Genomic DNA, 57,121 nt, shown 5'->3' with positions numbered 1-57,121 from the left:
TTCCCCGACCTAGCGGACCGCACCTTTACTGTCAGCTACGAACTGAACGGTCAGGTCGCCGAGCAGCGGGCACCGGGCGATGTCACCGTTTCGAACAGCTACGACGATGTCGGTCGGCTGGTCCGTCAGGTTGGTACCGGCGCGGAGGCTGCGAGCCCGAACCGGGTTTTCGAGTACGACCTGGCCGGCAGGATGACCTCGGTCTCGGGCACCTCCGGCAGCAACACCTTCACCTTCGATGATCGTGGACTGTTGCTGTCCGCCGACGGGCCGTCCGGCACGTCCTCCTTCACCTGGTCGCCGGACAACAAACTGGCCACCCGTACCGATGCGGCGGGCGTCACCACGTACGGCTACGACCCCGCCGGCCGGCCGGCGACCATGTCCAACCCGACCACGGGTGTCTCGCTGAGCTACACCTACAACTCGCTCTCGCAGGTCGAGACGATCGGGTACGGCGCGGGGGGCAACACGCGGACGCTTTCCTACGACGGGCTGCACCGACTGACCGGGGACCACCTCGCCGTGCCGATCGGCGACACGATCGCGAAGATCGCGTACGCCTACGACGAGAACGACAACGAGATCTCGAAGGCGACGACCGGATTCGCCGGCTCGACAACAAACACCTACACCTACGATCTGGCCAACAGGCTGACCAGCTGGGACAACGGCACGACCCCGGTGGTGTACGCCTACGACAAGTCGGGCAACCGGGTCCAGGCCGGTACGGTCACGTTCGCCTACGACCAGCGCAACCAGCTCACCAGCTCCAGCAGCGGCGCCGCCTACCGGTACACCCCGCGCGGCACGCTCGCGTCGGTCAGTTCGGCTGCCGGAGAGGCGACCACCGCCACGGATGCCTTCGGTCAGGTCCGGTCCCAGAGCGTCGCCGGAGGAGGCACCCAGACCTACGAGTACGACGGGCTGGGCCGGGCGCAGCGCCAGGGGTTCCAGTACACCGGCGTCGGCAACACCCTCGCCACGGACGGGGCCGCTGTCTACACCCGCGACGTTACCGATGACCTGGTCGGCGTGCGGGCCGGCGCGGAGAACCGGTACGCGTGGATCGACCGCCACACCGACGTGGTCGGCCAGTTCACCGGTGCGGCGACCGCGCTGAGCGGATCGACGGCGTACGACCCGCTGGGCCGCCGCCTCGCCGGCACCGGCATGGTCGGAAACCTCGGCTACCAGTCCGGCTGGACCGATGAGGTGACCGGACGGGTCAACATGTGGTCCCGCTGGTACAACCCGGAGACGGGCCAGTTCGACACCCGTGACTCGGCCAACCTGTCGCCGACGCCCACCTCGGTGACCGCCAACCGGTTCGCGTACGCCGACGAGAACCCGCTCACCGGCACCGACCCCACCGGTCATTGGCCGAACTGGGGCAACACCTTCAAGTCGGTGACCTCCGGCTTCTCCAGCGCCTGGCACTCCACGACCAGCGCACTCTCGGCCGGCTGGAAAACGACCACGAGCCTGCTCTCGTACGGCTGGAACGTCACTACCAACTATCTGTCGCAAAAGTGGAACGCCGCCAAGAGTTGGGTGCAGGACAAGTACGACAAGGCGCGCGACAAGTACGAGGAAGCCAAGAACTGGACCCGCAAGAAGATCGACGAAGGTCGAAAGTGGGTCGAGGAGAAGAAGGCCGAACTCAAACGCCAGGCCCGGCAGCTGGCGAGCAACATCAAACAGGCCGGCCAGGGCATGGTGACGAAGGTGATGAGCAACAAGCTCGTCGCCAAGACCGTCAACGGCGTCGTCGACGCCTACAAGGCCACCGAGAAGTGGGTCCAGGAGCACAAGGCGGACATCGCTGGCTTCGTGGTCGGCGCGGTCGTCGGCTTGGGCTGCGGTGCCCTCATCGGCTGGACCGGGGTCGGCGCCATCGCCTGCGGAGCGCTCGCCGGCGCGGCCGGTTCGCTGGTCACCGGGTTGGTCAACGGTGAGCGGGGCATGGACCTGCTGAAGACGACCGCCCTCGGTGCGCTGGGTGGCGCGGTCGGTGGCCTGGGCGGCATCGTCGGTGGCCGAATTGCCGCCGCCGTGGGCAGCAAGCTGGGCAGCTTCGCCGGTTCGCTCGGCGGCCGCATGCTGACCGGTGCGGTCGGTGGCGGCACGGCGGATGCCCTCACCCAGCTGGCTACCACCGGTCGCGTCAACCTGGCCCAGGTCGCCCTCGCCACCGGCGTCGGCGGCCTGACCGGAGGCATGGGCAAGGGGCGTTCCACTGGCTGCGCTACGCACAGTTTCGAGCCCAGCACCCGGGTCTTGATGGCGGACGGGAGCACCCGTCCGATCAAGGACGTCAACATCGGGGACAAGGTCAAGGCGACAGACCCGAAGACCGGTAAGACGGTGACCAAGCCGGTCACGGCACTGCATTTGAACCGTGACCGGGAGTTGGCCGATGTCACGGTGGCTACCCGCACCAAGGACAAGGTGACGTCGAAGTCCACCCTGAAAACCACGCCGAACCACCCGTTCTGGAGCAAGTCCGCCCGCAAGTGGGTAACGGCAGGTGCGCTGACTGTCGGCACAGCACTCCTCGCGATCGGTACGAGCACCGCCGCGGTCGCTGATGTGCGGAACCACGTCGGTGTCCAGAACATGCGGGACCTCACCGTCGCCGACGTCCACACGTACTATGTGCTCGCCGGGGACACGCCGGTCCTTGTGCACAACTGCGGTACCGGCGCCAAGTTCGGCGTCCCACGGAAGCCCGGCGTATATTCTATTGAGCTCGACGACGGCAATTTCTATGTCGGGTCGGCTACCAGCAATATGCGGGGACGTGTTGACTCTGCGGGTCGGCCGGCAAAACCTGGAAGGCGTGCACATGCCCTGGAGGCTGCCGGATATTCGGCTGACAACATCGTGAATGTAACGTGGGTTGAGGTGCCCGGAAATCTTCGCGGAAATAGGTATATAAGCAAGGACGCGGCCAGGTCGTTGGAACAAGACGTCATGGATGTGTACCTGGCCCATGGAAGGACGCTTGTCAATAGGGACTACCCAGAGGTTCCACAAGCACGGCATACGTCAGAGTGGCTAGATAAGGTTGCTGGGCTAATTCCTAATAGACGGTGAGGCTGTCGTTGTTCGGGCGTTCCTCCGGGTTGTATGATGTGCCGGAGGAACGCCCGCAGCGAGCCGCTCAGGCGTCAGTTGGTGGATGCAGGGAGTAACCGCTCGTGGGCACATGGAGCTCGGGGCCGTTTGACAACGACCAAGCTATGGATCTTCTGGACGAGCTTGCTGAGATGGATGAAGATCAGAAGGCGGAGCACTTCCGCGAGGTTTTCACTAATGCGCTCAGCTCGTCGCCTTCGGAGCGAGTCTGGCCGAAAGAAGTCGTCGCCGCTGCGGCTGTCGTTGCCTTGGCATTGCCGGGCGGTGCCGTAGTTGTGAACTTCGAGGAGGGGGATTTTGACCCCGACGCGGAGGAGAACGCCGAAGACGAGTGGTCTGCCGCCATCCTTCGTGAACCAGGATCCGCGCTGGCAGGCCTGGCGCTTGAGGCGCTTAGCGGGGTTACTCGTGCGGGTGGTGAGTGGTTCTCTTCGTGGCTTCTCGAAGACGATCGTGATGCCGCAGTAGTGCGGGTGGACAGCATTGCCAGGGTGCTTCGATCAGCTATTTCCTGACGGCTAATTGTGGCGGCGGAGTCCAAATTTGATATGGCGCAACCATGAGAACGGCATCCCTTCGTGGCTGCAACTTTGTTCCGCAGGTGGCGCCGCGCCAGCGAGGCCGAAGAGCGCCGATCCAGGACTGCCGACCGAACCCGCCCCGACGGAGGACCGCTGACCGAGAACGGCCACGGTCACAACGAACCGATTACAGCGAATAGGTACGCGCCACCGCCAACATCTCCGAGCTGTGCGAGCCGACCACGCCGACGTCCGACGGCCGGCGGCGGAAGCCGGGGACCCCCTCCAGGCCGTCGCTGGCGTCCATCGCCCGCAACTCCATCTTCTCCTGCTGGGCGCGCAGGGTGAGGGTCACCTCGACACCCTCCGGCGGCGGGGCGTGGAACACCAGACCGAAGCCCCACGAGCTGCCCGGCTCCACGGGCTTGACCGGCAGCGGCACGCCGGCCGCGCTGGCTCTGAGGACCGTTGCCGGACCGGGTTCGGGATCGACATCGACGTGCAGCGAGAGCACGCGGACCGACCGCTGCGGGGTCACCCGCACCCGCAGGGTGCGCTCGGCGCCCGCAGTGGTGTCCGAGAGCACCGTGACGGCAGGTGGCGGCAGGTTCACCGCGGGGGCGTCGCCGAATTTGAATACGTCGTCACCGAGCGCGGGGAAGTAGTGGGAGACCCGCCCCATGTCGTCCACGTACTGTGCGGTCCACGGTTGCGGCTCAGCCTCGTGACTGATCCACATCCCCTTGCCGGTGTCCGCGTCGAAGCCGTACATCAGGTGGGTGGGTGCCGGGTGGGCGGCGTCGAAGCGGTCCACGGCGAGGCCGACCCCGGCGAAGACCACGGCGGCGAGCCCGGCGGCGGCCGCCGGCAGCGGGCCCAGCCGGCGGGCCCGCAGCGCCAGCATGCCGCGCTGGCCGCCGGCCTGCGGGTGCAGCAGGTCGACCAGCGGCAGCGCGGCCAGCCCGAGCAGCACCGCGAAGAGCGCGGCGACTCCGCCCATCGCCATGCCCAACGCCGGGAAGAGCAGCACCACGGTGGGCAGCAGGATCACCACGGCCACCGCGCCGGCCAGGGTCACCGCGACCACCGGCCAGGGGCCGTCCAGCCGGGTGGCCAGCGCCGCCAGGCCGGCGAGCGCGCCGGCCAGCGCGGGGAGCGTGGCCAGGTATGCGCCACCCGGCACCAGCACCGCGAGGAGTACGCCGAACAGCGCCAGCCAGGTCAGCCCGCCGAACGCGAGGGCGGCCGGCCCGATCCGGCGGCGGGTCAGCGCGTACCAGGTGAACAGGATCGCGGCGGCGAGCGCCACCACGGCGAGCCGGTACCAGATCGGCCGGTACGGGTCGAGCAGCCCGGCGTACCCGGGGCGGATCGTGGTGATCGCGGCCCAGAGCAGCCAGGCGCCCAGCGGGGCGAGCACGATCGGCGCCAGGGCGAGTCCGACGCCAGCGGCCAGCCGGCCGGCGGTGGCCCGGCCGCGGCGGCGCAGCAGCCAGCCGAGCAGCCCGACGGCGACCAGGGCGGCCAGCGCCAGCGGCAGGACCAGCCAGCCGGGGTAGCGGACCAGGCCGCCCGGCACCGGGAAGTAGGTGGCGTCATGGCCGGAGCCCAGTTCACGCAGGTTGGTGCGGCCGAACTCGCGGGCCAGGCCGAGCGCGTTGTCGCCGTGCATCTGCAGGCTGCCCCGGTCCATCGCCGCCGGCACGTCCAGCGGGGTGTGGTAGATCGCGCCACCGTCGATGTACGCCGAGTTCAGGCCGACGAAGTCGTGGTCCAGGAAGGCGGTGAAGTCGGTGTCGTTCGGCAGCGCCCGGTAGATCTCCACCGCGAACGAGGTGCCGACCGGGTGCGGGGCGGCCCGGCCGAAGACGTCCACCAGCTTCGCGTTGTTCCGGGACGTCTCGAACATGATCACCGGACCGGTGCTGCCGCGCGCCTCCAGGTTGAGCACGACTCCGCCGTCGGCGGCCAGCGGGTGGCCGGCGGCGAAGCCGGAGGCGCCGCAGAGGCACGCCTCCTCCGCGTCGGTGAGCACGAGAACGAGGTCGTTGCGCGGGCGCGGTCCGGCGGTGAGCGCTCGGGCCACCTCCAGGATGGTGGAGGTGCCGGCGGCGTCGTCGTTGCCGCCCGGCCCGGACTGCACCGAGTCGTAGTGGGCCACCAGGAAGACCCGCCCGGTCGAATCGGTGCCGGGCAGCCGGGCCACCACGTTGCGGACCCGGGCCAGGGTCGCCCCGCCGGCGGCCCCGCTGAGCTGTCCGGCCTCCGGGGCGACGGCGTCCTGCACCTCGGTCTCCAGGCCGAGCCCGCGCAACACGCCCACGAGGTGCTCGCGTACCTGGTCGTTGGCGGCGCTGCCGGCCACGTGCGGCCGGGCCGCGATGACCTTGACGTTCTGGTACGCCCGCTCGGCGCTGAACTGGTCCGCCGGCGCGTCGGCCGGGCGCGGCGCCGGGGCGGCCAGGTCGACCAGGACGCCGGCGCCGACCGCGAGCAGCGCGGCGAGTGCGGCGACCGCGGCGGGCAGCCGGTGGCGCGGACGGGCCAGCGCCCGGTCGGCGGGGCGGGTCGGGGGTACGCCCACTCGGAACTCCTCGGGGTGGTCGGGGGTGGCCCCATCCTGCCCTCCCGCCGGCCCGTGGTGAACCTCCCACGGCGCGCCCGCCCGCACCGCCTTCGGGCGTGTTGTGTGCGACCGTTGTCTGATACAGGATCAGCGAGGCACTCGGAAGGAGTCCGACATCACCAGCGAACTCCCGCGTCTCGCGGCGGTGGCCCGACCGCAACCGGGGCCCGGCGCGGTGGGTCCCCCCGTGCCCCGGGCCGTCGAACCGGGGGGCGTCGGGCGCACCGCCAACCTGCCGCCCGGTAAACGGCTGCGGGTGCTGCTGGTCGAGGACGACGAGGGCGACGCCTTCCTGGTCGGCGAGCTGCTCGCCGAGACCAACTCGATGATCGATCTGATGGTCGCCACCAGTCTCAGTGAGGCCCGGCAGCGGGTGGCGGGGGTCGACTGCGTCCTGCTCGATCTGGGCCTGCCCGACGCGCAGGGCCTGGACGGGCTGCGCCAGGTGCTGGAGATGTCGAGCGGGGCCGCAGTCTGCGTGCTCACCGGCCGCTCCGACGAGCACCTGGGCGTCGTCGCGGTCGCCGAAGGCGCCCAGGACTACCTGGTCAAGGGGCAGGTCGACGGCGTCCTGCTGACCCGCGCGCTGCGCTACGCGGTGGAACGCAAGCGGGCCGACGAGAACGCCCGCCGGCTGCGTGAGGTGGAGCTGCGCCAGGCCGAGTCCGCCCGCCTGGAACGGGGCCTGCTGCCGCAGCCGCTGATGACCACCGACCGGGTGTCGGTGCACACCTTCTACCGGCCCGGCCGGCACGCCGCCCTGATCGGCGGCGACTTCTTCGACGTGGTGCAGACCCGGCCGGACCGGATCGACCTGATCGTCGGTGACGTCTGCGGGCACGGCGTGGACGAGGCCGCCCTCGGCGTCGAGTTGCGGGTCGCCTGGCGAGCGCTGATCCTGGCCGGGGTGCCGGACGACGAGGTGCTGCCCGCCCTGGAACAGGTGCTGATGAGCGAGCGCCGGCTCCAGGAGATCTTCGCCACGGTGGCGACCACCCGCCTCGACCTGGCGGCCGACCGGGCCACCGTGCGACTCGCCGGGCATCCGCCGCCGCTGCTGCTCAGCGGCGGTAAGGTCGCCCCGGTGCCGGCCAGGGCCGGCCGGTTGCTCGGCGTACGACCGCGCCGGCCGGTAGCCTTCGACCTGGAGTTCGACGCCGATGACTGGTCCTTGCTGATGTACACCGACGGACTCATCGAGGGCCGGGTGGGTGCCGGTGACGACCGACTCGACGTGTCGGGGCTCACCGACCTGCTCGCCGCCCCCGCCGGCCAGGCGGTGCCGCTGGCCGAGCTGCCAGCCTGGCTGGTCGGTCGAGCCGAGCAGATGAACGGCGGCCCGCTCGCCGACGACGTCGCCATGCTGCTGCTCAGCCGGGGTGGTGGCCGGTGACCGCTGACCGGCAGGGCTGGACCCTGCGTCGCCGGGTGGTCGCGCTGCTCACCGTGGTCCTGGTGCTGCTGCTCGGGCTGGCCGCGGCCGAGGCGTTGGTCGCGGCGAAGAACCGGCAGAACATCGACGCGGTCCTGGTCAAGAGCGGTCCGCTGCGCGTACAGGGCCAGGAGCTGTTGAGCGCGCTGCTCGACCAGGAGACCAGCGTCCGCGGGTACGCGGTGAACGGCGACGGCAAGGACCTGGCCCCGTACGAGGCGGGGCTGACCCGGGAGCGGGATCTCGTCGCCTCGATGCGTGACCTGGCCGGGGACTACCCGGGCGTGCTGCGCGCCCTGACGGTCGTCGAGGAGCGCGCGGCGCAGTGGCGGGCCAGAGTCGCCGAGCCGGTGATCACCACTACCGAGCGCAGCGGTCCGGCCGCCGGGCAGGCGCTGATCACCGACCAGACCCGGCAGCGGTTCGACGGCGTCCGGGGCGCGGTGGACGCCCTCCAGGACGAGATCCAGACCGTGCGGCAGCAGACCGCCGACCAGGTCAGCCGGACCAGCAACGTACTGGTGGTGCTGCTGATCGCGGCGGCCCTGGTGGTGGCGGTGGCCGGCGCGCTTCTGCTGCTCTCCCTGGACCGGATGCTGATCCGGCCGGTGGCCGCCCTGGTGGGCCAGGTACGCGAGGTCGCCGCCGGCGACTACCGGCACCACATCGAGGGGTCGGGCCCGCCGGAGTTCCGCCGGCTCGCGGATGACGTCGACGCCATGCGCCAGAAGATCGCTCAGGAGCTGGACGAGGTCCGCCAGGCCCGGGAGCGCATCGAGTGGGTCAACAGTCAGTTGCAGAAGCAGGCCGAGGAGCTCACCCGGTCCAACCGTGACCTGGAGCAGTTCGCCTACGTCGCCTCGCACGACCTGCAGGAGCCGCTGCGCAAGGTGGCCAGCTTCTGCCAGCTCCTCCAGCGGCGCTACGCGGGCCAGCTCGACGAGCGCGCCGACCAGTACATCGCGTTCGCCGTCGACGGCGCGCAGCGGATGCAGCGGCTGATCAACGACCTGCTCGCGTTCTCCCGGATCGGTCGCCTCACCACCGGCTTCAGCGAGGTCGACCTGAACAAGGCGATGGGCGACGTGGCCGCCCAGACCGAGACCGCGCGCCAGTACGCCGACGCCGAGCTGACCTGGGACACGTTGCCGGTGATCCGCGGTGAGGAGCCGCTGCTGACCAACCTGCTGGCCAACCTGGTCAGCAACTCGATCAAGTTCCGCCGGCCCGACGTGCCGCCCAGGGTGCACGTGTCGGCCCGGCTGGTCGGCGACGAGTGGGAGATCACCTGCCGGGACAACGGCATCGGGATCGAGCCAGAGTTCGCCGACAAGATCTTCGTCATCTTCCAGCGGCTGCACTCCAAGGACGCGTACCCGGGCACCGGCATCGGCCTGGCCATCGTCAAGAAGATCGTGGAGTACCACGGTGGCCGGGTGTGGGTGGACACCGGCTCCGAGGTGGGCACCGTGGTCCGGTTCACCCTCCCCGCCGCCGGGGTGGAACCGGACGGCGACGACGCGACGACCGGGGGTGGCATCGCCGACGCCGCCGACGGGGTGCCCGTCGGCCGGCAGCCGGACCCGGTACGGGACGGGGCGGCCGGAGACGCCGCCGCGGGTGGCATTAAGGAGACGGTGGGATGACGGTGCCGGCTGACGGCAGGAGCCCGATCGAGGTGCTGCTGGTCGAGGACGACCCGGGCGACGTGCTGATGACCCAGGAGGCGTTCGAGGAGCACAAGCTCCGTAACCGCCTCACCGTGGTCTCGGACGGTGCAGAGGCGCTGGCGTATCTGCGCCACGAGGGCCAGTACGCGGACTCGGTGACCCCCGACCTGATCCTGCTCGACCTGAACCTGCCGCGCCGGGACGGCCGGGAGGTGCTGGAGGAGATCAAGAAGGACGAGCAGCTGTGCCGGATCCCGGTCGTGGTGCTCACCACCTCGCAGGCCGACGAGGACATCCTGCGCAGTTACCAGCTGCACGCCAACGCCTACGTGACCAAGCCGGTGGACTTCGAGTGCTTCATCTCGGTAGTCCGCCAGATCGACGAGTTCTTCGTCAGCGTGGTCAAGCTGCCGCCGCGTGGCTGACCGGCTGCTGGCGGACGTCGACGCGCTGCTGCGGGAGGCGGCGGCGGAGATCGTGGTGCCGATGTTCCGGCGGCTCGACGCCGCCGACATCGCCGAGAAGGCGCCCGGCGAGGTGGTCACCGTCGCCGACCGGCGGGCGGAGGAACTGATCTCCGCCGGGCTGCGGCGGCTGCGCCCCGGTTCGGTGGTGGTCGGTGAGGAGGCGGTCGCCGCTGACCCGGACCTGCTGCGGTACCTGCGTGGCGACGGCGACGTCTGGCTGGTCGACCCGGTCGACGGCACCGCCAACTTCGCCGCCGGGCGGCGCCCGTTCGCCCTGATGGTGGCGCTGCTGACCGACGGCGTGCCGGTGGCCTCCTGGGTGTACGACCCGTTGGACGGGACCATGGCCACCTGCCGCGCGGGCGCGGGCACCCGGCTGGACGGCACGCCGGTACGCACCAGCGGGCCGGTGCCCGAGGTCGGTGCGCTGCGGGGCACCGCGATGACCCGGTTCCTGCCCCCGGCCACCCGGCAGAGCGTGGCGGCGGGCGGCGGGCGGATCGGTGAGCTGCTGCCCGGCCAACACTGCGCCGGCCGGGAATATCTGGACGTGCTTACCGGCAGGCAGCAGTTCGTCCTCTTCTGGCGCACCCTGCCCTGGGACCACGCGCCCGGCACCCTGCTGGTCCGGGAGGCGGGCGGGGTGGCCCGCCGCTTCGACGGGACCGACTACCACCCGGCCGACGACGGCCGGGGCCTGCTGGTCGCGTCCAGCGCGGAGATCTGGGACGAGGTCCGGGCGGCGCTGCTGGGCGGTTGAGCGCCCGTCTTCTCGCGGTCCGCCACGGGGCCGGCACGCTGCGTCGATGATCAGTGTCGCCCGAGGTCGGGGGCCTGGCGTGGCGGGCGTGGTCCGGTATCGTGACCGGCGGTCTCCGCCAGCAGGCCGCCGTCCGGGGCCGGCGGAGCCGCCGCCGCGCAGAGTGGTCAACCGGGGGCCGGCGGTCGATGGAAGGACGCTTTCGTGCCCAGGATCAGGCTCATCCGGCGGCGCGTCCGCCGGCCGTTGCTCGCCCTGCTCGCCGTGGCGGCCCTGCTGCTCGGTGCCGGCCTCGCCCCGGCCGGGACCGCCGTCGCCGCGCCCACTCCGAGCGCACCGGACGAGGGGGGCAGCAAGCAGTTGCGGCAGGCCCTCGAGGCGGCGGCGAAGGGCCACATCGAGGCCACCGCCCGGCTCGACAACTCCAAGCGCCGGCAGACCGAGCTGAACACGCAGCTCAAGCAGCTCGAACTGCGCCTGGTCGAGCTGAACTCGCAGGTGGGCGAGGTGGCCGCGCAGTCGTACCGGCTGGGCCGGATGACTCCGGTGTCGGCGCTGCTGGCCAGCTCCGACCCGGGCTCGTTCCTCCAGCGCGCCGCCGAGCTGGACGTGATGGCCCAGCGGGACAGCAAGCGGCTGCGGGCCCTGAACGAGGCGAAGACCGAGGCCGCCCAGGCCAAGCTGGCCATCGACGCTGAGATCCGCGAACAGCAGAAGCAGCTCGCCATCCTGGCGAAGAAGAAGCGGGACGCCGAAATGGCGCTGGCCAAGGTCAGCTCGGGCGGCGGCGCCGGCTTCAGCGGCAGCTCCGCGTCGGCCAAGCCGGCCCCGCGTAACTCCGACGGCTCGTGGCCGTCGGAGTCCTGCTCGGTGAACGATCCCACCACCTCGGGCTGCATCACCCCGCGGACCCTGCACATGGTCCAGCAGGCCAAGGCGGCCAACTACAAGCGGTACGTCTCCTGCTTCCGCAGCGGCGGCGACGGCGAGCACCCGAAGGGGCGGGCCTGTGACTTCTCCGCCGCGACCGGCGGCTTCGAGAACGTCTCCGCGACCGGTGGCGACAGATCGTACGGGGACAGCCTCGCCAACTACCTCAAGAACAACGCCAGCAAACTCGGCGTCATGTACGTGATCTGGTACCGGCAGATCTGGATGCCGAACACCGGCTGGCGGTCGTACAGCGGCGGTGGCACTCCGGCCGGGGACCACACGAACCACGTTCACGTCTCCATGTACTGATGTGGCCTGCCGGTCCGGTGCGTAGCATCGCGGCGGTGAGCAGCACATCCTCCGAGGTCGTGGTGGACCCGGCGCCGAGCGTGCCGGTCCCGCGGGCCCTGCCGAACGGGCTCGCCGCATTCCTGGTCTTCCTCTCCAGCGGCGCCGTGCTGGTGCTGGAGACCGTCTCGCTCCGCCTGGTCGGCCCGTACGTCGGGGTGACCCTTCAGGTGACCAGTTCGGTCATCGGCATGGCGCTGGGCGCGATCGCGTACGGGGCGTGGATGGGCGGGTGGCTGGCTGACCGGCGGGACCCGCGCGGCCTGCTCGCCCCGGCCCTGGTGCTGGCCGGCATCGCCACCGCGGTCACCCTCCCCGTCGTCCGGTACGCCGGTGAGGCGCTGCGCGGGGGCGCGGCCAGCGCGGTGCTGTTGCTGACCGCGCTGGCGGTGCTGGTGCCGGCGGGCCTGCTCGCCGCGATCACCCCGCTGGTGGTGAAGCTCCAGCTCGCCGACCTGCGCCGTACCGGGCAGGTGGTCGGGCGGCTCTCCGGCATCGGCACCCTGGGCGGCATCACCGCCACCCTCGTCACCGGCTTCGTGCTGGTGGCGGCGCTGTCCAGCACGGTGATCGTGCTCGGGCTGGCGGCGGTGCTGGGGGCGACCGGGCTGACGCTCGGGGCGTACCTGCGCCGCCGGGCGGGGACCGGGCTGCCCGCTCCGGCCCGGGCGAAGGCCGCCCTGGCGGTGGTGGGCCTGGCCGCGGCGGGGCTCTCCGCGGTCGCCCCGAACCCCTGCGACGTGGAGACGGCGTACCACTGCGCGAAGGTGCAGCCGGACCCGCAGTGGACCCAGGGGCGTTACCTCTACCTGAACTCGGCGCAGCACTCGTACGTCGACCTGGCCGACCCGACCCACCTGAAGTACGCGTACACCCAGTGGATCGGTCTGGTCGCGGACGCGGCCGCGCCGAAGGGGCAGCGGCTGGACGCCCTGCACCTGGGCGGCGGCGGCTTCACCATGCCGCGCTATCTCGCCGCCACTCGGACCGACACCGACAACCTGGTCTTCGAGATCGACGGTGGGCTGGTCGACCTGGACCGGCGGGAGCTGGGGGTGCGGACCGGGCCGCGGCTGCGGGCCAGGGTCGGCGACGCCCGGGTGCTGCTCGGCGGCGAGCCGACCGACAGCCGGGATTTCATCGTCGGCGACGCCTTCGGCCACCTGGTGGTGCCCTGGCATCTGGCCACCCGGGAGATGGCCGCGGAGATCCGCCGGGTGCTCCGGCCGGGCGGGATCTATGTGCAGAACGTCATCGACATGCCGCCGGGACGGTTCATCCGGGCCGAGCTGGCCACCGTCGCCGCCGAGTTCCGCTACGTCGCGGCGATCGCCCCGCCCGGCGCGTTCGCCGGACGGCAGGGCTCGAATTTCCTGATCGTCGCCTCGGACGCGCCGCTGCCGCTGGCCGCGGTCGAGTCCCGCATGGGCCTGCTGCCCGAGGTGGCGGAGCTGGTGCACGACGCCGAGCTGGCCGGATTCGTCGGGGACGCGCTGGTGCTCACCGACGACTACGCCCCGGTGGACCAGCTGCTGGCGACCGCCTGAACGGGTGACTTTCCGCCCGATTGCGGCGCATCAGGTGTACGAGGGCCGGTTGCGGGCAACAGGACCGACCATGGGTGCATCGGTCCGGGGTGGCACACAACTGCTGGGTGAGCGGTACCGGCTGATCGAACAGCTCGGTGCGGGTGGCATGTCGGTGGTCTGGCGCGGTTACGACGAGGTGCTCGGCCGCCAGGTGGCGATCAAGGTGCTCGCCTCCGGGCTCGCCAGCGACAAGGCGTTCCGGCACCGGATCCGCGTCGAGGCGCAGGCGGCCGCGCGGCTCTGCCACCCCAACATCACCAACGTGTACGACTACGGCGAGTCCGAGCAGGTCGGGCTGACCGTGCCGTACGTCGTGATGGAGCTCGTCGACGGCGGCCCGCTGAGCGGCCGGCTCGGCCGCGACGGGCGGTTGACCTGGCGGGAGGCGGTGACCATCGGCGCCGAGGTGGCGTCGGCGCTGGCCACCGCGCACGCCCGGGGAGTCGTCCACCGGGACGTCACCCCGGGCAACGTCATGCTCACCCCGACCGGGGTGAAGGTGGTCGACTTCGGCATCTCGGCGCTGGTCGGGGAGAGCGACAAGGGCCCGGACGACGCCCTGCTCGGCACCCCTGCGTACCTGGCGCCGGAGCGGCTGGACCACGGCCAGGTCTCGCCGGCCACCGACGTGTACGCGGTCGGCCTGCTGTTGTACCGGATGCTCACCGGGCGGCTGCCCTGGCAGGCCAGCACCACCACCCAGATGCTCCGGGCGCACATGTACCAGGACCCGGACCCGATGCCTCCGGTGGTCGGGCTTCCCGGCGAGGTCGAGAAGCTGGTCCGGTGCTGCCTCGCGAAGCGCCCCGAGGACCGTCCCGCGACCGTCGAGGTGGCCCGTACGCTCGCCGACGCCGCGGGGACGGCCGCGATCACGCCGGTCTCCCCGGCACCTGACGGGGGAGACCCCGGGCTGATGGAGAACGCGGGGACCACCATCCTGCCCTGGTCGACGGAGACCGACGCGCTGCCCTTCTCCGCGGTGCGTACCCGTACCCGGCGGGCCACCGCCCGGCGACGCAGGGCGGAGGCCGGGGTGGCCGCCGCCGGCCTGGCCGCGGTCACCGCCGCGATGTGGGGGTTGACCTCGAATCGCCCGGCCAGCGGTGGCGTCGAGCCGACCGAGGACCGGATGGGGCTGTCGCAGCCGCCCCCGTGCGCGGTGGACTACGTGCTGCGCCGCGACTCCGGCAAGGACTTCACCGCAGACCTGACCCTCACCAACACCGGCGGCCGGGAGCTGCGCGACTGGACGATGAGCTTCACCTTCCCCGGCCGGCAGACGGTCACCGCGGCCCAGCCGGCGGTACGCCAACAGGGGCAGACCGTGCTGCTCCACGTGCCCGCCACGGAAGCCGCGCTGGCCCCGGGCGCGTCGAAGAAGGTCGCGCTGACCGGCAGCTACACCGGAGGCAATCCGCTGCCGGTCGAGTTCAGGATCGGGGACAGCACCTGCGGCGTGCTGGTGTCCGGGGTGGCCGGTTCGGTGCCGACCAAGGCCCCGGCGGTCAAGAAACCGGCGGCCAAGAAGCCGGCGGCCAAGAAGCCGGCGAAGCCGGCCACCGCGAAGGGCGGCGGTGCGCAAGGCTCCGGCGGCGGGGTCAAGCCGGCGAAGCCTCCCAAGGGCAAGGGGAACTGACCCTCACTGCAGCGCGGCGAACCGCTGCACCTGGGCGATGCCGCCCTCCACGACGAGCACGCTGTCGCGCTGCAGCAGCGTGTCCGGGCCGGCGTAGCAGAACTGCTCCCCGGGGAGCTTCGCGCCGACCACCATCACCCCGTACCGGTCCGCCGGGCTCACGTCGCGTAGCCGCCGCCCCACCAACGCCTCCGGTACGCGTACCTTGGCGATCGCGAAATCGTCGCCGAACTCGATGAAGTCCAGCATCCGGCTGACGATCAGGTGCGCGACCCGCTCGCCGGTCTCCGCCTCCGGGAAGATCACGTGGTGCGCGCCGACCGAGTCGAGGATCTTGGCGTGCTTCTCCGAGGTGGCCCGGGCCCAGATCTGCGGGATGCCCAGCTCGGTGAGGGCCAGCACGGTCAGGATGCTCGCCTCCACCGAGGCGCCGATGGCGATCACCACCCGGCGGAAGTCCGCCACGCCGAGCTGGCGCAGCGCGGCCTCCTCGGTGGAGTCCGCCTGCACCACCCGGTCCAGCTGCGCCGACCAGTGCTGGACCCGCTCCAGATCGTGATCGATGGCGAGCACGTCCTGATCCAGGTGGGTCAGCGAGCCGGCCAGCCGCGAGCCGAACCGGCCCAGACCGATCACCGCGATGCCGCTGTCGTCCCTCTTCCTAGCCGACAATGGGTTGCTCCTCCGGATAGCGGTAAAGCCTTCGCCGGGTGTTCAACGCGATCGCGGACCCGAGGGTGAGCGGGCCGATCCGGCCGATGTACATGAGCGCGGCCAGCAGGTACTGGCCCGGTGGGTGCAGCCTCGCGGCGACTCCGGTGGTCAGGCCGGTGGTGCTGAACGCGGACGTGACATCGAAGAGCGCGGCGTAGAAGCGGACGTTCGAGGTCAGGATGATCACTACGATCGTGCCGGCGACGACCACCGCCACGCTGAGCAACGCCACGGTCAACGCCTGGCGCTGGCTGGCGGTGGCGACGCGCCGCCCGCCCACCGTCACGTCCGGTTCGCCGCGCAGCTCGGCCCAGATGACGAAGGCGAGCAGGAAGAAGGTGGAGACCTTGATCCCGCCGGCGGTGCTGGCGCTGCCGCCGCCGATGAACATCAGCACGATGAGCAGGGGATAGCTCTCGTCGTAGAGCTCGGCGACGTGGATCACGTCGAAGCCGCCGGTGCGGCTCAACGCGATCTGCGCGAACGAGGCCAGCAGCTTGCCCGGCGTGCCGAAGGTGCCGATGCTGTGCGGATTGCGCCACTCGATGAGCAGCAGGGCGACGAAGCCGAGCGCGATGATCGTGAGGCTGCCCCAGATGGTCAGCTTGGTGGCGATCGACCAGTGACCCGGCCGGCGCCACTCCCGCAGCGCCTCGAACTGCGCCGGGAAACCCAGCCCGCCGATGATCGCGCCCAGGCCCAACGGCAACGCCACCCAGGGGTCCCGCGAGAAGCCGACCAGGCCGTCGGAGTAGAGGGCGAACCCGGCGTTGTTGAACGCCTGGACCGAGTGGAACGTGGCGTACCACAGGGCCCGACCCGGCGGATAGTCGTAGGAGAGCATCAACCGGATGGCGATCACCGCCGTCATCACCGCCTCGGTGGCGAAGACCGTCGCCGCGATCCGGGCCAGCAGCCAGCGGACGTCGCCGACCCCGTACTCGGCCGTCTCGGCCTGCACCAGCAGCCGGTTGCGCAGGCCGAGCTGCCGGGAGACCACCAGGATGACCAGCGCCGCGCCGGTCAGGATGCCGAGGCCACCGAGCTGGGTGAGCACGGTGATCATCGCCAGTCCGAAGTCGTTCCAGTAGCTCGGGGTGTCGTTGATCGCCATGCCGGTGACCGAGACGGCCGAGGTGGCGGTGAAGAGCGCCGTGACGAACGGGGTGTACCGGTGGTGGCTGGTCGCCCAGGGCAGCATCAGCAGGCCGGTGCCGAGCAGGATCGCCGCCAGGAACCCGAACGGCACCAGCCGCACGGGATGACGGAGCAGACGGCGCACCACGTCATTTTCCGCCCGGAGATTCACCGTCCGGACAGGAACCGACCAACTGGAGGTCAACCGCGACCGGTCTGCTGGGCGTACCCATCGACGACAGGAGACGGCGTTGCGACGTACCCTTTCTGCCCTCGGCGTGGCCGGCGCGCTGCTCGCGGCGGCCGTGGTGGTGCCGGCCGTGGCCGCCCAGGCCGACCCGGAGCCCCGCGCCGAGCAGTCCCGCGCGAAGCAGCAGCCCATCGTGATCGGCCACCGGGGTGCCAGCGGCTACCGTCCGGAGCACACGCTGGAGGCGTACCGGCTGGCCATCCGGCTGGGCGCCGACTTCATCGAGCCGGACCTGGTCTCGACGAAGGACGGCGTGCTGGTCGCCCGGCACGAGAACGAGATCTCCGGTACGACCGATGTGGCCGCCCACCCCGAGTTCGCCGCCCGGAAGGCGACCAAGGTCATCGACGGGGTCAGCGTCACCGGCTGGTTCACCGAGGACTTCACCCTGGCCGAGCTGAAGACGCTGCGGGCCAAGGAGCGGCTGCCGCAGGTGCGGGTGGCCAACACCGCGTTCGACGGCAAGTTCGAGGTGCCGACCTTCCAGCAGGTCATCGACCTGGCCCGGACCGAGTCGAAGGCCCGGGGCCGGACCGTCGGCGTCTACCCGGAGACCAAGCACCCCACCTACTTCGCCTCCATCGGGATGTCGCTGGAGGAGCCGCTGGTCGCGGTGTTGAAGGCCAACAAGCTGACGCACCGTAACGACCCGGTCTTCATCCAGAGCTTCGAGACCGCCAACCTGCGCAAGCTGGACCGCATGATCGACGTGCGGCTGATTCAGCTGATGGACGCCGCCGGCAGCCCTTACGACTTCACCGCCGCCGGTGACAAGCGCACCTACCTCGACCTGGCCTCGGCCTCCGGCCTGGCCTGGGTGGCCCAGTACGCGGACGGTGTCGGCCTGAACAAGAACCTGATCGTCCCCCGGGACGCGGCCAACAAGCTGCTCCCGCCGACCTCGGTGATCCGCGACGCGCACAAGGTGAAGCTGCTGGTGCACGCCTGGACCTTCCGGGCCGAGAACCAGTTCCTGCCGGCCGACTTCCAGATCGGCACCGACCCGAACGCCCGTGGCGACATCACGTCGGAGTACGAGCTCTTCTTCGGCCTCGGCCTGGACGGCGCCTTCGCCGACCAGCCGGACACGGCCGTGGCGGCCCGCGCGGGCCTCTGATCGGCGTCCGCGCCGGGATACTCGGGAGTTCCGGCGCGGCGCTTCCCAGCACGTGGGGTGTCCGGCTCGATCCGGGCACCCCACGTGCTGTTCGCTCGCTCGACGGCGGGCCGGTCGTCCGGCCCGCCGTCAGGCTGCCGGCACCGCCTCGAACGCTTCTGCCAGCGGACCGTCCGCTCGCCGAAGGGTTCCGATGGCGCGGCTGGCCCGGCTCTTCACGGTCCCCACCGAGCAGCCCAGCGTGTCGGCGATCTCCTGCTCGCTGAGTCCGGCCCAGTAGCGCAGCACCAGCACCACCCGCTGCCGCGCGGGCAGGGTAGCCACGGCCGCTCGGTGTCCACCGGAACAGAGACATCGACGGGCGGATCGGTTCCATTCGAGATGCCGAGGGCGTCAGCGTGTGGCGGGCGGCTTGCTCGGGAAGGGTGTTGCCGCGAATGCCCGGGCCCAGATGTCCGCATCCGCTGCCCGGTAGTGGCGGGTGAAACCGCAGCCGCTGGCCTGGAGTTCGGTGCCCGAGGGCGAGCCGCCGCCGGAGACCAGCATGCGCGAGCCTGCTGCGTAGGGGAGGTAGCCCCCCAAGTAGTGAAGGCCATCGTCGTTGGGCACCTCGGGCGACAGCATCCTGACGGTGACGAGGCTCCCGCCCGGTCCGCGGAACCACTGCTGAACGGCGAAGGTGACGTCGACGGTGGGGTAGCCCAGCCATGCCACGGTCACGGGGGATGGTGCGATGGTGACCACGGTGCCGTCGAAGGCGAAGTCCTGATACTTGCTCAGATTCTCCGCACTGGCACCGATACAGGAGGCGGTGCCGCCGTCGGCACGGGTCGTGGCCGGCGGACTTGGTGTCCCGACGTCGTCCTGACCAATTGGCTGCACCATCGGCGTGGTGACCGGCCTGTGCCACCAGCCCTCTCCGAGCACGGCGCCACCCGCGACGAGCAGGGCGAGGACCCCCGCAGCCAGCGCCCAACGTGGCCCTGGCCGGGTTCGGCGCGTGGCCGCGGTGACGGGTTGCGCGTCCACCAGGATGCGGCGGAGCAGCGACTCCCTCATCGCCCGGTCGGTCAGCTCGGCGAGGATCCGTCGATTGACGGGTGCAGCCGTGCGTACGTGCTGATCGATACGATGATCGCGGTCGTCCATGATGGCTCCTCTGCGATGCGGACCCGGCCTCACCCGTTGTCGTGTCCGGCGGGTTCCCGCCGTTACAGCTCGACCCCCTCATTCGCCAGCAGGCGTGCGAACCGGGCCCTGGCGCGGTGGAGCTGTACACGGACCCCGCCCGCGCTGCGTCCCAGCACCACGGCCGCCTCGCTCGGCGTGAGCCCTTCCCAGGCGACCAGACGGAGCAACTCCCGATCGGCAGCGCTGAGCCGACCGAATGCGCCGATGATCGCGGCCGGCCGGTCCGGGTCGTCCCGGTCCGGATGAGGAGCATGCTGGGCGCTGCCGCTCGCGACGGCGCGCAGGCGGGTGAGCAGCCCCTGCCGGCGTTTCTGGCCCCGGCGCTGATTGGCGAGCACACGGCGGGCGGTGGCGTAGAGCCAGATCAGCGCCGAGCGGTCCGTCGGGACCCGGTCGAGCCGTCGCCACGCGATCAGGAACGTCTCGGCCACCACGTCCGCGGCGTCCTCTGCGGTGTCGCAGCGCCGAGCTGAATACGAGGCGATCGACTCGTAGTGCGCGGCGTACAGCGTCTCGAACCGGCTGCGTCGGTCTTCTGGCGTGGCCGATCGCACCGCCGTCCGATCATCCTCCGACACGTCGCCCCCACCCTCATCGCCGTGCGTGCCTGACCTGGAGATGTCCGGACAGCGATCAGCGTTACAGGATGAAGGAGCCCGTTCACGCGGTCAGGTCCGCAGCCGTGGCCCGAGTGGCCGGTGGCGCACAGTCAGCGGTGTCGACCGAGGACGCCCAGTCCGTACGCCACTGGGTCTACTTCGACTGGGCACCAGTAAGGCCTGGATCCGTTTGCCGGCCGGCTGGACGCTAACGGGCGCCACCGCGGTGATCTCCGGGACCGCCAACTTCTTCGTGCTCACCCACACCTGCGCCGCCTCGCGCCCGGACGTGAACCCGAGACTGACACTGACCAAGAAGGGCACCCCGACCAGCGGGCTCCAGGCCGGTGACAAGGTCACCTACACCTACACGGTGACGAACGAGAGCACCGGCACGACCAGCCCGATCACCGGTATCACCGTCACCGACGACACGGTAAGCGGGATCATCTGCAAGGCCACCTCGCTCGCTCCGGGTGAGAGCCTCACCTGCACTGGCACGTACACCGTCACGAAGCAGGACGTGGCCAAGGGCAAGATCGTCAACGCCGCCCGGGCGATCGGAAAGCTCGGCGAGCAGGAGGTGCCGTCGGAACCGGCCAGCTTCACCGTCAAGACGACGAAGACCCAGGCCAGCCTGTCGATCAAGAAGAAGGCCCGGGTCGAGTCGGAGTGCCCGGACAAGTGCGAGGACGACGGTTTTGCGGCGAAGGGCGACAAGATCTTCTACACCTACCGGGTCACCAACACCGGCACGGTGAAGATCACCAACGTCGCCGTCGACGACCCGACCGCCGGTCCGGTGTCCTGCGACAGCACCACGCTGGCTCCGGGCGCCAGCACCATCTGTCGCGCCGACAACCCGCATGTGGTGACCGAGGCCGATGTCAAGAAGGGCAAGGTGGTCAACACCGCCCGGGCGACCGGCAAGTTCGACGGCAAGGCCGTGGTCTCCGAGCCGGTCACCGTCACCGTCTGCATCCGGGGCGGCAAGTTCGACCACGACAAGGAAGAAATGCCGGTCACCGGCAGCAACTCCGTCCAGACCCTGGGCGTGGGTGGCGGCCTGCTGGCCGCAGGCGGCCTGCTGGTCGGTCTGAGCCGGCTGCGCCGCAGGGTGCGCGTCCGGCTCTGACCCGTACGCTCCAGCGCTCCGGGCACCGCACGGTGCCCGGAGCGCTCCGTCTTCCGACCCGGGCCGATGGCGAGCCGCGACACACCGTCGCCCCGGTACGTGGGGGCGCGGGCCACAGGGCGGTACGGCGGACGCCGACCTATTGGCGGCCCTTGTTACGACCGGCCATGCCGCATCTGTTACTTGTGTGCTTCGGCCACATAGCTCGTGGGTGACGTCACTTCTAGCGTGAGCCGACAACTGAGTCCCCCTGTCCTCACCTGGAGTCGCAATGACGATCCGGCACACGCGACGGGTGTTCCTCTCCGCCGCCACCATGATGGCGGCCGCGATGGCGGCCACGGCCTGTGGCAGCCCGCAGGACACCGCGTCCGGCGGCGGCGACGCCGCACCGGTCAAGGTCGGTCTGGTGTATTCCCAGTCCGGGCCGCTGGCCAGCTACGGCAAGCAGTACATCGAGGGCTTCAAGGCCGGCCTCGACTATGCCACCAAGGGCACCGGCAAGGTCGGTGACCGGAAGATCGAGCTGACCGAGGTCGACGACGCGGGGGACGCGGCGAAGGCCGTCTCCGCGGCCAAGGACCTGATCGGCAAGGGCACGAAGATCATCGGGGGCTCCACCGCCTCCGGCGTGGCCCTCCAGGTCGCCCCGATCGCCGCACAGAACAAGGTGCTCTTCATCTCCGGGCCGGCCGCCACCGACGCGGTCACCGGGGCGAACAAGTACACGTTCCGCTCGGGCCGGCAGTCCTACCAGGACGTGTTGACCGCCAAGTCCTTCATCGGCGACGCCACCGGCAAGAAGGTCGTCGTCTTCGCGCAGGACGGCGCGTTCGGCGACGCCAACGAGGCCGCGGTCAAGGCGGTGATCGGCGGTGCCGGCGCGAACGTGAGCAGCGTCCGGGCCCCGGCCAGCGCCACCGAGTTCACCCCGTTCGCCAGCCAGATCAAGGCCGCCAAGCCGGACCTGCTCTTCGTCGCCTGGGCCGGCACCACCGCCCCGGCCATGTGGCAGACCCTCGACCAGCAGGGCGTACTCGCCTCCACCATGGTCGTCACCGGCCTGGACATCCGTGCCTCCTGGCCCACCTTCGGCGCGGCCGGCAGCAAGATCTCCTTCCTGTCGCACTACTTCGACGGGGCCAGCGACACCGAGGCCGCCAAGGCGCTGAAGGCCAAGGTCGGCACCGTCGACCTGTTCCACCCGGACGGCTTCGCCGCCGCCCAGATGGTTGTCCGCGCCGTGCAGGAGGGCGGCGACGACGTCGACAAGATGGTCAAGGCCCTCGAAGGCTGGCAGTTCGACAGCATCAAGGGCCAGATGACCATCCGGCCCGACGACCACGCGTTGCTCCAGCCGATGTACCAGGCCAAGCTCTCCGGCAGCGGCACCGAGTACACGGCGACCGCGCAGAAGAGCCTGACCGGTGACGAGACCGCGCCGCCGGTCACCCAGATGAAGGGCTGACCGGTGCTCGCCACCCACGGTCTGACCTGGCGGATCGGTGAGGTCGCCATCGTCGACAGCGTCCACCTCGACCTGGCGCCCGGAGAGTTCCTCGGCGTCATCGGGCCGAACGGCGCCGGCAAGACCTCCCTGTTCAACCTGATCACCGGCCTACGCCGACCCACCGAGGGCCGGGTCCTGGTGGACGGGGCGGACGTCACCGCCCTCCCCCCGCACCGGCGGGCCCGCCTCGGGCTGGGGCGTACCTTCCAGGCGTCCTCGGTGTTCGGCTCGCTGACGGTCCGGGAGAACGTCCGGCTCGCCGTACAGGCGCACCGGGGTGGCTCGATGAAGCTGTGGCGGCGGGCGGCGGCCGACCGGGAGGTGGCCGCCGCCGCCGACGCGGCGCTCGACCGGGTCGGCCTCGCCCACCGGGGTACGGCGCTCGCCGGCACCCTGGCCCACGGCGAGAAACGCAAGCTGGAGATCGCACTGCTGCTCGCCGGGGAGCCCCGGGTGATGCTGCTGGACGAGCCGATGGCCGGGGTGAGCGCCGAGGACGTGCCCGAGCTGGTCGCCGTCATCAAGTCGTTGACCGGCGACAGCGGGCGGTCGGTGCTCATGGTGGAGCACCACATGGACGTGATCCTGGAGCTGGCCGACCGGATCGCCGTGATGCACCACGGCGCGCTGCTGGCCTGCGACACCCCGGACACGGTGATGGCCAACGCCACCGTCCAGGAGGCGTACCTGGGGGAGGCCCTGTGAACGCGGAACCGGTCCTGGCCGTCGAGGATCTGTCGGTGCGGATCGCCGGGCTGCACATCCTCCAGGGAGTGTCGTTCGAGGTCGCGCCGACCGGGGTAACCGTGCTGCTCGGCCGCAACGGCGTCGGCAAGACCACCACGCTGCGCGCGATCGTGGGGCTCACCCCACGCAACGGCGAGGTGCGTGGCACCGTCCGGATGGGCACCCGCAGCCTGCTCGCCCGCGCCACCCACCGGCTGGTCCGCGACGGCCTCGGCTACGTGCCGGAGGACCGCTGCGTCTTCGCCGGCCTCACCGTCGCGGAGAACCTGCGCCTCGCCGAACGGCGCGGCACCGTCCCGGCGTACGACAAGGTTTTCGCGCTCTTTCCCGAGCTGGACCGGCGCGGACGGCAACGGGCCGGTTCGCTCTCCGGCGGGCAGCAGCAGATGCTCGCGATCGGCCGGGTGCTGCTCAACGACAACCGGCTGCTGCTGGTCGACGAGCCGACCAAGGGGTTGGCGCCGAAGGTGGTGACCGAGGTGGCCGAGGTACTGGAACGGGTCGCCGAATCCGTGCCGGTGCTGCTGGTCGAGCAGAACCTGGCGGTGGTCCGGCGGCTGGCGAAGGACGCGGTGGTGCTCTCCGCCGGCCAGGTGGCCTGGACCGGAAACGCCCAGGACCTGCTGCTGGAAACCGGGCTGACCAAGTCGCTGCTCGGTGTCGGTGCGGGGGCGGCGGCATGAGTACGGTGATCCTGTTGACCCTGACCGGGCTCGGCCTGGCGGCGCTCTACTTCCTGGTCGCCTCCGGCCTGTCCCTGGTCTTCGGCCTGGCCGACGTGCTCAACTTCGCGCACGGCCTGTTCCTCGGCGTCGGGGCGTACGCGACCTGGTGGGCGGCCGGCAACCTGCCCGGTGCCGGCTCCGGCGGGTTCGGGTTCGTGGTGGCGGTCGCCTTCGGCGTGTTCGCCGGGGCGGTGGTGGCCGTACTGGTCGAACTGGTGCTGATCCGGCCGCTCTATTCCCGCACCATCGAGCAGGTGCTGGTCACCGTCGGCCTGTCGCTGGCCGGGGTGGCGCTGTTGCAGGCTACCTGGGGTGCCGACGCCCGGCCGTTCCCGCGTCCGGCGTGGACCCGCGAGGTGACCTCGGTTCTCGGCGCGAACGTGCCGAACGCCGGGCTGCTGCTGATCATCGCCGCGGTCCTGGTGCTCGGCGGGCTGCTCGCCTTCCTCCGCTTCACCCGGTACGGCCTGATCATCCGGGCCGGGGTGGAGAACCGGGAGATGGTGACCGCGCTCGGCATCGACGTCCGCAAGGCGTTCACGCTGGTCTTCGCGATCGGTGGGGCGGCCGCCGCGCTGGCCGGCGCGCTCGGCGGCGTCTACTTCGGCACCGTCTCACCCGGGCAGGGCGGCTCGCTGCTGATCTTCGCGTTCATCGTGGTGGTGATCGGCGGGATGGGCTCGGTGGTCGGGTCCGCGTACGCAGCGGTCGCGGTCGGGCTGCTGCAACAGTTCGTCAACTACTACGGCACGTCCGGGCTGGGCGACCTCTGCGTGGTCGGGCTGCTCGCCGTGGTGCTGCTGCTGCGTCCGCAGGGCCTCGCCGGAAAGGTGGCTCACGCATGACCAACACGGTGGTGGAGGCACCGCCGGCTCAGGTGTCCGGCGAGACGGTCTCCCGCTGGCAGCGGGTCCGCCCGTGGCTGCCGCTGGTGGCGCTCGCCCTCGCCGCCGGCCTGCCGTACTGCAAGGTGTACCTGCCGGGGATCTTCGACGACTGGACGAATGCCCCCGGCACCCTGCAACTGCTCGCCATCTGCCTGGTGTTCGGTGGTCTGGCCGCCGGGTACGACCTGCTCTTCGGGCGGACCGGGATGCTCTCCTTCGGGCACGCCCTCTACTTCGCCGCCGGGGTGTACGGCACCGACGTGCTGGTCACCCGGGCCGGGCTGCCGCTGTGGCAGGCCGCCCTGCTCACCGTCGCCGGCGGGACGATCCTCGCCGCGCTGCTCGGCGCGGTCGCGCTGCGTACCGTGGGCATCGCGTTCGCCATGGTGACGCTCGCCTTCGCCCAGGTCGGGGCGATCCTGGTGGCCCGGGACTTCGGCGGGCTCACCGGCGGCGAGGAGGGGCTGCCGCTGGACGTCGCGGGGCTGCCGTCCGCCCTGGTCGGGGTGGCCAACACGGTGAACCTGTACTGGCTGGCGCTGGCCTACCTGGCCCTGGTGGTCTTCGTGGTGCACCGGGTCAGCGGCTCGCCGACCGGGCGGGTGCTGGCCGGGCTGCGCGACGACGAGCGGCGGATCGGGGTGCTCGGGCTCGACCCGTACCGGTTCAAGCTGGTCGCGTTCACCCTGGCCGGCGGGCTGGCCACGGCTGGCGGGGTGGTCTACTGCCTGGTCGTGTCCGGGGCGAGCCCGCACGTCACGTCGTCCGAGCTGACCCTGTCGCTGCTGGTCATGGTGGTGCTCGGCGGCCCGGGCACCCGCTGGGGCCCGGTGCTCGGCGGCATCCTCTACATGTACCTGGACCACCGGCTGACCGCCTTCGGCACCAGCGACGCGGTGAACGCCCTGCCGGCTTTCCTCAGCCACCCGCTGTCCCAGCCCTTGTTCGTCCTGGGCACCGTCTTCATCCTGGCCGTCTACTTCTTCCCCGGCGGCCTGGCCAGCCTGAAGTCCCGCCTGCATCCCCTCCTGTCCGCCCTCACTCGCTGGCGTTGATCAAGACGTTTGCGTCGGGATTCCGCCGTGGGACGACGCAAACCTCTTGATCAACCGGCGAGGGGGAAGGGGCGGTGGCCCCCCGTGTGGCCGCCGCCCCTTCCCCGTGGGTCAGCCGTTCAGCAGGTCGTACGCCAGGGCTGGGGCCTTCGTCGCCGCGCTCCCGGCCGGGGCGGTGATCTTCGGCGTGCTGCCGAAGTCGGTGTAGGCGACGACGTACTGGTACGCCTTCTGCTTGCCGGCCGCGGGCATCTCCAGCACCAACGAGGTGAGGTGCCCGTCCGGCCCGACCACGGCGGTGAACGGCACGCGCTTGCCGGCCTCGCCCAGCGCCGCCGCCTCGCCGTCTTCCAGCGCCTTGGCCGCCTCGCCGCCGGTGACGTCGATGAACCCGGCGTACTTCCCGGGGCCCTGCGGCTCGACGGAGGTCGCCGCGTCGAGCAGCGGGCCCGCGTTGCCCTGGTCCGCGCCGTCATAGTTCGGCACGCCGCTGGCGTCGGTCAGCTTGGCCTTGTCCAGCGCCATCCACTTGTCCGGCAGCTTCGGCAGGCCCGGCTTACCGCTGAACTTCGCCTTCACCCAGACCTTGTCGTCGATGACCAGGAACGACATCTTCACCGTGATGCCGTCCTCCGGCGGCATCGCCATGTGCATCTCCAACGCCTTCGACGCCGGATCGATCCGCCCGCTCAGATCGCTCGAGGCGTCCTTGCCGGTGTGAGCCCCGGGCCACCCCGGGGCGTACCACGTTGGCTGAGTGTCGCCGCCACGATCGTCGGCACGTTGACCGCGCTGATCTCCTTCGGCCTGCTCACCTGGCTGGTCGTACTCGGCTACGCGATCTGGCGGCGGAGCTGGCGCAACGGACTCGCCGCGGCCTACTACCTGGCGATGGGCCTGACGTTCGTCATCGTCGTCGGTGGCAGCGAGACGGAGGAGGTGAGCGAAACCGAGGGGTACCTGCTGGACCGACGGTTGCGCGGCCCGTTCGGCTCGATGGAGGAGCTGGCCGCCCGCTGCCTGCTTCCGCCCGCGCTCACCGACTCCCTCCGGGATCGGCTGGTTTTCTTCCCTCCGATGGCCGACCCGGCCTCGTCAGGGCCGCGCGACGGTTGACCCGGCCTCGCCGGGCGGCGACGGTCGGCGGGTGCCGGCCGGATGCCTGGTAGAAATGCCGGATGAGCCAGGATCGGGCGGCCGTACGGGAGCGGGCCGAGGAGGTGCTGCGGCGGCTGGCGGGCGCGCACGCCCGGCTCCGCGAGGACCAGTGGCGGGCCATCGAGGCGCTGGTGGTGGACCGGCGGCGGGTGCTCTGCGTGCAGCGCACCGGGTGGGGCAAGTCGGCGGTCTACTTCGTGGCCACCGCGCTGCTCCGCCAAGCCGGCAGCGGGCGGGAGCCAGCCGGCGCGGAGCGCGAGGCGGCCGACGCCGGGCGGGAACCGGCCGGCCCGACCGTGATCGTCTCGCCGCTGCTGGCGTTGATGCGCAACCAGGTCGAGTCGGCCGCCCGCGCCGGCATCCGGGCCCGCACCATCAACTCGGCGAACCTCGACGAGTGGGACGAGATCACCGCCGAGATCCACGCCGGGGCGGTGGACGTGCTGCTGATCAGCCCGGAACGACTCAACAACCCGGACTTCCGTGACGGGGTACTGCCGAGGCTGGCCGCAACCACCGGGCTGCTGGTGGTGGACGAGGCGCACTGCGTCTCCGACTGGGGGCACGACTTCCGGCCGGACTACCGGCGACTGCGTACCTTCCTCTCCGGCCTGCCCGAGCGGACCCCGGTGCTCGCCACCACCGCCACCGCCAACACCCGGGTGACCCAGGACGTCGCCGAGCAACTCGGTGACGCGCTGGTGCTGCGCGGCACCCTCGACCGGGAGTCGCTGCGGCTGGGCGTACTCGACCTGCCGAGCCCGGCCCAGCGGCTGGCCTGGCTCGCCGACCACCTCGACGGGCTCCCCGGCTCCGGGATCATCTACACGCTCACCGTGGCGGCGGCCGGCGAGACGGCCGAGTTCCTGCGCGCCCGGGGCTGGCAGGTCGCCGCGTACACCGGGCAGGCCGAGGACGCCGACCGCCGCGCCGCCGAACAGGACCTGCTGGACAACAAGATCAAGGCGCTGGTCGCGACCAGCGCGCTCGGCATGGGCTTCGACAAGCCCGACCTCGGCTTCGTGGTGCACCTCGGCGCGCCGCCGTCGCCGATCGCCTACTACCAGCAGGTCGGCCGGGCCGGCCGGGCCGTCGAGCACGCCGAGGTGCTGCTCCTGCCCGGCGTCGAGGACGCGGCGATCTGGCGGTACTTCGCCTCGCTCGCCTTCCCGCCCGAGCAGCAGGTCCGGGCCGTACTCGCCGCGCTGCACACCGACCGGCCGATCTCCACCCAGGCCCTCGAACCGATCGTCGACCTGCGCCGCGCCCGGCTGGAGCTGATGCTCAAGGTGCTCGACGTGGACGGCGCGGTCCGCCGGGTGCGCGGCGGCTGGCTCGCCACCGGCGAGCCGTGGGTCTATGACGAGGCCCGGTTGCGCCGCGTCGCCGAGGCGCGCACCGCCGAGCAGCAGGCCATGCTCCGGTACGCCAATACGACCGGCTGCCGGATGCGCTACCTGCGGGAATGCCTGGACGACTCCGGCGCGGGCGACTGCGGCCGCTGCGACAACTGCGCCGGCCCGCTGTTCACCGCCGAGGTCTCCGACGCCGCGCTCACCGGCGCGCAGACCTTCCTCGGCCGCCCCGGCGTGGCGATCGGGCCGAAGAAGCTCTGGCCGACCGGGCTGGAGGCGGTGGGCGTACCCCTGAAGGGGCGCATCCCCCCGGCGGAGCAGGCGCTGCCCGGGCGGACCGTGGGCCGCCTCTCCGACCTGGGCTGGGGTGGGCGGCTACGCGGCCTGCTCGGGCCGGAGTCGGCGGACGGCCCAGTCCCCGACGACGTGGCGGCGGCCGTGGTCGAGGTGCTCAAGGCGTGGGCGCACGGCGACGACCCCTGGCCGCGCCGCCCGGTCGGTGTGGTCGCCGTCGCCTCCCGGACCCACCCGGCGCTGGTCGGCTCGCTCGCCGAGCGGATCGCCGCGGTGGGCCGGCTGCCGCTGCTCGGCCAGGTCGTCCCGACCGGCCCGTCCGGGGCCGCTGGGCCGCGCGGCAACAGCGCCCAGCGGGTACGCACGCTGCACGACGCCTTCGCCGTGCCGGACGAACTCGCCGACGCCCTGCCGGGGCTGGACGGGCCGGTGCTGCTCGTCGACGACCTGGTCGACTCCGGCTGGACGATGACGATGGTGGCCCGGCTGCTGCGCCGCGCCGGCGCCCCGGACGTGCTTCCGCTGGCCCTCGCGGTCGCCGGATGAACCGTCGGTTTCACCTGGGGAAAAGTTCCCGGGCCGGCCGGACTGCGAGCGTCGCCACCGTCACCGACCGTCGGCGCGTCGGCGTCACCGTCGGCGGTACCGTGGCCTCATGACCGAGCAGCGACCCGTCATCCAGACGTACACCGTCACCGGGATGACCTGCGAGCACTGCGTACGGGCGGTCACCGAGGAGCTTTCCGCCCTGCCCGGCGTCGACGAGGTCCGGGTCGATCTGGCCGCCGGGACGGCCACGATCACCAGTGCCGAACCGCTGCCTGTCGAAACCGTCCGGGCCGCCGTCGACGAGGCGGGTTACGAGCTGGCCGGCGGCGTTGCCTGAGTCGCCGGCCACCAGCGCGCCGGCCGCCGAAGCCGATCCGGTGGCCGCGGCTGGCCCGCCACCGGCCGACCTGTCCCGGCCGGACCGGCCGGACCAGGGCCGGGCCGGTGCCGTGGCGGAGGGGCCGACCGAGGTGGACCGGGGCACGCTCCGGCTCGCCCTGGTGGTGGGCGGGCTGGTGCTCGCCGTGCTGCTCGGCTTCGGTCTCGGCCGGGTCAATCCGCCGCCGACCAGCGCGTCGTCCGGCACTGTCCCGGGGCCCGCGGCGCACACCCACGCGCCGGGCACCGGCGCCCACTCGCACGACGGGTCCACCGCCACGCAGGGCGGTGGCGCGGACGCCGACGGCCTGTCGATCAGTGCGGCCGGTTACACGCTCGCCCCGTTGACCGTGGAGTTTCCGGTCGGCCGGGCCAGCGCGTTGCGGTTCCAGATCCGGGACGAGCAGCGCCGCCCAGTCACCCGCTTCGCCGTCGTCCACGAAAAGCCGTTGCACCTCATCGTGGTGCGCCGCGACCTCACCGGCTACCTGCACCTGCACCCGACGATGGCGGCCGACGGCACCTGGTCGGTGCCGCTCACCCTGCCCGAGGCAGGCGTCTGGCGGGCGTACGCCGACTTCACCGCGATCGCCGACGACGGCCGGCAGACCGCCGTCACGCTCGGCGTCGACCTGGCCGCCCCCGGCGGCTACACGCCCCGCCCGCTGCCGGCCCCGGCGACCTCCACCACGCTCGACGGGTTCACCGTCGGCTACGAGGGCACGCCGAAGGCGGGGGAGACGCTGCCGGTGCGTTTCTCGATCCGGACCGGTGGTGCGGCCGCGACGCTGGAGCCCTACCTCGGCGCGTACGGTCACCTGGTCGCGCTGCGTGAGGGGGACCTCGGTTACCTGCACGTGCACCCCGGGCCGCAGGCCGAGCCGGGCACCGTGACGTTCCTGATGACCGCGCCGGGGCCGGGGCGCTACCGGATGTTCCTGGACTTCCAGGTGGCCGGGGTGGTGCGTACCGCCGAGTTCACCGTGACGGTGGCCTGAGCGGTCAGCCGGCCCGGCGGATCGGCCGGCGGGCCAGGTAGCGGAGCAGGTCGCGGATGTGGTGCTTCTCCTCGGCGGGGACGCTCGGATCGGCCAGCCGCTCCAGGATCACCCGGACGTCCGCCTCGACCGGGGCGTCCTCCGTCGCGGGGCGGGGGAGCGGAGCGGCGTCGGGCAGGCCGAGCGCGCGGAAGGCGGCCGCCACCGGCAGGTCGAGCGCGGCGCAGAAGCCGCGCACCTTGGCCAACTCCGGGTAGTCCTGCCAGTCTCCGGCCAGCCAGCGGAACACGGTGGACCTGCCTACGCCGGTGTGCGCGGCCAGGTCGGTCACCGTCCAGCCGCGCTCCTCGCGGGCGTCGTCGATTGCGCGCCGTACGAAGCGCGCGAAGGCCATCTGCGGCGAAACCTCTGCCGAACCCATCCGCCTGGGGTTGTTCCTTCCGCTGGCGCACCGGACGGTGCGCCTAAGAGGGTAGTACGGCGATCCGCGGAAGCAACTGACTGATTGTTGTAAGGGCGCGGCGTTCCCGGCCCGCCCCCGGTGTCACGGGCATCGTGGCCGGGGCGCCGCAGTCAGGCCGGTGACTCGGCCAGCAGGGTCGCCAACCGGGGCGTGACGCCCCACTGGTCGACCAGCTCCTGGTACTCCGTCCGGTGGCCCTCGCCCGGCGCCGTCCCGGTCCGCCGCGCCCGGATCAGCAGGTTGCGCGGGGTGTGCTGGGAGTCGACGAACTCCACCACCTCGGCGCGATATCCGTGCAGCCGGAGCAGGCCGGCCCGCAGCGCGTCGGTCAGCACGTCCGCGAACCGCTCACGCAGGATGCCCTGCCGGGTGAGCAGCCCGTACGGCCCCGGCGCCGGCCGGGAGCGCAGTTGGGCCGCCACGTCGTGGTGGCAGCAGGGGGCGGCGAGCACCCAGCGGGCGCCCCACCGGACAGCCCGGGCCAGCGCCTCGTCGGTGGCGGTGTCGCAGGCGTGCAGCGCCAGCACCAGGTCGGGGGCCGGCTCGACCACCGCGTCGGCGATGGTGCCGGCCACGAAACGCACCCGGTCGGCCCAGCCCAGCCGCTCGGCCAGCTCGGTGTTGCGCTGGCGCTGGTCCTCGCGGACGTCCACCCCGACGAGCGCCACGTCCAGTCCGCGCCGGGTCAGGTACCGGTACGCGGCGAAGGTCAGGTACGCGTTGCCGCAGCCCAGATCGACGACCCGCAGGTGCCCGGTCAGGTCGTCCGGCAGGGTGGCGGCCAGCGCGCGCAGGAACGCGTCCACCTGGCGGCGCTTGGCCGCCGAGCCGCCGATCTCCGCGAAGATCGGGTCACCGGGGTCGAGAAGATACTCCTTGGCCCGGTCGTGACCGGCCGGCTCGGCCGCCGGGCGGGCGGCCGCCGCCCGGTGCACCTGCGCCTCGCCCGACTTGGTCACCCGCAGTTGGAGCGTCGTGCCGGCCGTCTCCACGTGCCAGTTGCCGAACGGCTCGGCGAGCAGCGCGTCGACCGCCGCGCCGGCCTCCGCGCCCGGCGCCACGTTCCGCGTCTGGGGCCGGGCGCCGTCGGAGGTGGAGATCTGCAGCCGGGGGCCGGCCTTGAGGACGACCGGACGCAGTTCGGCGCGAACCACCGAGGGGTGCTGACCGCGCCGCCGCCCGGCGGCGACCGCCCGAGTCAGGGCAGGGTCGAGCAGCAACGCCCGCACCTCGGTCAGCGCGACATCCAATGACTCCGGCATGACTCCATCTTCCTCACGTCCTCGGCGCGCCCGCACCGTGACGCCGACCGCGTTGATCACGAAGTTGTTGTCCGCCGCCACGGCGTGCCGTGGCGACAACTCCGTGATCAACGCGCTGAAGGGGGGGACAGGGGACGGCCCTCGGGCCGGGGTGGTCCGAGGGCCGTTGTCCGTCTGCTGTCAGTCGGCGGTTGCTTCGGCCGGCGTACCGGTGCCCGAACCAGCGCCGCCCCGACGCCGCCGGCGGCGGCGCGGCCTGGGCACCGCTTCACCCTCGGCGGCGGACGCGGCCGGCTCGACTGCGCCGTTGGCGGCGGGCGCGGTCGGCTCGGCCCCGCCCTCGGCGGCGGTCACCGTGGTCGGCTGATCTCCCGCGACCACCTCGCCGGCCCGGCGGCGCCGGCGGCGGCGCGGGGACCGGTCGCCCTCCGCGCCGGTCGCCTCGGCGGCGGTGTCACCCTCGTCGGTGGGCGTCGCGGCGGCATCGCCCTCACGGCGCCGGCGGCGCTCGCGGCCACGGCCCTCGCCACGACTATCGCTACGGCCCTCGCCGCGCCGCGCGCCGCGCTCGCCCCGCCGGGACCGGCCGCCGCCCAGATCCTCCTCGGCCTCCGCCGACAGCCCGGCGCGGGTGCGCTCGGCGGTCGGCAGGGTGCCGGTGATGTCCCGGGAGATGTCCAGGTCGGTGTAGAGGTGCGCGGAGGTGTGGTACGTCTCCGGCGGCTCGGGCATGTCGAGCCCGAGGGTCTTGTCGATGATCCGCCAGCGGGGCATGTCGTCCCAGTCGACGAAGGTCACCGCGACGCCGCTCGCCCCGGCCCGGCCGGTACGACCGATCCGGTGGGTGTAGGTGTCCTGATCCTCGGGGCAGTCGTAGTTGATGACGTGGGTGACGCCCGTGACGTCGATGCCCCGGGCGGCCACGTCGGTCGCGACCAGCGTGTCGATCTTGCCGGCCCGGAACGCCCGCAGCGCCCGCTCCCGCGCGCCCTGGCCGAGGTCACCGTGCACCGCGGCCACCGCGAAGCCACGGAAGTCGAGGTCCTCGGCGGCCCGGTCGGCGGCCCGCTTGGTACGGGTGAAGATCATGGTCAGGCCGCGCCCCTCGGCCTGGAGGATCCGCGCCACGATCTCGATCTTGTTGAGCGAGTGGGTGCGGTAGGCCAGCTGGCGGGTCTGCGGGTTCGGACCGGTCTCGGCGGTGTGCCCGGCGTGGATGGTGATCGGGTGGCGCAGGAAACGCCGGGACAGCGCGACGATCGGGTCCGGCATGGTCGCCGAGAAGAGCATGGTCTGCCGGTCCTCCGGCAGCATCGCCAGGATCTTCTCGACGTCGTCCAGGAAGCCCAGGTCGAGCATCCGGTCGGCCTCGTCCAGCACCAGCGCGTGCACCCGGTCGAGCCGCAGGTGCTTCTGCTTGGCCAGGTCCAGCAGCCGGCCCGGGGTGCCGACCAGGATCTCGACGCCCTTGCGCAGCGCGTCGATCTGCGGCTCGTACGCCACTCCGCCGTAGATCGGCAGCACCCGGACGCCCCGGGTGCGGCCGGCGGTGTCCAGGTCCTTGGCGACCTGGAGACCCAGCTCACGGGTGGGTACGACGACCAGCGCCTGCGGCTGGCCGTCGCCGCCCTCGGACGCGGCGAACACCCGCTCCAGCAGCGGGATGCCGAAGCCGAGGGTCTTGCCGGTGCCGGTGGGCGCCTGACCGATCAGGTCGACGCCGCGCAGCGCGATCGGCAGCGCGTACTCCTGGATGGCGAACGCGTGGGTGATGCCGGCGGCCGCGAGGGCCTCGACCGTCTCCGGTCGGGCGCCGAGTGCGGCGAACGTGGGAGCTTCCGGACGGACCGGAACGGTGGTGGCCAGCGGCTGGCCTTGAGTCTGCTCGCTCATATGGATTTGGGGGTGCCCTCTCGTGGTGCGCCCCTCAAGTCCTCAGGGCGCGATCGGTATGGCGCGGGCCACACGGTCGGGGGCGGAACGCCGAGCCTGACCGGGCCGCACGCGCGCGCCGGGGACCGCTGGTGATCAGATCGGTGCCCACGGCAACTGGTCCATACTACCTGAACCGCTCCTAGGTCGCGCAGATTCCGCTGACCAGCGAACTTCCGGGGCGCGTCGGCGTGACCTGAGCCACAGTTGGCCGGGCGGTTTGGCGGTGCCGGCCGGGCGGTTTGGCGGTGCCGGCCGGGCGGTTTGGCGGTGCCGGCCGGGGGCGGGGCCGCTGCGGCGGGCAGGCCCCGAGCCCGTTGATCGCGGCGGCGGCGAAAGGCGCCGGCGGCAGACCGGGGCGCGTACCGCGCGGCTGAGCGCCGTCGGGCCGGAAAACGGTGATCCGGTGGCGCCGTGGCGGGTCGTCTCCCGCCACGGCGACCCGGCAGGGAATCAGCGGACGGTGAACCCGACCGCGCGGGGCGAGGCCTCGGCGATTTCGACGTAGGCGACCTTGCCGACCGGCACGATGACCCGCCGGCCCTTCTCGTCGGTCAGGGAGAGGGTGCCCTCACCCTTGGCGACAGCGTCGGTCACGATCTGCTCGATCTCGGCCGGCGACTGCGCGCTCTCCAGGACCAGCTCCCGCGGCGCGTACTGCACGCCGATCTTGACCTCCACAGTGCCTCCTCAACTGGGGCGAAAGAGCCGCCGTGAGAAGGCTATCCGATCTGTCGGGCCGATGGTCAGGCTGACTCACCTTGCAGGGGGAAGCTGGCGATGCCCCGCCAGGAGAGGGCGGCGACGAGCGCCTCGGCCTCCGCCTTGGGCACCTGCCGGCCGCTGGCCAGCCAGAACTGCGCGGCCGTCTCCGCCGCGCCGACCAGGCCGGAGGCGAGCAGCTCGGCGTGCGCTCGGCTCACCCCGGTGTCCGAGATGATGGTGTCGGTGATCGCGGCGATCGCGCCCTGCTCGACCCGCTCCACCCGCTGCCGGACCGCCGGGTCGTTGCGCAGGTCCGACTCGAAGACCAGCCGGAACGCCTCGCTCTCGTGATCGACGAAATCGAAGTACGCGCGCACCGCGGCGCTGACCCGCTCCTTGTTGTCGTTGGTGCCGCGCATCGCGTCGTGCACCTTGGCCACGATCGCATCGCAGTGCGTGTCCAGCAGCGCCAGGTAGAGGTCCATCTTGCCGGGGAAGTGCTGGTAGAGGACCGGCTTGGAGACTCCCGCCCGTTCGGCGATGTCGTCCATCGCGGCAGCGTGGTAACCCTGCGCGACGAACACCTCCTGCGCGGCGGCCAGCAGTTGCTTGCGCCGCGCCGAGCGGGGCAGGCGGGTGGGCCGGCCGGCGGTCTGCGCACCGTTCCCCACAGCGGTCATGGGAACCTCCGAGTTTCGTCGTACGAGCCGGCGCTAATCACCCCGAACCGGTCAGGGTTCGTGAACCCGTCGCGGAATTGGCCCGCCGCTGTAACTTATCGCCACTGTCACCACACGGTAGCCTCAGCGGGGGCGACCAAGGAGCGCACGGTGAGTGAATCAGGTCAACCCGGAGCCGCCACCCCGGGAGAGCACGGCGACGGGACGGGTCAGCACGACGACCTGGCCCGTACCGGCAGCGGGTGGGCGCCCCCGGCGACCGGCTGGGCCCGGGGCGCGGACGTTCCCGGCAGCTGGCCCCGTCCCGAGGCCACCGCCGGTTGGGGCGCCTCGTCCCCCCGGTACGGGGACCTGCCGGCTCCGCTGCCCGGGCTGCCCGCCGAGCCGTCGGGCCGGATCAACGGTCACCACGTGAACGGCGTACCGCACGCCGGGGAGGAACCGCCTGTGAACCGTCAGGCGCCGGTGAGTGCCCCGCCCCTTGACGAGCCGCGCCGGGAGACCGACGGCGATCGGCTGGTCGTGCCGGCCCAGCGGCCGGCTCCGGCGCGGGAGGAGCCGCCCGCCGAGACGGAGGCCGGGCCGGCCCGGCACTCCTCGGACGACGCGCCTTCCGGCCGCGCCGCCCGCTGGGCCGAGGGCGGCGTCCCGTCGTCCGGGCCGCCGGCCCTCCAGGTGCCACCGGTCGGCGCCGCCGCCTCCGGATTCGAGATGCCGCCCGGCCTGCACGCCCCGACCGCCGAGCCGGCCGCCGCCGAGCCGGCCGCCGCCGAGCCGCCACCGTCGCTGTCGCAGGGCTGGGCCGACCGGGCGTCGGAGCAACCGGCCGAGCCGCCCTCGCGGTCGCCCGGCTGGGCCGATCGGCCGTCGTCCGCGCCGCCGTCGCTGTCGCAACGGTGGGCCGATCGGCCGTCGTCCGAGTCGCCGTCCCACGGCCGGGCCGACCGCGCCTCCTCGGAGCCGTCGCCGGAGCCGCCGTCGCGGTCGCCAGGCTGGGCCGATCGCGCGGCTCCGGAGCCGTCGCCGGAGCCGCCCTCGCGGTCGCCGGGCTGGGGCGATCGGGCGCCGTCCGAGCCGCCGTCGCTGTCCCACGGGTGGGCCGACCGGGCGTCGTCGGAGCCGCCGGCCGAGCGCCCGTCGCTGTCCCACGGCTGGGCCGAGCGGCCCGCGTCGCCGCCACCCGCGGGGCCGTCCGCCGAACGGGACACCGGCCCGGCGGCGGAGCGCCGCAGCCCCGCCGAGGAGCCGCGCGCATCGGCCGACGACCGGCGCGCCGGGCCGCCCGGCGAGCACGGGTTGGCGCCGGCCGAGGAAGCGAACTGGAATCCGCCGAGCTGGGGTGGCGGCTGGGCACCCCGGTGGGCCGGCGAGGAGGAGCCCGCCGGGCGCCGCGCCGGCGAGGAGGAGCCCGCCGGGCGCCGCGCCGGCGAGGACGAGTCCGCCGGGCGGCGGTCGCCCGAGGACGAACCGGCGGGCCGCCGCGTTCGTGTGGAGCGCGCCGCCGAGTGGGCGCCCGAGCCGGCCCGGTCGTACGAGGCGCCGCGCGCCGAGGCCGAGCCCCAACCGGGGTACGAGCCGGCGGGGCGGGAGAGCCGTGAGCGGCCGTCCTGGGCCGCGCCGCCCATGCCGGTGACCCCGTTCAACGCACCGCCGCACGCCACCCCGACCAGTGCTCCGCCGGTCCCGCGCGAGGCGCCCGGCACTCCGGCCACCGGGTACGAGCCGGCGTCCACCGGCCACACTCCCGGGCTACGGCCGGGCGAGGCGCGCGACGCCGGGCCGTACCGTCTGCGGGGCGTGGCCGCCGAGCCGCCCGCCGGTCCGCCCGCGCCCCCCGCCGGTCCGCCCACCGCGGCGACCCGCTTCGACCACGCCCCCGCCACCCCGACGAGCGCGCCGCCCTACGCGGCCCGCCGGGCGGCGCCCGAGCCGCCGGCCGAGCCGACCGCCGGTGCCCAGCCGCCCCAGCGGGCCGCCAGCGCCCAGCCGGCCAGCAGCGCCCAGCCGGCCGAGCCCGCGCCGGCGTTGCTGCCGCAGCGTGTCCCCGCCGAACCGGACGTGCCCGGCGTGCCCGAGCCGCCCGCCGTGGAACCGGCCGCCGAGACTCCGGAACTCGCCCGCATCGCCACCCACCTGCGGCGCGACGACGAGCCGGCACCGCCGCGCGAGCGGCCCGAGGGCTTCGACGTCAACGCCATCCTCGAAGCCGTCCGCGAGGTCGCCGGCGTGCGGGACGCCGCCCTGCGCCGTACCCCGGCCGGGGCACACAGCCTCCGGCTCGACCTTGCCGACGGCGCCGACCCGGCCGAGGTGAGCCGGTTGGTGGCCCGGCTGCTCCAGGAGCGGATGGGGCTGGCCGCCGCACCGCAGAACCTGCCCGGCGCCCCCGCCGCCCCGCCGCCTCCCGTCCGCCGCCGCCCGGCCCAGCCGCGCGCCGGCGAGCCGCGTGTGGCGGAGGACCGGGTCGCCGAGGCACCCGAAGGCACGGAACCGGGCGGTGAGCCCCTGCGCCGGCGCCGGCAGGCCCCGGTCCACCGGGGTCGGGCGGCCGTGGAGGAGTCGTCGCTCGCCACCGTGCCGGCCCCCGGTGCGGCTCCGGGCAGCCCGGCCACCCTCGGCACGTCGTACTCCGGTGGGCAGATGACCACGACGGAGACCGCGCCCTCCCGGCCACTGGACACCGGCGGCGCGCCGGGGCCGCGGGTGGTGATCGACCACGTCCAGGTGAGCACCTTCGGCCTCGACGCCACCGTGGAGGTACGCCTGATCGCCGGCGACCGGACGGCGGAGGGCCACTCCACCGGGCCGGCGGTCGACGCGTACGTGCTGCGGCTCTGCGCGGTGGCCGCCGCGGCTGCGGTGGACGAGCTGCTCGGCCGGGCGGCACCGGACGGGGAACGGGGACGGTGCTTCGTCGAGCACGCCGCCGTGGTGCCGTTCGGCAACTGCGAGGTGGCCACCGTGGTGGTGCTGCTGGTCTGCGATGGCTGGGTCGAGCAACTCGCCGGGTCCGCCCTGGTCGCCGGGGATCCCCGGCAGGCGGTGGTCCGGGCGACCCTGGCCGCGGTGAACCGCCGGCTGGAGGCACTGCTTGCCTGAGCGCCTGCGGGCTCTGGGCGGAAGTCCGGTGCCGGCGGCCGGTCGCGGGAAGACTGGAGCCATGAAGCGCGCCGCCCTCTGGCCGGAACACGTCCTGCCCGCGCCCCATCTGCCACCGCCCTGGCCCGGCCGGGCGGTACGCCTCGACGGCACCGTGACGTACGTGCGGGACACCCCCGCCATCGCCCCCGACGCCGAGCCGGCGCTCTACGTGCACGGCCTGGGCGGCTCCTCGCAGAACTGGACGGACCTGGCCGGCCTGCTCGCCGACCGGCTGGCCGGCCAGGCGATCGACCTGCCCGGCTTCGGCCGCAGCGAGCCTGGCCGCCGGTACACCGTGCCGGCCTTCGCCGACCGGGTGATCCGCTTCATCGAGCACGGCGGGCGGGGTCCGGTGCACCTGTTCGGCAACTCGCTGGGCGGGGCGATCTCGGTACGGGTGGCGGCGCTGCGGCCGGACCTGGTGCGGACGCTGACCCTGGTCTCCCCGGCGCTGCCGTTCCTGGACTTCCGCCGCTCGCTGCAGGGCCGGATGCTGCCGTTGCTGGCGATCCCCCGGGGCGAGCGGCTGGCCGCCCGGCGGCTGGTACAGCTCGCGCCCGAGGTGACGGCCCAGCAGGTGATGGAGGCGTGCATCGCCGACCTGACCCGGATCAGCGAGCAGCGCCGGCGGGAGGCGATCGAGGAGATCCGGATCCGCTACGAGGCCACCCACTACGCGGCCGCCTACCTGCGTACCTTCCGCGGGCTGGTTTCCAGCTTCCTGCGGTCGTACCTGCCGGGCTCGGGTTCGCTGTGGCGGCTGGCGGCGGCGGTACGCGTGCCCACGCTGGTGGTGGGGGGACGGCAGGACCGGCTGGTCGACGTCCGGGTGGCGCCGCAGGCCGCCCGGGTGATCCCGGACAGCCGGCTGCTGATGCTCGACGGGGTGGGTCACGTGGCCCAGTTGGAGGTCCCGCGCACCGTGGCGCGGGCGGTGCTGGCATTGCTCGCCGAGGCTCGGGATGGTGTGTCGTCGGACACGCCGGAGCGCTTGCTCGTCGGAACGGAGGACAGCGCGCTCGGCCGTGACATGGCAGGCTGAGCCGGATGCCCGCCACCCCCCGTCCATCCCGCAGCAGCGTTCGGCCCGTTCCCACCCGGTCAGGCGCCGGGCGGAAACGCCGTCGTCGGGCCGCCCGCCCCTGGCGGATCGCAATCGTGGTGCTGGCGTTCCTGACCGCCGCCGGGGTCGCCGTCCAGGTGGCGATGCAGCGGCCGTCGGCCCTCGCCGAGGTGCTGGCCGGCGACGAGATGGCGGAGCCGACGCCGACACCATCGAGTGCCTCGCCGACGCCGTCCGCCCCGGCGAGCCCGCCGCCGTCGCCGAGCCCGACCACCTCCGCGCCGGTGCTGAGCCTGCCCGGCCCGGTGCCGGCCCGCGGCAAGGGCAGCTTCGCGTACGACGAGCGGCCGGGTGGAGCGCTCGGCCGGGCGGGAGTGCTGCGACGGTTCCGGGTGGCGGTGGAGAACGGCTCCGATGAGGACGTCCAGGCCTTCGGCGACGCCGTTCAACGGGCGCTGGCCGGGCCGGGGAGCTGGGTGGACAGCGGTGGGCTCCGGTTACAGCGGGTCGCCCCGGGCGCCCGGTCCGACTTCACGATCTACCTGGCCACCCGGGACACCGCCGGCAGGTTGTGCCTCGGCGGCGGCATCGACATCCGCAAGGGCGGCGTGCCGTACACGTCCTGCCGGGTGCCGGGCAAGGTGGTGATCAACCTGGACCGGTGGCGGACCTCGGCGCCGCACCTGGTCGCGGCGGGGATGCCGCTCGACACGTACCGGCTCTACGTGATCAACCACGAGGTCGGTCACCAGTTGGGGCACCACCACGAGGGGTGCCCTGGGGCGGGTAAGCCGGCGCCGGTGATGCAGCAGCAGACCCTTTTCCTCGACGGCTGCCGGCCGAACCCGTGGCCGTACGTCGGTGGCAGGCGGTACACCGGCCCTTCGGTGTGAAAGACCTGATCCTGGCGATGAGGAGTATTTCGCGAGGGAAGCAGTAAAAGCTGCTAAATGACCGAATTGCATGGCACGCTGGTGTCATGACGTCGTCGTCCCCTTCCGGCCCGCCTGTCGAGCCCGGCCGGCTCGACTTCGACCAGCCGCCGGCGAACCCCGGCACCGCGCCGCGGGTCAGACCCGGGCTGCGCCGGATGCGCCGCCGCCGGCGCCGTACCCTCGTGTTCCTGGTCGCCCTGCTGGCGGCGGGCGGTGCCGGGACCGGCCTGGCCGACCTGGTGCGCCGGCCCGCCGACCCGCCCACGGTCACGGCCGGCGACCAGCGGCTGGCGCGCGGCGTCGGCACCGGAGACCGGGCGCAGCCCGGCGGATACCCGACCGAGGGCTCCGGGCGGTTCGCCACCGCTGACAGCCGCTCCCCGGTACGCGGGCAGAACGGACCGCTGCGCCGCTACCGGATCGAGGTCGAGCGGGACGCCGGCCAGGACGCGGACGAGTTCGCCGGCACGGTCGACGGGGTGCTCGCCGATCCGCGGAGCTGGATCGCCTCCGGCGAGCTGCGGGTGCAGCGGGTGACCGACGCGAGCGCCGCCGACTTCACCATCTACCTGGCCACCCCGGTCACCTCCGAGCGGATGTGCGCCGAGGGGGGCCTGGCCACGGAGCGGTACACGTCGTGCCGGCTGCCCGGCAAGGTGATCGTCAATCTGGCCCGCTGGATGGACGCGGTGCCGGACTACGGCGCCCCGCTGGACGTCTACCGGACGTACGTGATCAATCACGAGGTCGGGCACGAGTTCGGCGAGTCGCACCAGGTCTGCCCCGGGCCGGGCGAGCCTGCTCCCGTGATGCAGCAACAGACGTACGGACTGGACGGCTGCGTCGCGAACGCCTGGCCGTACCTCGACGGGGTCCGCTACGAGGGGGAGCCGACGGACGGCGTCTGAGATATTCCCGCTCCCGCATATCGGGTTGGGTGGCTCTCATCATGGCCGATCGACGCCGCGCCGAGCGACAATGGCGCGGTCCCACCGCCGATCCCGGGGAGTCCACCGTGTCGTTGCCCCCGCTCGTCGAGCCCGCCGCCGAGCTGACCGTTGACGAGATCCGTCGCTACTCGCGCCACCTGATCATTCCGGACGTCGGGGTGGCCGGGCAGAAGCGGCTGAAGAACGCCCGGGTGCTCTGCGTCGGCGCCGGTGGTCTCGGCTCGCCGGCCCTGCTCTATCTCGCCGCCGCCGGCGTCGGCACCCTCGGCATCATCGACTTCGACACCGTCGACGAGTCCAACCTCCAGCGCCAGGTCATCCACGGCGTCTCCGACGTGGGCCGGCCCAAGGCCGAGTCGGCCGCCGCGTCGATCCGCGAGATCAACCCGCTGGTCAACGTGCAGATCCACAACACCGCGCTGGACCGGGAGAACGTCCGGGAGATCTTCTCCCAGTACGACCTGATCGTCGACGGCACCGACAACTTCGCCACCCGCTACATGGTCAACGACGCGGCCGTGCTGCTCGGCAAGCCGTACGTCTGGGGTTCGATCTATCGGTTCGACGGTCAGGCGTCGGTGTTCTGGGCCGAGCACGGCCCCTGCTACCGCTGCCTCTACCCGGAGCCGCCGCCGCCCGGCATGGTGCCGTCGTGCGCCGAGGGGGGTGTGCTCGGCGTGCTCTGCGCATCCATCGGGTCGATCCAGGTCAACGAGGCGATCAAGCTGCTCACCGGCATCGGCGAGCCGCTGGTCGGCCGGCTGATGGTCTACGACGCCCTGGAGATGAGCTACCGCAAGATCAAGGTCCGCAAGGACCCGAACTGCGTGCTCTGCGGCGAGAACCCCACGGTCACCGACCTGCTCGAGGACTACGAGGACTTCTGCGGCGCGGTCTCCGAGGAGGCGCAGGAAGCGGTGGTCGACTCGACCATCACCGCGCTGGAGCTGAAGGAGTGGCAGGACGCCGGCAAGGACATCTTCCTGATCGACGTCCGCGAGCCCGCCGAGTACGAGATCGTCCGGATTCCCGGCGCGACGCTGATCCCGAAGGGCGAGATCCTCTCCGGCGAGGCACTCGCGAAGCTGCCGCAGGATAAGCAGATCGTGCTGCACTGCAAGTCCGGTGTCCGCTCCGCCGAGGCGCTGGCCGCGTTGAAGTCGGCCGGCTTCTCCGACGCCGTGCACGTCCAGGGCGGCGTGCTCTCCTGGATCAAGCAGATCGATCCGGCGCTGCCGGCGTACTGAGTCGTCGCCGAAGGGCCCTCCCGGTGTGGCGGGAGGGCCCTTCGCGTGCCGTCCGGTGAGCCGGGCCATCCCTGACCGAGCTACCGAGGCGGGCTCACGTTCCCGCAGGTAGCGTCTCCGGCGTGGTCGATCTGGACGCCGCCATCGGCTTCGTCGTGGCGCATGGGGACGCGGTGGACCGCGCCCGTCTCTCCCGGCTGCGCACCGGTGCCCCGGTGCCGGCCGAGCTGCTCGACGCCGCCGAGGTCGGGCAGGTGCCCGGCGGCGGCTGGCCCGCCGTGCTCGACGGCGAGGTCGCCTCGGTCGACGCCACCTGCTTCCGGCTGGCCGAGCTGGACGACCTCGGGGCGCTCGGCCGTCCGGCCGCCCGGCGCGCCCTGGACTGGCTGGCCGCCTCGCAACTGTCCGACGGCGGCTGGGACGAGGACTCCTCCCTGGCCGGGCTCGCCCCCGAGTGGGCCACCCCGGGCGACCCGGAGGCCCAGCTCTACCTCACCGCCAACGCCGGGTTCTGGCTGACCGTGGCCGGGCTCGACGCCCGCGCCGCCGGGCCGCTCGACCACCGCGTCGGCGGGGCGTACGCCGGAGTGGTGCAGGGGGCGGCGCAGGCGCTCAGCGCGCAGCTCGCCCCGGACGGGAGCTGGCCGTCCTTCCTGCCCACCGGCTGGCTGGCCGCGGCCGTGCTGCACCGCCAGCAGATGTTCTACGAGTCGGCCCGGATCCAGGCGGTGCTGGCCGACCGGATCCCGAAGATGTCCCCGGCCGATGTCGCCTGGCTCGCCGCCACGCTGCGTCGGGTCGAGGTGGGCGAGGAACAGTGGCTGCTGGTCTCGGGACGCAAACGGCTCGCCGAGACCCAGCGCAGCGACGGCGGCTGGGACAGCGACGACGGCCACCAGTTCGACGTGCACACCACCCTGCGTGCGATCCGTGCCTGCCGCTGAGCCCCCACCCGGCCGGGGCGGCGCGTTCCGACGCTTCGTCGGCCGGTACGAGAGCCAGGTCCTCTTCGCCTGCATGGCGGTCGTCGGCGGGGCGCTGCTGCTGATCTGGCACCGCTGGGACGTGAGGCTCCTGGAGCAGCCGTGGTTCCAGGCGATCCTGCTCCTCGCGTTCTCCGCGGCCATCATCCCCCTGTTGTTCTGGGGCGAGGGCGGCCTGCCGCCGGCCGGTGGCGAGTCCGGCCGGCGCCGCCCGCGGGCCGAGCGGAAGCGGCGGCGCGGCCGACGGACCCGGGCCAACCGGGTCCGGCGGCGCTGAGCGGGCCGAACGTCAGCCGCGCAGGTGGCCGTCCCCGGTGACCACATACTTGGTGGAGGTCAGCTCGGGCAGCCCCATCGGGCCCCGGGCGTGCAGCTTCTGGGTGGAGATACCGATCTCCGCGCCGAAGCCGAACTCGCCGCCGTCGGTGAACCGGGTGGAGGCGTTCACCATCACCGCCGCCGCGTCCACCCGCGCCACGAACTCGCGGGCCGCCGACTGGGAGTTGGTGACGATCGCCTCGGTGTGGCCGGTGCCGTACCGCCGGATGTGCGCGACCGCGGCGTCGAGCGAGTCGACGACTGCGACCGAGATGTCGGCGGAGAGGTATTCGGTGGCGAAGTCCTCCTCGGTCGCCGGGACGACCCGGTCGGAGTGGGCCGCGACCTGCGGGGAGCCGTGCACGGTGACCCCGGCGTCGGCGAAGGCCGCCAGCATCGCGGGTAGGAAGGCGTCCGCGACGTCCGCGTGGACCAGCAGCGACTCGGCGGTGTTGCAGACGGAGAGGCGCTGGGTCTTGGCGTTCAGGGCGATCGCGATGGCCTTGGCGACGTCGGCGGCGGCGTCCACGTAGACGTGGCAGTTGCCCACCCCGGTCTCGATCACCGGCACCGTCGACTCCTCGACCACCGTCCGGATCAGGGACGCGCCGCCGCGCGGGATCAGCACGTCGACCAGGCCCCGGGCGCGCATCAGCTCCTTCACCGAGTCCCGCGAGGTGGCGTCGAGGAGCTGCACCGCGTCGGCCGGCAGGCCGGACCCGGCGATCGCGTCGCGGAGCACGGTGACCAGGGCGGCGTTGGAGTGCACGGCCGAGGAGGAGCCGCGCAGCAGCGCCGCGTTGCCGGACTTGAGGCAGATTCCGGCCGCGTCCACGGTCACGTTCGGCCGGGCCTCGTAGATGATGCCGACCACCCCGAACGGCACCCGGACCTGCCGCAGTTCCAGGCCGTTGGGCAGGGTCGAGCCGCGGACCACCTCGCCGACCGGGTCGGGCAGGGCGGCCATCTGGCGCAGCGCGTCGGCGATGCCGGCCACCCGGGCCGCGTCGAGGGCCAACCGGTCCAGCACCGCCGCGGTCAGCCCGGCCTCGCGCCCGGCCGCCAGGTCCGTCGCGTTCGCGGCCAGGATCTCCGGGGTACGCGCCACCAGCGCGTCGGCCATCGCGTGAAGCGCGGCGTCCTTCACCGTACGGGTGGTGACCGCGAGGGCCTCCGCCGCGTCCCGGGCCCGCCGGGCCTGCTCGACGACGCTCATCCTGCACTCCTCAGGCATCAGTGGGGACGGCAGCCGCCCCTTCACAACAGCACCAGGTCGTCGCGGTGGACGACCTCCCGTTCGTACGCCGGGCCGAGGGCCGCGGCGAGTTCCGAGGTGGAACGGCCGAGCAGCCCGGGCAGTTCCACCGCGTCGTAGTTGACCAGCCCCCGGGCGACCGGCGCGCCCTCGGCGTCCACCAGGTCCACCGGGTCACCGGCGGTGAACGCGCCGTCCACCGCGATGATCCCGGCCGGGAGCAGCGACTTGCGCCGCCCCACCACGGCCTGCACCGCGCCGGGGTCGAGGTGCAGCCGGCCCCGGGGTGCGGTGGCGTGGGCCAGCCAGAACAGCCGGGCGGCCGGGCGTCGGCTGCTCGGGTGGAAGAAGGTGCCGACGGGTTCGCCGTCCAGGGCATCGGCGGCCAGCGGCGCGGCGGTCAGCACCACGGGGATGCCGAAGCCGGTGGCGATCCGGGCCGCCTCGACCTTGGTGACCATGCCGCCGGTGCCCACCCCGGCCCGGCCCGCGCCGCCGACGTCGATGCCGGCCAGGTCGCCCTCGCCGTGGATCTCGGTGATCCGGGTGCTGCCCGGGCTGGCCGGGTTGCCGGTCCAGAGCGCGTCCACGTCCGACAGCAGGACCAGCAGGTCGGCGTCGATCAGCGCGGCGACCAGCGCGGCCAGCCGGTCGTTGTCGCCGAACCGGATCTCCTCGGTGGCCACCGTGTCGTTCTCGTTGACGATCGGCACCGCCCGTAGGTCGAGCAGCTTGCGCAGGGTTCGGTACGCGTTGCGGTAGTGCGCCCGCCGGGTCACGTCGTCGACGGTGAGCAGCACCTGCCCGACGGTCATCCCGTGCCGGGCGAAGCTGGTCGCGTACCGGCCGATCAGCAGGCCCTGCCCGACGCTGGCCGCGGCCTGCTGGGTGGCCAGGTCACGCGGGCGTCGGGCCAGGCCGAGTGGGGTGAGGCCGGCGGCGATCGCGCCCGAGGAGACCAGCACCACCTCGCGGCCGGCGGCGGCCAGCGCGCCGAGCGTGTCGACCAGCGCGTCGACCCGGCCGTCGTCCAGGCCGCCCGCCGCCGTGGCCAGCGAGGAGGAGCCGATCTTGACCACGATCCGGCGGGCCGAGGTGACTGCTTCGCGCACCCGACCATTCTGCGCGCTCCGCTCCACCAGACCCGCGCGCGTTCCCATATCGTGGCCGGTCATGACACCTGACGAATACGTCGAGGCGGTGCTGGATCTGGTCGAGCGGATCCCGCCGGGCCGGGTGATGTCGTACGGGGCGGTGGCGGACGCGCTCGCCGAGCGTTCGGGGCGGGCCTCGGCCCGGCTGGTCGGCTCGATCATGGCCCGGCACGGCGGTGCGGTCCCCTGGCACCGGGTGGTCAACTCGGTCGGTCGCCTCCCGCCCGGACACGAGCGGGAGGCGCGGGCCCGGCTACGCGCCGAGGGCTGCCCGCTGCGCCCGTCCGGGGTGGACATGGCGGCCGCCAACTGGTCCCCGACCAACCCGGGGCACAGCGGGTAGGAAGGGTCCCCGGTTATTGCCCAGCGATAACCGGGGACTCTTCCTACCACCGCGACCGGTTACCTCGCGTCGGCCGCCTCGCCGTCGTATCGGCGACGGACGCGACCGCCGGGGCGGTGTCCACGAGCAGACACCGCCCCGGCCTCGTTTCTCCAACCGCCGCCCGGCTCACCCGGCGGGCCGGATCGTGGCCCAGTTGTCGCCCATCGTCAGGTCCGGCCATTCCCGCAGGTCACTGCTGTAGTGGATGGCCCGGACCGTCAGTTTTGCCTTGGCCAGGCCGGCCGGGCCGATCCGGAACCGGAACGTGTAGCTGACCTGCTTTCCAGCGGCCAGGCCGGGCAGCATGCACGGCGGCCAGTCGGAGCGTCCGCGCGCCGGCCCGCACCGGTCCCAGTCGCCGCCGTCCGGTTCGCCGACGAAGTTCAGCTCGTACAGGCCGAGCCGGCCCACGTCTCTCGGGCCCCGGTTGCTGACCGTCACCTTTACGCTGCCCGTACGCTGGCCGGTGCCGTCCGGCGGCCCGAGGGTGAGCGGCCCGGCGGTCACCCGGAGGTCGGTCAGCCGACGGTCCGGCCCGAACTTGGTGGGGCCGCCGGTCTGGGTGAACCGGGTGCCCTTCCAGCCGTACGTCCGCCACTGTGTCCGCTGCCAGTAGCTCGGCGTGCTGCAACAGGGTTGCAGGTCGGCGACCTTGACGCGGATCGCCCCGTTCTGCACCGTGACGTCGAGCAGGTCCTCGATGGACTCCGGGCCCTCCCCTTCGGTGCGGACCACCAGGCCCATGGTGACGATCCGGTTCCTGTCGTCGCGGTCGAACACCACCAGCTGCTTCGCCGACGCCTCGCCCAGCCGGCACCCGAGTGTCGCCACCGACTCCTGCGCGCCGTCGCCGTCCACGTCGCCGTAGTCCAACCCGATCAGGTACGGCACGTCCATCTCCGAGTCCGTGGGCGTGCCGGGCACCAGCCGTACCCCGGTGGTGTCAGCGCAGACCCCGTTGGGCCGCCATCCGGGCAGGTCGACTCGGGCGGCGAGCAGTTGCCGCTCACTGATCCGGCCGTCCGGCGCGGCCGGGGCGTTGGCCGACGGCGGCGGGGTGGGGCTCGCGGACGGGCTCGCCGACGGGCTGTCCGACGGGTCGGGGTGGGATCGGCGGTCGGGGTGACGGCCGGCGGCTGCGGCGGGTCCTGCCGCAGCGCCGCCCCGGCCGCGATCGGGGCCACCACCAGCGCGACCGCCAGCGCGGCCCCGGCGACGACGGTGGTACGGCGGCGGCGTCGCAGGCTGCGTCGGGCGGCCTGTGGGCCCGGCCCGTCGATGTGCGTCGTCAGCTCTCCGCGGTACGCGGCGAAGCGTCCGCGCAGCGGATCCCGGTCAGACATCGCCGACCCCCTCGATGTTCTCGTCGAGCAGCGTGGCCAGCGCGATGCGGGCCCGGTGCAGCCAGGACTTGACGGTGCCGTCCGCCACTCCTTCCTGAATGGCGATCTGGGCCACGGACAGGTCGGCCAGGTAGTGCAGGACCACCGCCCGGCGCTGGTTGGCCGGCAGTGGCGCCAGCGCGTTGTCGATCGCCACCCGGTCCGGCGTCGGGCCGGGCGCCTCCGGCGCCTCCCGCCGTTGGCGCAGCAGGTGGTTCCGGGCGGTACGCAGCTGGCGCCACCGGCTGCGGGCCAGGTTCCAGGCGACCTGGCGGACCCAGGCCACCGGGTCGTCGTAACGGACCAGCCGGTTCCACCGCGCCAGTGCCCGGCAGAACGCCTCCTGCGCGAGGTCCTGCGCCTGGCCGAGATCCCCCGTGTACGCGCAGAGCTGAGTCGTCACGCTGCGGTAGTGCGCGTGGTAGAAGTCGTCGAAGGTGAGCACCGGCTCGGCCGGGTCCACGACGTCGGCCGGTGGCGGTTCGTTCGCGTGGGCCCTCATCCTCAGTGTCATCGCCCCTCCCCGTGTGGGCCGCCGGGCGGTCCGTCGCCGATAACACTCCGCCCCGTCGGCTCGGGTTGCAGACCGTGTTGGCAGACACCCGACAGCGTGACGGCGGGTGGCCCGGCGGGCAGCGGGCGTCCCGAACGCCGCACGGGCCCGGAGCCGTCTCGGCTCCGGGCCCCGCGTTGTCTACAGCTGTTGATGTCCGGGCGGCGCGCGGATCCCTAGGTTCCGCCGAAGGAGACGGCGAAGGTCGTTGCCTGCGGGGTGGACCCGGGCAGCAGCTTCACGCCCTCCCCCGTGCCGGCAGCCACCTGGACGGTGGCTTCCCCGGACGGTTTGCTCGCCGTGGTGAGGAATGGAAAGGCGATGGTCCGCCGCTCGCCGGTCCGCAGCGGGGCGGGAATGCAGGTGACTGCCTGCGGGGTGCCTTCCGCGCGCGGGCACCCCGCCCAGTCTCCGTGCGCAGCCTCGTCCACGCCGTTCCGCGGGAAGATGATCAACGGGTACTCGGCCGTTCCGTTGCCGGTGTTGACGATCGTCACAGTGGTGGTGCCCCGACGCATCCCGGTGGCGTCCGGCGGCCCGTACACCAGCTCCGTCGCGCTGATCGTCCACGTGATCGTCACGGGCGTGGCTGAGGTGGGGCTGGTGCTGGGCGGCGGGCTGGTCGGGAAGGCGGTCGGGCCGGCGGTCTGGCGGAATCCATCGCCCGTCCAGGCGTACGTCCGAGACTGCTCGCGGAGCATGGAGAGGGGCATCTCGCAGCAGAGTTGGAGGTTCGCCACCGCCACCCGGACCGCACCGTCGGGCTCGATCGTGAAGTCGGTGATGTCCCCGAGTTCGTCGTGCGTGCCGACGACCGGGCCCATCGCGGTGATCCGACCGGAGGCGTCCCGGTCGAATACCACCACCTGCTTGGCCTCCGTGTCGGTGCGCCGGCAGCCCAGCAGGACGACGGTCTCCTCGGCACCGTCGCCGTCGACGTCTCCGTACTTCGGCTCGCCGAGCAGCACGGGCAGGGAATCGCTGATCGGGCCTACCCGAAGCCGTACTCCCGCCGTCGTGCAGGTTTTCGGGACGTACCAGGACCAAGCCGGCAGGTCGAGGCGGGTGTCGAGAAGCTCTGCTCGACTGATCCGACCGTCCGGGGCGGCCGGCATGGGGCTGGCCGTGGTGGGCGCCGGGGACGGAGTCGGAGTCGGGGTAGCGGTCACCGACGGGGTCGGGTCGGTCGTGTCGGCCGGCCCGGGCGGTGGGCCGGAGCGACCGTGCAGGGCCGCGTTGGCCCCGATGGGGATCGCCACCGCGAGCACCACGGCGGCTGCGGTCAGGACCGCAGCCCGTCGCCGGCGGCGCCGGACGGTGACCCGGACGATGTCCGGGCCGGCGGGGTGCACCGCGGGGATGAGTCCCTGCCGGTACGCCGTGAACTCGTCGGTGAGCCGTGCCTCGTCGATCTCGGTCATGAGTGGTTCACCTCGTTCGTGTCGGCCAACTGGGCGGCGAGCGCTGCCCGACCCCGGTGAAGCCAGGACTTCACGGTGCCCTCCGGCACCGCCTCCTGCTGCGCGATCTGGCTGACGGAGAGGTCCGCCAGGTAATGCAGCACCACCGCCCGGCGATGGTTGGCGGGGAGCGCCGCCAGGGCGGCGCTCAGCGCCACCCGGTTCGGATCGGGGCCCGGCACGTGCTCCTCCCGCTGCCGGTTCAGCCAGGACTGGGCCGTGCGCAGCCGCCGCCAGCGGCTGGTGGCGAGATTCCAGGCGACCCGCCGCACCCAGGCCACCGGGTCGTTGTAGCGGGACACTCGCGACCAGCGGGCGAAGGCCCGGCAGAACGCCTCCTGTACCAGGTCCTGCGCCTGGGTCAGGTCACCGCAGTACGCGGCGAGCTGGAGCGTCAGCGACCGGAAGTGCGCGTGGTAGAAGCCATCGAAGTCGACCTCGACCGCCCGCTCCCGGCCCTCCGGTGCGCGCGGTCTCACGTCATGCGAAGGCGCCTCAAGCCTGGGTTCCATCGTCACCGTCACCTGTTCCTCCCCGTGCCTTGCCGCGTGGGCGCACATCTGCCACACGTGCCGACGCGGGCGACGGTTGCGCCGGTCGCCGCCTTCGACGCTGTGGTTGACTGTCCCATCGGGGACACACGAGGGAGGCTCGAGGTGCAGTTGCCGGCGGTGCTCGGCGAGCCGATCCGGTTCGTGCTGAACTGGGGCCGCCGCTACTCGCTCTGGGTGTTCAACTTCGGGCTGGCCTGCTGCGCCATCGAGTTCATCGCCACCAGCATGGGCCGGCACGACTTCATGCGGCTCGGAGTGATCCCGTTCGCCCACGGTCCCCGCCAGGCCGACCTGATGGTGGTCTCCGGCACGGTCACCGACAAGATGGCCCCGGCGATCAAGCGGCTCTACGACCAGATGCCCGAGCCGAAATACGTCATCTCCTTCGGCGCCTGCTCCAACTGCGGCGGCCCGTACTGGGACTCGTACTCGGTGACCAAGGGGGTCGACCAGCTCATCCCGGTCGACGTCTACGTGCCCGGCTGCCCGCCACGTCCGGAGGCCCTGCTGCACGGCATCCTGCGTCTGCAGGAGAAGATCGCCGCCGAGGAGTCCGGTGTCGGCGGCGTGCCGCGTCCCGATCGGCTCGCCCCACCGGCCGACCCGCGGCCCGCGGAGAGCACGCCGCGCCCGGTGGAGTCACTCACCGCGCCGCCGGTCCGCCCGCCCGCCGGCTGAGCTCGCCCTCACCGCTCGAAGTCCAGCACCACCTTGATGTCCCCGCCGGACGAGGTGTACGCCTCGGCGTACGACGAGACCGGCACCCGGCGGGTGATCAGCGAGCTCAACCAGGACTGGTCGGCCCGGGCGAGCGCCTCGGCGGCCAGCTCCCAGTGCCGCCGGTTGGCGTTCACCGAGCCGAAGACCACGTTGTTCTCCAGCACCAGCTCCCGGTTGAGGGCACCCGCGTCGAAGTCGATGGTCCGGCCGCCGCTGGACACCCCGGTCAGGCAGATGATGCCGGTCGGCCCGGCCTTGCACATGGTGTCCACCACCACCGAGGGCGCGCCGGTGCACTCCACCACCACGTCCGGCGCGAAGTCCAGCTCGCTCACCGGCGAGGTGTGGTACGTCGCGCCGAGCGCCCGGACCAGCTCCGGTTTCGGCCCGGTTTCGGCCCGGTCCAGCACGTGCACGGACAGTTGGCGCTGGGTGGCCAGCAACGCGGCCAGCAGCCCGATCGGGCCGGCCCCGGTGACCAGCACGCTCTGCGGCTTCCACTCGGCCCGGTGGCCGATCCGCTCGATGTGGTCCCACGCCTTCGCCACCACGCTGGTCGGCTCCAGCAGCATCCCGACCGGGGCGAGCACCGGGTCGAGGCCGACGGCGAACTTCGGCTGCACCCGCCAGCGGTCCCGGGCGAAGCCGGGCAACGCCTTGATGCCGTGCTCGGTGTACAGGCCGTTGCGGCACATGTCCCACTCGTCGACCGCGCAGTTCGGGCAGGGGACCGGGTCCGGGTGCCGGACGATACCGGCCACCAGGTCGCCGGGCTGCAGGGTGCCGGTCGGGTCCTCCAGCACCCGACCGAGCGACTCGTGCCCGAGCACCAGCCGTTCCTGGCCGGGCGGCGCCTCGCCGTACGCGCCCGAGATGATCTCGTGGTCGGTCCCGCAGATCCCCACCGCGAGCGCCTCCACCAGGACGGCGCCCTCCTCCGCGGCCGGCTCAGGCCACTCCTCGGCCAGCCGCAGCGAGTCGGAAACCCCGGGAGTCACAGTCACAGCGCGCACGCTGCTCATCTTTCCCCGCCGGGCGGTCGCCCGCCGGCAAAGCGGCGGATCCCGGCACGGCGGCGCGCGGGCGGCCCGAGGCGGGTGGCGGCCGGCCGCCATAGGATCAGCGGCATGACTCCGGAAGAGATCGGCCAGCGGTTGGTCGCGCTGCTCGCGCCCGTCGAGGCCACCGCGTCGGTCTCCGGCGGTCAGCGGTACGCCCGCGCCACGGTCGACGTACCCGTGGCGAGCTGGCGGGACGCGGTGCGCGCGGCCCGTGACGACGCCGAGCTGCACGGCGACTACTTCGACTGGCTCTCGGCGGTCGACGAGCTCGCCGAGGGCTTCGACGTGGTGGTCCACCTCTGGTCGACGCGGCACCGGCACGGGCTGCTGCTGCGGACCCGGGTGCCCCGCGAGACGCCGGTCGTGGCGTCCATCGTCGACCTCTTCCCCGGTGCCGCCTGGCACGAGCGCGAGACGTATGAGATGTTCGGCGTCTCGTTCGACGGGCACGGGGAGCTGCGCCCGCTACTGCTGCCCCCGGAGTTCGAGGGGCATCCGCTGCGCAAGGAGTTCGTGCTCGCCTCCCGGGTGGCCAAGCCGTGGCCGGGCGCGAAGGAGCCGGGGGAGTCGGAGGCCGGCGGCGGTCGCCGGCCGATGCGGCCGCCGGGCGTGCCGGCGCCGGGGGAGTGGGGGAACGCCTGATGCCCGCCTGGTTGGAGCTGGTTCTGCGGGTGGCGGGGGTGCTGGTCGCGTTCCTCGTCCTGCCGCTGGTCGTCGGGCAGACCGAGCACAAGGTCATGGCGCACATGCAGGGCCGGCTCGGCCCGATGTACGCGGGCGGCTTCCACGGCTGGGCGCAGCTGGTCGCCGACGGCGTCAAGTTCGTGCAGAAGGAGGACGTCACCCCGCGGGACGCGGACCGGCCGGTGTTCCGGCTGGCGCCCGCGGTGGCCCTGGTGCCGTACCTGCTCGCCCTGCTGGTGATCCCGCTCGGCCCGGGCGACCTGGTCGGGCAGCCGTTGGACATCGGCCTGTTCTTCGTGCTGGCCGTGGTCGGCATCGGGGTGCTGGCGGTGCTGATGTCGGCTTGGGCCTCGGCCAACAAGTACAGCCTCCTCGGTGGGCTGCGCGGCGCCGCCCAGCTGCTCGGCTACGAGCTGCCGCTGGTGCTGGCCGCCGCCTCGGTGGCGATGGCGGCGGGGACGCTCAGCCTGCCCGGGATCGTCGAGGCGTGGCGGCCCTGGTGGCTGCTCTGGCAGGCGCCGGCGATGGCGATCTTCTTCGTTGCCGGGCTGGCCGAGATCCGGCGACCCCCGTTCGACATGCCGGTGGCCGACTCGGAGCTGGTCTTCGGCTACATGACCGAGTACACCGGCCTGCGCTTCGCGTTCTTTCTGCTCGCCGAGTACGTCGGCATCGTGGTGATCGCCGCGCTGACCACCGTGTTGTTCCTGGGCGGCTGGCACGGTCCGTTCGCCGACGCCCAGCTCGGCTGGCTGTGGACGCTGCTGAAGGTCTTCGCCGTCGCGTTCGTGATCATCTGGCTCCGGGTGACCTACCCGCGCCTGCGCGAGGACCAGCTCCAGCGCCTCTGCTGGCTGGTGCTGGTCCCGCTGGCCCTGGCCCAGCTCGTCCTCACCGCCGCCGTCCGCCTGGCGTTGTAAGGAAGGGCCCCTTCTCGACGCCTCCGGCAGAGAAGGGAACCCTTCTTCACGCTCAGGCGATGCGCAAGGGGGTGTGGGTCGGGTCGACGCGCTCGGCGGGTGGCGGGGGTGGCGGCGGGGCGCCGTCGCCGAACGGGCGGCCGCCGAGCGCCTCCCGGCCGTGCGGGGCGAACCAGTTCGACAGGTCCGGACCGAGCGGCACCACACCCGTCGGGTTGATGTCCCGGTGCACCTCGTAGTAATGCCGCTTGACGTGGTCGAAGTCGACCGTGTCGCCGAAGCCGGGGGTCTGGAACAGGTCCCGGGCGTACGCCCAGAGCACCGGCAGCTCGGTGAGCTTCTGGCGGTTGCACTTGAAGTGGCCGTGGTAGACCGGGTCGAAGCGGACCAACGTGGTGAAGAGCCGCACGTCCGCCTCGGTGATCGAGTCGCCGACCAGGTAGCGCTGCCCGGCCAGCCGTTCGCTCAGCCAGTCCAGCCGGTCGAAGAGCCGGTGGTACGCCTTCTCGTACGCCTGCTGGCCGCCGGCGAAGCCGCACCGGTAGACGCCGTTGTTCACGTCCGCGAAGACCACGGCGTTGACCTCGTCGATCTCGGCGCGCAGCCGCTCCGGGTAGAGGTCGGGCGCGCCCTCGCGGTGGTACGCCGTCCACTCGGTGGACAGGTCCAGGCTCATCTGCGCGTAGTCGTTGGTTACCACCTGGCCGGTCGGCACGTCCACGATCGCCGGCACGGTGATGCCCCGGTCGTACCCGGGGAAGCGCTTGAAGTACGCCTCGGCCAGCCGCTCGACGCCGAGCACCGGGTCCCGCCCGTCCGGGTCGAGGTCGAAGGTCCAGCTCCGCTTGTCGTGGGTCGGGCCGGCCACCGCCATCGAGACGGCGTCCTCCAGGCCCAGCAGCCGGCGGACGATGATCAACCGGTTGGCCCACGGACAGGCCCGGCTCACCGCGAGCCGGTATCGCCCGGGCTCCACCGGCCAGCCGGTCCGCCCGTCGGCGGTGATCCGGGTGGCGATGTAGCGCTGGTCCCGGGTGAACTCGCCGCCTGGCTCGACGTACTTGCCGCCGGTACGGTCCAGGATCTCGTCGCCGCTCTCGGTCACTTCGCCACCTCGCTTCGCTGTCGTCCCGTCCCATCATCGTCGCTGCAGGCGGCTCCGGCAGGCCCGGGCGCTGAGATCGGCGCTACGCTGCCGCGGTGACCGATGTGGAGGCCGCGGCCCGACGCTTCATCGCCGACGTGTGGAACGCGACCCGTGAGGAGACCGCGTACGAGCTGGTCGCCGAGGACTGCCCCGGGTTGGGCGGGAGCGGGCCGTCGGCCACACTGGCCTGGCACCGGGAACGGCGGGCGGCCTTCCCCGACCTGCGTTACAAGATCGTGGACGTGGTGGCCTCCGGTGACCGGGTGGCCCTGCACTGGCGTGCCGCCGGCACCCAGGCCGGGCAGTTCGGCCCGGTGCCACCGACCGGCCAGGTGGTCAGCTACTCGGGGGCGACCTTCCTGCGCTTCGACGACAAGGGCCGGATCGTGGACGTGTGGAGCGTCAACGAGCTGTTCCAGGTTCTCCAACAGCTCGGCGTCGAGATGATCCCGCCTCCGCCGGGGTTCACCGCGACCGGCGAGTGATCCGGCGGGCCGTTGACGGGCCCGCTGACGCGCCCGCCCCGGCGCCCCCGGAAGCGCTGCACGCCGGGTGGTGGTCGCGCCCGCCGAGGGCACAGGGCAGGATGGGCGACATGAGCGAGCGGTGCGAGCGAATCAGCCAGCTCAGCGCGGGGAATGCCGCACGGCGTCGGCGAGCGGAGCGAGGCGACGGCGGGCGCGAGCGGTGCGAGCGAATCAGCCAGCTCAGTGCGGAGGTGCCGCACGGCGTCGGTGAGCGAAGCGAGGCGACGGCGTGAGCGAGCGGAGCGGCGTGCCGGGCCAGGGGCTGGTGAAGGGGCTGGCGGTCACGCTGAAGACGATGACCCGCCGTTCGACCACCCAGCAGTACCCGGACGTGGCCCCCGAGCTGCCACCCCGTACCCGCGGGGTGATCGCGCTGCTGGCCGAGAACTGCACGGTCTGCATGCTCTGTGCCCGGGAGTGCCCGGACTGGTGCATCTACATCGACTCGCACAAGGAGGAAGTGGTGGTGCCCGGCGCCGCCCGCCCCCGCCAGCGGAACGTGCTCGACCGGTTCGACATCGACTTCTCGCTCTGCATGTACTGCGGCATCTGCGTCGAGGTCTGTCCGTTCGACGCGCTCTACTGGTCGCCGGAGTTCGAGTACGCCGAGTACGACATCAAGGACCTGCTGCACGACAAGGACCACCTGGGCGAGTGGATGGTCACCGTACCGCCGCCGCCGGCCCACGACCCGCACGGTGACCCGTCCAAGGAG

53 protein-coding genes (2 of these 53 cut by a window edge) are annotated in these 57,121 nt (G+C 72.6%); 33 read left to right on the top strand and 20 right to left on the bottom strand.

Annotated features, from left to right (window positions below):
* Positions 1–3,099, top strand: the end of a protein-coding gene (locus ACIRG9_RS17940; protein ID WP_402856804.1) for a LamG-like jellyroll fold domain-containing protein. The gene continues 8,340 nt to the left of window position 1, outside the view; only the last 3,099 of its 11,439 coding nucleotides appear in the window; its start codon lies off the left edge, out of view; it ends in the stop codon at positions 3,097–3,099.
* A 104-nt stretch (positions 3,100–3,203) separates the two neighbouring features.
* Positions 3,204–3,656, top strand: coding sequence for a DUF4259 domain-containing protein (locus ACIRG9_RS17935; protein ID WP_402856801.1), 453 nt, complete (start codon positions 3,204–3,206; stop codon positions 3,654–3,656).
* Positions 3,657–3,849: 193 nt separating this feature from the next.
* Here the strand turns inward: ACIRG9_RS17935 and ACIRG9_RS17930 are convergent, their stop codons facing one another.
* Positions 3,850–6,246 carry a M28 family peptidase gene (locus ACIRG9_RS17930; protein ID WP_402856799.1) on the bottom strand — a complete coding sequence of 799 codons (2,397 nt, stop codon included), beginning with the start codon at positions 6,244–6,246 and terminating at the stop codon, positions 3,850–3,852.
* 229 nt (positions 6,247–6,475) lie between these two features.
* Between ACIRG9_RS17930 and ACIRG9_RS17925 the strand changes: the two genes are divergently transcribed.
* The 7 genes from ACIRG9_RS17925 (at position 6,476) to ACIRG9_RS17895 (ending at position 15,126) form a co-directional block, all read left to right on the top strand.
* Positions 6,476–7,681, top strand: a complete 1,206-nt coding sequence (locus ACIRG9_RS17925) for a PP2C family protein-serine/threonine phosphatase (RefSeq protein WP_402856796.1) — start codon at positions 6,476–6,478, stop codon at positions 7,679–7,681.
* The gene (locus ACIRG9_RS17920; protein ID WP_402856793.1) at positions 7,678–9,366 is read left to right on the top strand and encodes an ATP-binding protein; all 1,689 of its coding nucleotides are present in this window, start codon (positions 7,678–7,680) and stop codon (positions 9,364–9,366) included. The genes ACIRG9_RS17925 and ACIRG9_RS17920 overlap by 4 nt, the downstream gene beginning before the upstream one ends.
* Positions 9,363–9,815: a response regulator gene (locus ACIRG9_RS17915; RefSeq protein ID WP_402856790.1), complete on the top strand. Its 453-nt coding sequence runs from the start codon at positions 9,363–9,365 to the stop codon at positions 9,813–9,815. Before ACIRG9_RS17920 ends, ACIRG9_RS17915 begins: the two co-directional genes overlap by 4 nt.
* Positions 9,808–10,617 carry an inositol monophosphatase family protein gene (locus tag ACIRG9_RS17910; RefSeq protein ID WP_402856787.1) on the top strand — a complete coding sequence of 270 codons (810 nt, stop codon included), beginning with the start codon at positions 9,808–9,810 and terminating at the stop codon, positions 10,615–10,617. The genes ACIRG9_RS17915 and ACIRG9_RS17910 overlap by 8 nt, the downstream gene beginning before the upstream one ends.
* Positions 10,618–10,821: 204 nt before the next feature.
* The gene (locus tag ACIRG9_RS17905; RefSeq protein ID WP_402856784.1) at positions 10,822–11,859 is read left to right on the top strand and encodes a coiled-coil domain-containing protein; all 1,038 of its coding nucleotides are present in this window, start codon (positions 10,822–10,824) and stop codon (positions 11,857–11,859) included.
* A gap of 35 nt (positions 11,860–11,894) precedes the next feature.
* Positions 11,895–13,445, top strand: coding sequence for a fused MFS/spermidine synthase (locus ACIRG9_RS17900; protein WP_402856781.1), 1,551 nt, complete (start codon positions 11,895–11,897; stop codon positions 13,443–13,445).
* Positions 13,446–13,515: 70 nt separating this feature from the next.
* Positions 13,516–15,126 carry a protein kinase gene (locus ACIRG9_RS17895; protein WP_402856778.1) on the top strand — a complete coding sequence of 537 codons (1,611 nt, stop codon included), beginning with the start codon at positions 13,516–13,518 and terminating at the stop codon, positions 15,124–15,126.
* A gap of 3 nt (positions 15,127–15,129) precedes the next feature.
* Here the strand turns inward: ACIRG9_RS17895 and ACIRG9_RS17890 are convergent, their stop codons facing one another.
* Positions 15,130–15,798 (bottom strand): potassium channel family protein, encoded by a 669-nt coding sequence (locus tag ACIRG9_RS17890; RefSeq protein ID WP_402856775.1) that lies wholly within the window; start codon positions 15,796–15,798, stop codon positions 15,130–15,132.
* The gene (locus tag ACIRG9_RS17885) at positions 15,788–17,122 is read right to left on the bottom strand and encodes a TrkH family potassium uptake protein (protein ID WP_402856772.1); all 1,335 of its coding nucleotides are present in this window, start codon (positions 17,120–17,122) and stop codon (positions 15,788–15,790) included. The genes ACIRG9_RS17890 and ACIRG9_RS17885 overlap by 11 nt, the downstream gene beginning before the upstream one ends.
* Before the next feature lie 106 nt (positions 17,123–17,228).
* Here ACIRG9_RS17885 and ACIRG9_RS17880 point away from each other — a divergent pair, with 106 nt between their 5' ends.
* Complete coding sequence (locus ACIRG9_RS17880; RefSeq protein ID WP_402856769.1) at positions 17,229–18,344, top strand: glycerophosphodiester phosphodiesterase; 1,116 nt, start codon at positions 17,229–17,231, stop codon at positions 18,342–18,344.
* Positions 18,345–18,473: 129 nt separating this feature from the next.
* Here ACIRG9_RS17880 and ACIRG9_RS17875 read toward each other — a convergent pair whose 3' ends face one another.
* From ACIRG9_RS17875 to ACIRG9_RS17865, 3 genes are all read right to left on the bottom strand, one after another.
* Positions 18,474–18,668: a sigma-70 family RNA polymerase sigma factor gene (locus ACIRG9_RS17875; protein ID WP_402856766.1), complete on the bottom strand. Its 195-nt coding sequence runs from the start codon at positions 18,666–18,668 to the stop codon at positions 18,474–18,476.
* A gap of 69 nt (positions 18,669–18,737) precedes the next feature.
* Positions 18,738–19,493: a hypothetical protein gene (locus ACIRG9_RS17870; RefSeq protein WP_402856763.1), complete on the bottom strand. Its 756-nt coding sequence runs from the start codon at positions 19,491–19,493 to the stop codon at positions 18,738–18,740.
* A gap of 62 nt (positions 19,494–19,555) precedes the next feature.
* Positions 19,556–20,113: an RNA polymerase sigma factor gene (locus ACIRG9_RS17865; RefSeq protein WP_402856760.1), complete on the bottom strand. Its 558-nt coding sequence runs from the start codon at positions 20,111–20,113 to the stop codon at positions 19,556–19,558.
* 247 nt (positions 20,114–20,360) lie between these two features.
* Here ACIRG9_RS17865 and ACIRG9_RS17860 point away from each other — a divergent pair, with 247 nt between their 5' ends.
* From ACIRG9_RS17860 to ACIRG9_RS17835, 6 genes are all read left to right on the top strand, one after another.
* Entirely contained in the window at positions 20,361–21,269 is a 909-nt protein-coding gene (locus ACIRG9_RS17860; protein WP_402856757.1) for a hypothetical protein, read from the top strand.
* A 271-nt stretch (positions 21,270–21,540) separates the two neighbouring features.
* Positions 21,541–22,737 (top strand): substrate-binding domain-containing protein, encoded by a 1,197-nt coding sequence (locus ACIRG9_RS17855; protein WP_402856754.1) that lies wholly within the window; start codon positions 21,541–21,543, stop codon positions 22,735–22,737.
* 3 nt (positions 22,738–22,740) lie between these two features.
* Positions 22,741–23,484, top strand: a complete 744-nt coding sequence (locus ACIRG9_RS17850; RefSeq protein ID WP_402856751.1) for an ABC transporter ATP-binding protein — start codon at positions 22,741–22,743, stop codon at positions 23,482–23,484.
* Entirely contained in the window at positions 23,481–24,209 is a 729-nt protein-coding gene (locus ACIRG9_RS17845) for an ABC transporter ATP-binding protein (RefSeq protein WP_402856748.1), read from the top strand. The genes ACIRG9_RS17850 and ACIRG9_RS17845 overlap by 4 nt, the downstream gene beginning before the upstream one ends.
* Positions 24,206–25,096 (top strand): branched-chain amino acid ABC transporter permease, encoded by an 891-nt coding sequence (locus ACIRG9_RS17840; protein ID WP_402856745.1) that lies wholly within the window; start codon positions 24,206–24,208, stop codon positions 25,094–25,096. The genes ACIRG9_RS17845 and ACIRG9_RS17840 overlap by 4 nt, the downstream gene beginning before the upstream one ends.
* On the top strand, positions 25,093–26,193 hold the full coding sequence (locus ACIRG9_RS17835) for a branched-chain amino acid ABC transporter permease (RefSeq protein ID WP_402856742.1): 1,101 nt from the start codon (positions 25,093–25,095) through the stop codon (positions 26,191–26,193). Before ACIRG9_RS17840 ends, ACIRG9_RS17835 begins: the two co-directional genes overlap by 4 nt.
* A gap of 111 nt (positions 26,194–26,304) precedes the next feature.
* Here ACIRG9_RS17835 and ACIRG9_RS17830 read toward each other — a convergent pair whose 3' ends face one another.
* On the bottom strand, positions 26,305–26,847 hold the full coding sequence (locus tag ACIRG9_RS17830) for a hypothetical protein (RefSeq protein ID WP_402856739.1): 543 nt from the start codon (positions 26,845–26,847) through the stop codon (positions 26,305–26,307).
* A gap of 63 nt (positions 26,848–26,910) precedes the next feature.
* Here ACIRG9_RS17830 and ACIRG9_RS17825 point away from each other — a divergent pair, with 63 nt between their 5' ends.
* From ACIRG9_RS17825 to ACIRG9_RS17810, 4 genes are all read left to right on the top strand, one after another.
* Complete coding sequence (locus ACIRG9_RS17825; RefSeq protein ID WP_402856736.1) at positions 26,911–27,309, top strand: hypothetical protein; 399 nt, start codon at positions 26,911–26,913, stop codon at positions 27,307–27,309.
* 62 nt (positions 27,310–27,371) lie between these two features.
* Positions 27,372–29,546 carry a DEAD/DEAH box helicase gene (locus tag ACIRG9_RS17820; protein ID WP_402856733.1) on the top strand — a complete coding sequence of 725 codons (2,175 nt, stop codon included), beginning with the start codon at positions 27,372–27,374 and terminating at the stop codon, positions 29,544–29,546.
* 109 nt (positions 29,547–29,655) lie between these two features.
* Complete coding sequence (locus tag ACIRG9_RS17815; RefSeq protein WP_402856730.1) at positions 29,656–29,886, top strand: heavy-metal-associated domain-containing protein; 231 nt, start codon at positions 29,656–29,658, stop codon at positions 29,884–29,886.
* Positions 29,879–30,925 (top strand): hypothetical protein, encoded by a 1,047-nt coding sequence (locus ACIRG9_RS17810; protein WP_402856727.1) that lies wholly within the window; start codon positions 29,879–29,881, stop codon positions 30,923–30,925. The genes ACIRG9_RS17815 and ACIRG9_RS17810 overlap by 8 nt, the downstream gene beginning before the upstream one ends.
* Before the next feature lie 4 nt (positions 30,926–30,929).
* On the opposite strand, the gene ACIRG9_RS17805 is transcribed toward ACIRG9_RS17810, so the two are convergent.
* From ACIRG9_RS17805 to ACIRG9_RS17785, 5 genes are all read right to left on the bottom strand, one after another.
* Complete coding sequence (locus tag ACIRG9_RS17805; protein ID WP_402856724.1) at positions 30,930–31,346, bottom strand: helix-turn-helix domain-containing protein; 417 nt, start codon at positions 31,344–31,346, stop codon at positions 30,930–30,932.
* Between the two features lie 152 nt (positions 31,347–31,498).
* The gene (locus tag ACIRG9_RS17800) at positions 31,499–32,650 is read right to left on the bottom strand and encodes a class I SAM-dependent methyltransferase (RefSeq protein ID WP_402856721.1); all 1,152 of its coding nucleotides are present in this window, start codon (positions 32,648–32,650) and stop codon (positions 31,499–31,501) included.
* A 180-nt stretch (positions 32,651–32,830) separates the two neighbouring features.
* Complete coding sequence (locus ACIRG9_RS17795) at positions 32,831–34,543, bottom strand: DEAD/DEAH box helicase (RefSeq protein ID WP_402856718.1); 1,713 nt, start codon at positions 34,541–34,543, stop codon at positions 32,831–32,833.
* 492 nt (positions 34,544–35,035) lie between these two features.
* A complete protein-coding gene (locus ACIRG9_RS17790) occupies positions 35,036–35,263 on the bottom strand; it encodes a DUF3107 domain-containing protein (RefSeq protein ID WP_265008317.1) in 228 nt (75 codons plus the stop codon).
* Positions 35,264–35,328: 65 nt separating this feature from the next.
* Complete coding sequence (locus ACIRG9_RS17785; RefSeq protein WP_402856713.1) at positions 35,329–35,967, bottom strand: TetR/AcrR family transcriptional regulator; 639 nt, start codon at positions 35,965–35,967, stop codon at positions 35,329–35,331.
* Positions 35,968–37,107: 1,140 nt separating this feature from the next.
* Between ACIRG9_RS17785 and ACIRG9_RS17780 the strand changes: the two genes are divergently transcribed.
* The 7 genes from ACIRG9_RS17780 (at position 37,108) to ACIRG9_RS17750 (ending at position 44,563) form a co-directional block, all read left to right on the top strand.
* Positions 37,108–39,066 carry a hypothetical protein gene (locus tag ACIRG9_RS17780; RefSeq protein WP_402857114.1) on the top strand — a complete coding sequence of 653 codons (1,959 nt, stop codon included), beginning with the start codon at positions 37,108–37,110 and terminating at the stop codon, positions 39,064–39,066.
* A 61-nt stretch (positions 39,067–39,127) separates the two neighbouring features.
* A complete protein-coding gene (locus tag ACIRG9_RS17775; RefSeq protein WP_402856710.1) occupies positions 39,128–40,150 on the top strand; it encodes an alpha/beta fold hydrolase in 1,023 nt (340 codons plus the stop codon).
* Between the two features lie 116 nt (positions 40,151–40,266).
* Complete coding sequence (locus ACIRG9_RS17770) at positions 40,267–41,064, top strand: DUF3152 domain-containing protein (protein WP_402856707.1); 798 nt, start codon at positions 40,267–40,269, stop codon at positions 41,062–41,064.
* Positions 41,065–41,150: 86 nt separating this feature from the next.
* A complete protein-coding gene (locus ACIRG9_RS17765; RefSeq protein ID WP_402856704.1) occupies positions 41,151–42,014 on the top strand; it encodes a DUF3152 domain-containing protein in 864 nt (287 codons plus the stop codon).
* 41 nt (positions 42,015–42,055) lie between these two features.
* On the top strand, positions 42,056–43,303 hold the full coding sequence (gene moeZ / locus ACIRG9_RS17760) for an adenylyltransferase/sulfurtransferase MoeZ (RefSeq protein ID WP_402856701.1): 1,248 nt from the start codon (positions 42,056–42,058) through the stop codon (positions 43,301–43,303).
* Between the two features lie 71 nt (positions 43,304–43,374).
* A complete protein-coding gene (locus tag ACIRG9_RS17755; protein WP_402857112.1) occupies positions 43,375–44,247 on the top strand; it encodes a squalene--hopene cyclase in 873 nt (290 codons plus the stop codon).
* The gene (locus ACIRG9_RS17750; protein WP_402856698.1) at positions 44,234–44,563 is read left to right on the top strand and encodes a hypothetical protein; all 330 of its coding nucleotides are present in this window, start codon (positions 44,234–44,236) and stop codon (positions 44,561–44,563) included. Before ACIRG9_RS17755 ends, ACIRG9_RS17750 begins: the two co-directional genes overlap by 14 nt.
* 12 nt (positions 44,564–44,575) lie before the next feature.
* Here ACIRG9_RS17750 and ACIRG9_RS17745 read toward each other — a convergent pair whose 3' ends face one another.
* Positions 44,576–45,820: a glutamate-5-semialdehyde dehydrogenase gene (locus ACIRG9_RS17745; RefSeq protein WP_402856695.1), complete on the bottom strand. Its 1,245-nt coding sequence runs from the start codon at positions 45,818–45,820 to the stop codon at positions 44,576–44,578.
* A 41-nt stretch (positions 45,821–45,861) separates the two neighbouring features.
* Positions 45,862–47,019 (bottom strand): glutamate 5-kinase, encoded by a 1,158-nt coding sequence (gene proB, locus ACIRG9_RS17740; protein WP_402857110.1) that lies wholly within the window; start codon positions 47,017–47,019, stop codon positions 45,862–45,864.
* 13 nt (positions 47,020–47,032) lie between these two features.
* Between proB and ACIRG9_RS17735 the strand changes: the two genes are divergently transcribed.
* Positions 47,033–47,356: an MGMT family protein gene (locus ACIRG9_RS17735; RefSeq protein WP_402856692.1), complete on the top strand. Its 324-nt coding sequence runs from the start codon at positions 47,033–47,035 to the stop codon at positions 47,354–47,356.
* A 168-nt stretch (positions 47,357–47,524) separates the two neighbouring features.
* On the opposite strand, the gene ACIRG9_RS17730 is transcribed toward ACIRG9_RS17735, so the two are convergent.
* The 4 genes from ACIRG9_RS17730 to ACIRG9_RS17715 all read right to left on the bottom strand — a co-directional run bounded on the left by ACIRG9_RS17730 (position 47,525) and on the right by ACIRG9_RS17715 (position 51,317).
* A complete protein-coding gene (locus tag ACIRG9_RS17730) occupies positions 47,525–48,322 on the bottom strand; it encodes a hypothetical protein (RefSeq protein ID WP_402856689.1) in 798 nt (265 codons plus the stop codon).
* 411 nt (positions 48,323–48,733) lie between these two features.
* Positions 48,734–49,294, bottom strand: a complete 561-nt coding sequence (locus ACIRG9_RS17725) for a SigE family RNA polymerase sigma factor (protein WP_402856686.1) — start codon at positions 49,292–49,294, stop codon at positions 48,734–48,736.
* 215 nt (positions 49,295–49,509) lie between these two features.
* Positions 49,510–50,754, bottom strand: a complete 1,245-nt coding sequence (locus tag ACIRG9_RS17720; protein WP_402856683.1) for a hypothetical protein — start codon at positions 50,752–50,754, stop codon at positions 49,510–49,512.
* On the bottom strand, positions 50,751–51,317 hold the full coding sequence (locus ACIRG9_RS17715) for a sigma-70 family RNA polymerase sigma factor (RefSeq protein ID WP_402856680.1): 567 nt from the start codon (positions 51,315–51,317) through the stop codon (positions 50,751–50,753). Before ACIRG9_RS17715 ends, ACIRG9_RS17720 begins: the two co-directional genes overlap by 4 nt.
* 132 nt (positions 51,318–51,449) lie before the next feature.
* Between ACIRG9_RS17715 and ACIRG9_RS17710 the strand changes: the two genes are divergently transcribed.
* Complete coding sequence (locus ACIRG9_RS17710; protein ID WP_402856677.1) at positions 51,450–52,025, top strand: NADH-quinone oxidoreductase subunit B; 576 nt, start codon at positions 51,450–51,452, stop codon at positions 52,023–52,025.
* Positions 52,026–52,033: 8 nt separating this feature from the next.
* Here ACIRG9_RS17710 and ACIRG9_RS17705 read toward each other — a convergent pair whose 3' ends face one another.
* Positions 52,034–53,080, bottom strand: coding sequence for a glucose 1-dehydrogenase (locus tag ACIRG9_RS17705; protein WP_402856674.1), 1,047 nt, complete (start codon positions 53,078–53,080; stop codon positions 52,034–52,036).
* A 114-nt stretch (positions 53,081–53,194) separates the two neighbouring features.
* Between ACIRG9_RS17705 and ACIRG9_RS17700 the strand changes: the two genes are divergently transcribed.
* Complete coding sequence (locus tag ACIRG9_RS17700; RefSeq protein WP_402856671.1) at positions 53,195–53,770, top strand: NADH-quinone oxidoreductase subunit C; 576 nt, start codon at positions 53,195–53,197, stop codon at positions 53,768–53,770.
* A complete protein-coding gene (gene nuoH / locus ACIRG9_RS17695) occupies positions 53,770–54,732 on the top strand; it encodes an NADH-quinone oxidoreductase subunit NuoH (protein ID WP_402856668.1) in 963 nt (320 codons plus the stop codon). Before ACIRG9_RS17700 ends, nuoH begins: the two co-directional genes overlap by 1 nt.
* 52 nt (positions 54,733–54,784) lie before the next feature.
* Here nuoH and ACIRG9_RS17690 read toward each other — a convergent pair whose 3' ends face one another.
* Entirely contained in the window at positions 54,785–55,837 is a 1,053-nt protein-coding gene (locus tag ACIRG9_RS17690; protein ID WP_402856665.1) for a glutathione S-transferase family protein, read from the bottom strand.
* Between the two features lie 95 nt (positions 55,838–55,932).
* On the opposite strand from ACIRG9_RS17690, the gene ACIRG9_RS17685 reads away from it, so the two are divergent.
* Together ACIRG9_RS17685 and ACIRG9_RS17680 are read left to right on the top strand one after the other, a co-directional pair.
* Positions 55,933–56,364 carry an ester cyclase gene (locus tag ACIRG9_RS17685; RefSeq protein WP_402856662.1) on the top strand — a complete coding sequence of 144 codons (432 nt, stop codon included), beginning with the start codon at positions 55,933–55,935 and terminating at the stop codon, positions 56,362–56,364.
* A gap of 271 nt (positions 56,365–56,635) precedes the next feature.
* Positions 56,636–57,121: the 5' portion of a NuoI/complex I 23 kDa subunit family protein gene (locus ACIRG9_RS17680; protein ID WP_402856659.1), read on the top strand. It continues 105 nt past the right edge of the window; 486 of the gene's 591 nt are visible here — the first part of the coding sequence; it begins with the start codon at positions 56,636–56,638; its stop codon lies off the right edge, out of view.

Source organism: Micromonospora sp. NPDC093277, assembly GCF_044765245.1.
Lineage (GTDB): Bacteria > Actinomycetota > Actinomycetes > Mycobacteriales > Micromonosporaceae > Micromonospora.
The sequence above is the reverse complement of the archived record's forward strand: the minus strand, read 5'-3'. Positions and strand labels throughout refer to the sequence as shown.

Excerpts from the sequence above, each read along its gene's own strand:
- ACIRG9_RS17915 (WP_402856790.1), top strand. The coding sequence starts at position 9,363 with ATGACGGTGCCGGCTGACGGCAGGAGCCCGATCGAGGTGCTGCTGGTC.
- ACIRG9_RS17895 (WP_402856778.1), top strand. The coding sequence starts at position 13,516 with ATGGGTGCATCGGTCCGGGGTGGCACACAACTGCTGGGTGAGCGGTAC.
- ACIRG9_RS17870 (WP_402856763.1), bottom strand. The coding sequence starts at position 19,493 with ATGGACGACCGCGATCATCGTATCGATCAGCACGTACGCACGGCTGCA.
- ACIRG9_RS17855 (WP_402856754.1), top strand. The coding sequence starts at position 21,541 with ATGACGATCCGGCACACGCGACGGGTGTTCCTCTCCGCCGCCACCATG.
- ACIRG9_RS17840 (WP_402856745.1), top strand. The coding sequence starts at position 24,206 with ATGAGTACGGTGATCCTGTTGACCCTGACCGGGCTCGGCCTGGCGGCG.
- ACIRG9_RS17835 (WP_402856742.1), top strand. The coding sequence starts at position 25,093 with ATGACCAACACGGTGGTGGAGGCACCGCCGGCTCAGGTGTCCGGCGAG.
- ACIRG9_RS17830 (WP_402856739.1), bottom strand. The coding sequence starts at position 26,847 with ATGCACATGGCGATGCCGCCGGAGGACGGCATCACGGTGAAGATGTCG.
- ACIRG9_RS17820 (WP_402856733.1), top strand. The coding sequence starts at position 27,372 with ATGAGCCAGGATCGGGCGGCCGTACGGGAGCGGGCCGAGGAGGTGCTG.
- ACIRG9_RS17815 (WP_402856730.1), top strand. The coding sequence starts at position 29,656 with ATGACCGAGCAGCGACCCGTCATCCAGACGTACACCGTCACCGGGATG.
- ACIRG9_RS17805 (WP_402856724.1), bottom strand. The coding sequence starts at position 31,346 with ATGGGTTCGGCAGAGGTTTCGCCGCAGATGGCCTTCGCGCGCTTCGTA.
- ACIRG9_RS17800 (WP_402856721.1), bottom strand. The coding sequence starts at position 32,650 with ATGCCGGAGTCATTGGATGTCGCGCTGACCGAGGTGCGGGCGTTGCTG.
- ACIRG9_RS17795 (WP_402856718.1), bottom strand. The coding sequence starts at position 34,543 with ATGAGCGAGCAGACTCAAGGCCAGCCGCTGGCCACCACCGTTCCGGTC.
- ACIRG9_RS17785 (WP_402856713.1), bottom strand. The coding sequence starts at position 35,967 with ATGACCGCTGTGGGGAACGGTGCGCAGACCGCCGGCCGGCCCACCCGC.
- ACIRG9_RS17775 (WP_402856710.1), top strand. The coding sequence starts at position 39,128 with ATGAAGCGCGCCGCCCTCTGGCCGGAACACGTCCTGCCCGCGCCCCAT.
- ACIRG9_RS17765 (WP_402856704.1), top strand. The coding sequence starts at position 41,151 with ATGACGTCGTCGTCCCCTTCCGGCCCGCCTGTCGAGCCCGGCCGGCTC.
- moeZ (WP_402856701.1), top strand. The coding sequence starts at position 42,056 with ATGGCCGATCGACGCCGCGCCGAGCGACAATGGCGCGGTCCCACCGCC.
- ACIRG9_RS17745 (WP_402856695.1), bottom strand. The coding sequence starts at position 45,820 with ATGAGCGTCGTCGAGCAGGCCCGGCGGGCCCGGGACGCGGCGGAGGCC.
- proB (WP_402857110.1), bottom strand. The coding sequence starts at position 47,019 with ATGGGAACGCGCGCGGGTCTGGTGGAGCGGAGCGCGCAGAATGGTCGG.
- ACIRG9_RS17735 (WP_402856692.1), top strand. The coding sequence starts at position 47,033 with ATGACACCTGACGAATACGTCGAGGCGGTGCTGGATCTGGTCGAGCGG.
- ACIRG9_RS17725 (WP_402856686.1), bottom strand. The coding sequence starts at position 49,294 with ATGACACTGAGGATGAGGGCCCACGCGAACGAACCGCCACCGGCCGAC.
- ACIRG9_RS17720 (WP_402856683.1), bottom strand. The coding sequence starts at position 50,754 with ATGACCGAGATCGACGAGGCACGGCTCACCGACGAGTTCACGGCGTAC.
- ACIRG9_RS17700 (WP_402856671.1), top strand. The coding sequence starts at position 53,195 with ATGACTCCGGAAGAGATCGGCCAGCGGTTGGTCGCGCTGCTCGCGCCC.
- nuoH (WP_402856668.1), top strand. The coding sequence starts at position 53,770 with ATGCCCGCCTGGTTGGAGCTGGTTCTGCGGGTGGCGGGGGTGCTGGTC.